The organism is Nocardia sp. NPDC127579 (assembly GCF_042672005.1).
Lineage (GTDB): Bacteria > Actinomycetota > Actinomycetes > Mycobacteriales > Mycobacteriaceae > Nocardia.
The window spans coordinates 572632-630302 of sequence record NZ_JBHXVZ010000002.1 but is presented as its reverse complement, the minus strand read 5'-3'; the positions used below and the strand labels follow the sequence as shown (position 1 = coordinate 630302).

The 57671-nt window shown below is 68.9% G+C and carries 53 protein-coding genes and 1 pseudogene (2 of these 54 only partly in view); 29 read left to right on the top strand and 25 right to left on the bottom strand.

Features of this window, described 5'->3' with window-relative positions; all coding sequences use genetic code 11:
• Positions 1 to 1857: the 5' portion of a UvrD-helicase domain-containing protein gene (locus ACFVMC_RS10440; protein WP_379208812.1), read on the bottom strand. 2382 nt of this gene lie to the left of the window's left edge; only the first 1857 of its 4239 coding nucleotides appear in the window; it begins with the start codon at positions 1855 to 1857; its stop codon lies beyond the left edge, outside the window.
• Entirely contained in the window at positions 1854 to 5726 is a 3873-nt protein-coding gene (locus tag ACFVMC_RS10435) for an ATP-dependent helicase (RefSeq protein ID WP_379208811.1), read from the bottom strand. The genes ACFVMC_RS10440 and ACFVMC_RS10435 overlap by 4 nt, the downstream gene beginning before the upstream one ends.
• A gap of 193 nt (positions 5727 to 5919) precedes the next feature.
• Here ACFVMC_RS10435 and ACFVMC_RS10430 point away from each other — a divergent pair, with 193 nt between their 5' ends.
• From ACFVMC_RS10430 to mtnC, 9 genes are all read left to right on the top strand, one after another.
• A complete protein-coding gene (locus ACFVMC_RS10430; protein ID WP_379208809.1) occupies positions 5920 to 6816 on the top strand; it encodes a TolB family protein in 897 nt (298 codons plus the stop codon).
• 45 nt (positions 6817 to 6861) lie between these two features.
• On the top strand, positions 6862 to 7638 hold the full coding sequence (locus ACFVMC_RS10425; RefSeq protein ID WP_379208807.1) for an alpha/beta fold hydrolase: 777 nt from the start codon (positions 6862 to 6864) through the stop codon (positions 7636 to 7638).
• Between the two features lie 2 nt (positions 7639 to 7640).
• Entirely contained in the window at positions 7641 to 7949 is a 309-nt protein-coding gene (locus ACFVMC_RS10420; protein WP_379208806.1) for an MGMT family protein, read from the top strand.
• A gap of 27 nt (positions 7950 to 7976) precedes the next feature.
• Positions 7977 to 8729, top strand: a complete 753-nt coding sequence (locus ACFVMC_RS10415; RefSeq protein ID WP_379208805.1) for a VOC family protein — start codon at positions 7977 to 7979, stop codon at positions 8727 to 8729.
• Between the two features lie 137 nt (positions 8730 to 8866).
• Positions 8867 to 10633 carry an NTP transferase domain-containing protein gene (locus ACFVMC_RS10410; protein WP_379208803.1) on the top strand — a complete coding sequence of 589 codons (1767 nt, stop codon included), beginning with the start codon at positions 8867 to 8869 and terminating at the stop codon, positions 10631 to 10633.
• A gap of 207 nt (positions 10634 to 10840) precedes the next feature.
• Positions 10841 to 11188, top strand: coding sequence for a DUF1330 domain-containing protein (locus tag ACFVMC_RS10405; protein WP_379208802.1), 348 nt, complete (start codon positions 10841 to 10843; stop codon positions 11186 to 11188).
• Between the two features lie 644 nt (positions 11189 to 11832).
• The gene (mtnA, locus tag ACFVMC_RS10400; RefSeq protein WP_379208800.1) at positions 11833 to 13581 is read left to right on the top strand and encodes an S-methyl-5-thioribose-1-phosphate isomerase; all 1749 of its coding nucleotides are present in this window, start codon (positions 11833 to 11835) and stop codon (positions 13579 to 13581) included.
• Between the two features lie 4 nt (positions 13582 to 13585).
• Positions 13586 to 14161, top strand: a complete 576-nt coding sequence (locus ACFVMC_RS10395) for an acireductone dioxygenase (RefSeq protein WP_379208798.1) — start codon at positions 13586 to 13588, stop codon at positions 14159 to 14161.
• Entirely contained in the window at positions 14158 to 14877 is a 720-nt protein-coding gene (gene mtnC, locus ACFVMC_RS10390; RefSeq protein WP_379208796.1) for an acireductone synthase, read from the top strand. Before ACFVMC_RS10395 ends, mtnC begins: the two co-directional genes overlap by 4 nt.
• Here the strand turns inward: mtnC and ACFVMC_RS10385 are convergent.
• Entirely contained in the window at positions 14874 to 15671 is a 798-nt protein-coding gene (locus tag ACFVMC_RS10385; RefSeq protein WP_379208794.1) for a helix-turn-helix transcriptional regulator, read from the bottom strand. The genes mtnC and ACFVMC_RS10385 overlap by 4 nt on opposite strands.
• A 496-nt stretch (positions 15672 to 16167) precedes the next feature.
• On the opposite strand from ACFVMC_RS10385, the gene ACFVMC_RS10380 reads away from it, so the two are divergent.
• Genes ACFVMC_RS10380 through narI form a run of 4 tightly spaced genes read left to right on the top strand, consistent with a single transcriptional unit; the run spans position 16168 to position 23076 of the window.
• Positions 16168 to 19893, top strand: a complete 3726-nt coding sequence (locus ACFVMC_RS10380; protein ID WP_379208792.1) for a nitrate reductase subunit alpha — start codon at positions 16168 to 16170, stop codon at positions 19891 to 19893.
• Between the two features lie 11 nt (positions 19894 to 19904).
• Positions 19905 to 21641 carry a nitrate reductase subunit beta gene (gene narH / locus ACFVMC_RS10375; protein WP_379209509.1) on the top strand — a complete coding sequence of 579 codons (1737 nt, stop codon included), beginning with the start codon at positions 19905 to 19907 and terminating at the stop codon, positions 21639 to 21641.
• A complete protein-coding gene (gene narJ / locus ACFVMC_RS10370; protein ID WP_379208790.1) occupies positions 21638 to 22318 on the top strand; it encodes a nitrate reductase molybdenum cofactor assembly chaperone in 681 nt (226 codons plus the stop codon). The genes narH and narJ overlap by 4 nt, the downstream gene beginning before the upstream one ends.
• Positions 22315 to 23076 carry a respiratory nitrate reductase subunit gamma gene (gene narI / locus ACFVMC_RS10365; protein WP_379208788.1) on the top strand — a complete coding sequence of 254 codons (762 nt, stop codon included), beginning with the start codon at positions 22315 to 22317 and terminating at the stop codon, positions 23074 to 23076. The genes narJ and narI overlap by 4 nt, the downstream gene beginning before the upstream one ends.
• A gap of 1 nt (position 23077) precedes the next feature.
• Here narI and ACFVMC_RS10360 read toward each other — a convergent pair whose 3' ends face one another.
• The 9 genes from ACFVMC_RS10360 to ACFVMC_RS10320 form a co-directional block, all read right to left on the bottom strand.
• Positions 23078 to 23488, bottom strand: a complete 411-nt coding sequence (locus ACFVMC_RS10360) for a PIN domain nuclease (RefSeq protein WP_379208787.1) — start codon at positions 23486 to 23488, stop codon at positions 23078 to 23080.
• The gene (locus ACFVMC_RS10355; protein WP_379208785.1) at positions 23485 to 23706 is read right to left on the bottom strand and encodes a type II toxin-antitoxin system VapB family antitoxin; all 222 of its coding nucleotides are present in this window, start codon (positions 23704 to 23706) and stop codon (positions 23485 to 23487) included. The genes ACFVMC_RS10360 and ACFVMC_RS10355 overlap by 4 nt, the downstream gene beginning before the upstream one ends.
• Before the next feature lie 89 nt (positions 23707 to 23795).
• Positions 23796 to 24134 carry a TfoX/Sxy family protein gene (locus ACFVMC_RS10350; RefSeq protein WP_379208783.1) on the bottom strand — a complete coding sequence of 113 codons (339 nt, stop codon included), beginning with the start codon at positions 24132 to 24134 and terminating at the stop codon, positions 23796 to 23798.
• A gap of 31 nt (positions 24135 to 24165) precedes the next feature.
• The gene (locus ACFVMC_RS10345; RefSeq protein ID WP_379208781.1) at positions 24166 to 25023 is read right to left on the bottom strand and encodes a sirohydrochlorin chelatase; all 858 of its coding nucleotides are present in this window, start codon (positions 25021 to 25023) and stop codon (positions 24166 to 24168) included.
• Positions 25020 to 26255, bottom strand: a complete 1236-nt coding sequence (locus tag ACFVMC_RS10340) for a uroporphyrinogen-III synthase (RefSeq protein WP_379208779.1) — start codon at positions 26253 to 26255, stop codon at positions 25020 to 25022. The genes ACFVMC_RS10345 and ACFVMC_RS10340 overlap by 4 nt, the downstream gene beginning before the upstream one ends.
• Entirely contained in the window at positions 26252 to 26635 is a 384-nt protein-coding gene (nirD, locus tag ACFVMC_RS10335) for a nitrite reductase small subunit NirD (RefSeq protein WP_379208777.1), read from the bottom strand. Before nirD ends, ACFVMC_RS10340 begins: the two co-directional genes overlap by 4 nt.
• Positions 26636 to 26699: 64 nt before the next feature.
• Positions 26700 to 29237, bottom strand: a complete 2538-nt coding sequence (gene nirB / locus ACFVMC_RS10330; RefSeq protein ID WP_379208776.1) for a nitrite reductase large subunit NirB — start codon at positions 29235 to 29237, stop codon at positions 26700 to 26702.
• Between the two features lie 28 nt (positions 29238 to 29265).
• On the bottom strand, positions 29266 to 30705 hold the full coding sequence (locus tag ACFVMC_RS10325) for a nitrate/nitrite transporter (protein WP_379208774.1): 1440 nt from the start codon (positions 30703 to 30705) through the stop codon (positions 29266 to 29268).
• A gap of 269 nt (positions 30706 to 30974) precedes the next feature.
• On the bottom strand, positions 30975 to 32225 hold the full coding sequence (locus ACFVMC_RS10320) for an MFS transporter (protein WP_379209507.1): 1251 nt from the start codon (positions 32223 to 32225) through the stop codon (positions 30975 to 30977).
• Positions 32226 to 32329: 104 nt separating this feature from the next.
• Between ACFVMC_RS10320 and ACFVMC_RS10315 the strand changes: the two genes are divergently transcribed.
• Together ACFVMC_RS10315 and ACFVMC_RS10310 are read left to right on the top strand one after the other, a co-directional pair.
• A complete protein-coding gene (locus ACFVMC_RS10315) occupies positions 32330 to 33001 on the top strand; it encodes a FadR/GntR family transcriptional regulator (RefSeq protein WP_379208772.1) in 672 nt (223 codons plus the stop codon).
• Between the two features lie 136 nt (positions 33002 to 33137).
• Positions 33138 to 34613, top strand: a complete 1476-nt coding sequence (locus tag ACFVMC_RS10310; protein WP_379208770.1) for an MFS transporter — start codon at positions 33138 to 33140, stop codon at positions 34611 to 34613.
• 66 nt (positions 34614 to 34679) lie between these two features.
• Here the strand turns inward: ACFVMC_RS10310 and ACFVMC_RS10305 are convergent, their stop codons facing one another.
• The 3 genes from ACFVMC_RS10305 to ACFVMC_RS10295 form a co-directional block, all read right to left on the bottom strand.
• Positions 34680 to 35531, bottom strand: coding sequence for a TIGR02569 family protein (locus ACFVMC_RS10305; RefSeq protein ID WP_379208768.1), 852 nt, complete (start codon positions 35529 to 35531; stop codon positions 34680 to 34682).
• Between the two features lie 54 nt (positions 35532 to 35585).
• Complete coding sequence (moeZ, locus tag ACFVMC_RS10300; RefSeq protein WP_379208767.1) at positions 35586 to 36779, bottom strand: adenylyltransferase/sulfurtransferase MoeZ; 1194 nt, start codon at positions 36777 to 36779, stop codon at positions 35586 to 35588.
• Between the two features lie 103 nt (positions 36780 to 36882).
• On the bottom strand, positions 36883 to 37932 hold the full coding sequence (locus tag ACFVMC_RS10295; protein WP_379208765.1) for a DUF3152 domain-containing protein: 1050 nt from the start codon (positions 37930 to 37932) through the stop codon (positions 36883 to 36885).
• Between the two features lie 209 nt (positions 37933 to 38141).
• Here ACFVMC_RS10295 and ACFVMC_RS10290 point away from each other — a divergent pair, with 209 nt between their 5' ends.
• Positions 38142 to 38831, top strand: a complete 690-nt coding sequence (locus ACFVMC_RS10290; protein WP_379208763.1) for a TetR/AcrR family transcriptional regulator — start codon at positions 38142 to 38144, stop codon at positions 38829 to 38831.
• 61 nt (positions 38832 to 38892) lie between these two features.
• Here ACFVMC_RS10290 and ACFVMC_RS10285 read toward each other — a convergent pair whose 3' ends face one another.
• Positions 38893 to 39120: a DUF3107 domain-containing protein gene (locus tag ACFVMC_RS10285; protein WP_379208761.1), complete on the bottom strand. Its 228-nt coding sequence runs from the start codon at positions 39118 to 39120 to the stop codon at positions 38893 to 38895.
• 111 nt (positions 39121 to 39231) lie between these two features.
• Entirely contained in the window at positions 39232 to 39774 is a 543-nt protein-coding gene (locus ACFVMC_RS10280; RefSeq protein ID WP_379208759.1) for a YceI family protein, read from the bottom strand.
• Positions 39775 to 39875: 101 nt separating this feature from the next.
• Between ACFVMC_RS10280 and ACFVMC_RS10275 the strand changes: the two genes are divergently transcribed.
• The 3 genes from ACFVMC_RS10275 (at position 39876) to ACFVMC_RS10265 (ending at position 42750) form a co-directional block, all read left to right on the top strand.
• The gene (locus ACFVMC_RS10275; protein ID WP_379208758.1) at positions 39876 to 40724 is read left to right on the top strand and encodes a helix-turn-helix transcriptional regulator; all 849 of its coding nucleotides are present in this window, start codon (positions 39876 to 39878) and stop codon (positions 40722 to 40724) included.
• 186 nt (positions 40725 to 40910) lie between these two features.
• Complete coding sequence (locus tag ACFVMC_RS10270; RefSeq protein ID WP_379208756.1) at positions 40911 to 42149, top strand: hypothetical protein; 1239 nt, start codon at positions 40911 to 40913, stop codon at positions 42147 to 42149.
• Positions 42142 to 42750: a class F sortase gene (locus tag ACFVMC_RS10265; RefSeq protein ID WP_379208754.1), complete on the top strand. Its 609-nt coding sequence runs from the start codon at positions 42142 to 42144 to the stop codon at positions 42748 to 42750. Before ACFVMC_RS10270 ends, ACFVMC_RS10265 begins: the two co-directional genes overlap by 8 nt.
• A 1-nt stretch (position 42751) precedes the next feature.
• On the opposite strand, the gene ACFVMC_RS10260 is transcribed toward ACFVMC_RS10265, so the two are convergent.
• Positions 42752 to 43492, bottom strand: coding sequence for a ferritin-like fold-containing protein (locus tag ACFVMC_RS10260; protein WP_379208752.1), 741 nt, complete (start codon positions 43490 to 43492; stop codon positions 42752 to 42754).
• 50 nt (positions 43493 to 43542) lie between these two features.
• Positions 43543 to 44595: an alpha/beta hydrolase gene (locus tag ACFVMC_RS10255; RefSeq protein WP_379208750.1), complete on the bottom strand. Its 1053-nt coding sequence runs from the start codon at positions 44593 to 44595 to the stop codon at positions 43543 to 43545.
• A gap of 398 nt (positions 44596 to 44993) precedes the next feature.
• Between ACFVMC_RS10255 and ACFVMC_RS10250 the strand changes: the two are divergent.
• The 5 genes and pseudogenes from ACFVMC_RS10250 to ACFVMC_RS10230 form a co-directional block, all read left to right on the top strand.
• Positions 44994 to 46490: pseudogene (locus tag ACFVMC_RS10250) on the top strand (DEAD/DEAH box helicase); the annotation flags it as partial.
• A gap of 978 nt (positions 46491 to 47468) precedes the next feature.
• Positions 47469 to 48689: a PQQ-binding-like beta-propeller repeat protein gene (locus ACFVMC_RS10245; protein ID WP_379208749.1), complete on the top strand. Its 1221-nt coding sequence runs from the start codon at positions 47469 to 47471 to the stop codon at positions 48687 to 48689.
• A gap of 573 nt (positions 48690 to 49262) precedes the next feature.
• On the top strand, positions 49263 to 49889 hold the full coding sequence (locus tag ACFVMC_RS10240) for an acid phosphatase (protein ID WP_379208748.1): 627 nt from the start codon (positions 49263 to 49265) through the stop codon (positions 49887 to 49889).
• Positions 49890 to 49929: 40 nt separating this feature from the next.
• Entirely contained in the window at positions 49930 to 50427 is a 498-nt protein-coding gene (locus ACFVMC_RS10235; RefSeq protein WP_379208746.1) for a GNAT family N-acetyltransferase, read from the top strand.
• Between the two features lie 14 nt (positions 50428 to 50441).
• Positions 50442 to 51173 carry an endonuclease V gene (locus tag ACFVMC_RS10230; RefSeq protein WP_379208745.1) on the top strand — a complete coding sequence of 244 codons (732 nt, stop codon included), beginning with the start codon at positions 50442 to 50444 and terminating at the stop codon, positions 51171 to 51173.
• A gap of 77 nt (positions 51174 to 51250) precedes the next feature.
• On the opposite strand, the gene ACFVMC_RS10225 is transcribed toward ACFVMC_RS10230, so the two are convergent.
• Entirely contained in the window at positions 51251 to 51691 is a 441-nt protein-coding gene (locus ACFVMC_RS10225) for a hypothetical protein (RefSeq protein WP_379208743.1), read from the bottom strand.
• Positions 51692 to 51764: 73 nt separating this feature from the next.
• Between ACFVMC_RS10225 and ACFVMC_RS10220 the strand changes: the two genes are divergently transcribed.
• Positions 51765 to 52709 (top strand): diacylglycerol/lipid kinase family protein, encoded by a 945-nt coding sequence (locus ACFVMC_RS10220; protein WP_379208741.1) that lies wholly within the window; start codon positions 51765 to 51767, stop codon positions 52707 to 52709.
• 252 nt (positions 52710 to 52961) lie between these two features.
• On the top strand, positions 52962 to 53216 hold the full coding sequence (locus ACFVMC_RS10215) for a WhiB family transcriptional regulator (RefSeq protein WP_011211115.1): 255 nt from the start codon (positions 52962 to 52964) through the stop codon (positions 53214 to 53216).
• A 108-nt stretch (positions 53217 to 53324) separates the two neighbouring features.
• Here ACFVMC_RS10215 and ACFVMC_RS10210 read toward each other — a convergent pair whose 3' ends face one another.
• Together ACFVMC_RS10210 and ACFVMC_RS10205 are read right to left on the bottom strand one after the other, a co-directional pair.
• Positions 53325 to 54839 (bottom strand): sensor histidine kinase, encoded by a 1515-nt coding sequence (locus ACFVMC_RS10210; RefSeq protein ID WP_379208740.1) that lies wholly within the window; start codon positions 54837 to 54839, stop codon positions 53325 to 53327.
• 18 nt (positions 54840 to 54857) lie between these two features.
• Positions 54858 to 55073, bottom strand: a complete 216-nt coding sequence (locus ACFVMC_RS10205; RefSeq protein WP_356975908.1) for a biotin/lipoyl-binding carrier protein — start codon at positions 55071 to 55073, stop codon at positions 54858 to 54860.
• Positions 55074 to 55162: 89 nt separating this feature from the next.
• Here ACFVMC_RS10205 and ACFVMC_RS10200 point away from each other — a divergent pair, with 89 nt between their 5' ends.
• Entirely contained in the window at positions 55163 to 55237 is a 75-nt protein-coding gene (locus ACFVMC_RS10200) for a 50S ribosomal protein bL37 (protein ID WP_110293457.1), read from the top strand.
• A gap of 76 nt (positions 55238 to 55313) precedes the next feature.
• On the opposite strand, the gene rsrA is transcribed toward ACFVMC_RS10200, so the two are convergent.
• Entirely contained in the window at positions 55314 to 55577 is a 264-nt protein-coding gene (gene rsrA / locus ACFVMC_RS10195; RefSeq protein WP_379209505.1) for a mycothiol system anti-sigma-R factor, read from the bottom strand.
• 8 nt (positions 55578 to 55585) lie between these two features.
• A complete protein-coding gene (locus ACFVMC_RS10190; RefSeq protein ID WP_379208738.1) occupies positions 55586 to 56209 on the bottom strand; it encodes a sigma-70 family RNA polymerase sigma factor in 624 nt (207 codons plus the stop codon).
• A 270-nt stretch (positions 56210 to 56479) separates the two neighbouring features.
• On the opposite strand from ACFVMC_RS10190, the gene ybaK reads away from it, so the two are divergent.
• Positions 56480 to 56974: a Cys-tRNA(Pro) deacylase gene (ybaK, locus tag ACFVMC_RS10185; RefSeq protein WP_379208736.1), complete on the top strand. Its 495-nt coding sequence runs from the start codon at positions 56480 to 56482 to the stop codon at positions 56972 to 56974.
• A gap of 103 nt (positions 56975 to 57077) precedes the next feature.
• The gene (locus ACFVMC_RS10180) at positions 57078 to 57356 is read left to right on the top strand and encodes a hypothetical protein (RefSeq protein ID WP_379208735.1); all 279 of its coding nucleotides are present in this window, start codon (positions 57078 to 57080) and stop codon (positions 57354 to 57356) included.
• A gap of 56 nt (positions 57357 to 57412) precedes the next feature.
• On the opposite strand, the gene ACFVMC_RS10175 is transcribed toward ACFVMC_RS10180, so the two are convergent.
• A protein-coding gene (locus ACFVMC_RS10175; RefSeq protein ID WP_379208734.1) for an SOS response-associated peptidase crosses the window boundary here: on the bottom strand, positions 57413 to 57671 show its 3' portion. The gene runs 503 nt beyond the window's last position; only the last 259 of its 762 coding nucleotides appear in the window; the start codon falls outside the window, past its right edge — the gene reads right to left on this strand; it ends in the stop codon at positions 57413 to 57415.

Below are 57671 nucleotides of genomic sequence, written 5' to 3'. Positions count from 1 at the left end.
CACGCCCACACCGATTGTGCGTTCCACATCGGCGACGAGCTCGGCCAGCGGCTGCCCGCTGCGCTCACGGAGTGCGGCGAGTTCCCGGCCGAGCGCTTCGATGCGCGTGAAACCGGACTCCGAATAGTCCTCCGCGTCACCGGGATCGGCGATCGCGTCGGCCAGGCCGGCCTGCTCGGCCGGTTCGGGAGCCACCTCGCGCAGCGCCGCGGCGAGCGTGGCGCTGTCGGTGATCTCGCCCGAATCGCCGCCGGAGAGCCGGCTGATCGACAGATCACGGGCGCGACGCGCTAGCGCCGCAATATCAGCGACGCCGATCCGCCAGCGGGCGCCGGTGAGAATACGCATGGCGGCGCTGCCCGCGGCCGGTTCGGCGATCAGGCGCAGGGTCGCGACGATATCGGCGACCTCCGGCGTGGCAAGTAGACCGCCGAGCCCGACGATCTCCACCGGAAGTCCCTGCGCGCGTAGAGCTTCCGCGAGCGGTGCGGCATCCGCGTTGCGCCGCACCAGCACCGCCGAGGTCGGCGGCGGCTCTTCCGTCGCGCGCCGCGCCGCCCATTCCGCCGCGATCCGCTCGGCCACCCACTGTCTTTCCACCGCAACGGTTTCGGTGAGCACCAGTTCGACGACGCCCTGCCCCACATCAGGTTTGGCCCGCAGTGCGTCCACCTGGACGCCCCCGTCGCGCCGCAGCGGCTCGGCGACCAGATTGGCCACCGCGAGCGCCTCGGGCGGATTCCGCCAACTGGTCAGCAACGGCAGTGTCGGCGCGGGAACAGCGGGCGCACTGGGAAAGTCGGTCGCGAACCTGGGCAGGTTGGCCGCCGACGCCCCCCGCCACCCGTAGATCGACTGCATCGGATCGCCGACTGCGGTCACCGCCAGCCGCGCCCCACCAGCCGAGGCCCCCCGGGTGGACGCCGCCGGCTCCAGCGGCGGGGTGGGGGTGCCGCCGAAAAGGGCGGCCAACAGGACGCGTTGGGCATGGCCGGTGTCCTGGTACTCGTCGAGGAGGACCAGGCGGAAGCGAGCGCGTTCGGCGGCGGCCACCTCGGCGTGTTCGGCGGCGAGGCGGGCGGCGAGGGACATCTGGGCACCGAAATCGAGGGCGCCGCGGCGGCGCAGGGCCTCGGCGAGCCGGTGCACCAGCGGGAGCAGGGCGACTCGTTCCTCCTGCACCGCGAGGATGCCGCGCAGGGTTTGACTGGGGCCGCCGCGCTGGCGTGGGCCTGCGGGCAGCGTGTAGACCAGTTTCTCCAGCTCGGTGTGCGCCTCGGCGAGTTGCTCGGCCTCCACCAGATGCTCCGCGAGCTGACCGGACAGCGCGAGCACCGCCTCGGTGACCGATACCGGGGTGCGTTCGGTGTCCAGATCGCCGTCCCAGCTGCGCACCACCTGATGGGCGAGCTGCCACAGCTGGGTTTGCGTCAGCAGTGTCGCCGATGGTTCTACCGGCAGCAGCAGACCGTGTTCGGTCAGCAGCCGTCCAGCGTACGAGTGGTAGGTGCTGATCTCCGGTTCGGCGCCCGCCAGCTGGGCCCGCAGCTCCCCGGACGAATCCAGCTCACGTAGCAGCGGCGCACCAGCCAACCGCGCCAACCGCGTGCGGATCCGAGAAGTCAACTGCTGCGCCGCTTTTCGCGTGAATGTCAGCCCGAGCACCTGATCCGGCAGCACCAGCCGATTGGCCACCATCCACACCACTCGCGCGGCCATCGTCTCGGTTTTGCCCGCGCCGGCCCCGGCCACCACCAGCGTCGGCCCGGCCGGCGCCGCGATCACCGCCGCCTGCTCGTCGGTCGGCGTCGGCAACCCCAACGCCTCGGCCAGCTGCTGCGGCGATATCCGGCTCATTCGTCGGTCACCTGACGCCCGGTGTCCTGGACGGGGCAGCTGCCGGCGACGGCGCAATGGCGGCAGCCGTCGTTGCGCATGGCCAGGTAGCTGGGGCCGCGGGTGGCGGAGGCGGCGTCGTGGATGGTGGTGCGCCACTTGTCGAGAGCTTCGGCATCGAGTGGGGGTTGCAGGCGCTGGGTGGCACCTTCCTTGGTGCTGGGTTTGGCGACGTAGACCAAGCGGGCGCCGCCGGGTTCGACGCTCGGCGGAGCCTCGTCCGGTCGCTGATCGCTCGGATGATCGGCCGCACCAGCCGGATTCGACGCGTCGACGTCGGCCGACCGCGTCGGCGTGCTGTCCTGGTTGGCCGGATCCGGCTCGGAGTCGAGGGCGCCCAGGGCGGCGGCGACCTGGTAGGTAGCCAATTGGGCGTGGTCGAGTGCGGCCTGCTTGGTGATCGGGGATTTGCCGGTCTTGACGTCGATGATGACGAAGCGGCCCTGGGCATCGCGTTCGAGACGGTCGACGCGCCCGCGGATGCGGACCGGACGCTCCTCGGCGGTGCGGGCAGGAAGTTCGCAGTCGACCGGGATTTCGACACCGGCCTGGGTGAGTTCGCCGCGAGTATTGCGCACCCAGGCCATGAAGGTCTCCAGCATCGCCGCGGTGCGGCGCAGTTCTTGCCGGGAATGCCAGCCGGTGCCGGGATCGATAGCGCGCCAAGCTTTGTCGAGCGCCGCGCGCACCTGGGCCTCGGGGACCCGGCCCGCGAGCGCCTGCACCAGCGTGTGCACCAGATTGCCGGTGACCGCATGCGGATTGTCGCCGTCGGTGCCGCCGTGGCGTTCCAGCGCCCAGCGCAGCGGGCAGGTGCGCAGTAGTTCCACCGTCGACGGCGACAGCGCGACCGCGCCGTCGTCATCGGCCCACAACGTGTCCTGTGAGCTGAGATCGCTTGTGCCATACCAGTCTTCGGGATGTGTGCCGGGCACGCCGGCCTGGGCGAGCCGGGCCAGCTGGTGCGCGGCACGACCTCGACGCTCGGGATCGGCGTCGGGATCGCAGACGACGCCACGCAATTCGGCCACCAGCGAGTGCATGACCAGGGCGCGGCCCGGGTCGGCGATCGGCAGGACACCGGGTTCGCTGTCGTCGTCGTGGCCGAGGAGTTCGGCCAGGAAGCGGGACGGCACGAGATCTCGTTCACCCGAGACGGATTCGACCGCGGTGACGAGCAGCGAGCGCCGGGCGCGACTGCACGCGACCAGCAGCAGACGGCGTTCCTCGGCGAGCAGGGGCGCGGCCCGGCTGACCTGTGCACCCAGGTCGATCCCGGCGGTGAGGTCGACGAGATCCTCGGTGTGCAGCAGGGTGCCGCGCGGGCGGGTATTCGGCCAGATGCCCTCCTGCACGGCCGCAACCGCGACGACCTCCCACTCCCGGCCGGCCGCCGCGTGCGCACTGAGCAGCGCGACGGCCTCGCCCGGCGCGGTCAGCGGCGTGGTGTCCTGCGGAATCTCCTGCTGCACAAGGTATTCGACGAAACCCCCAATACTCGCGCGCGGCAAGCGGTCGACATAGGCGGCGGCCGCCTCGAACAGGCCGACGGTCGCGTCCAGATCCCGGTCGGCCTGCATGCCGACCGGGCCGCCGCGCTCGGACTGCGCGACCCAGCGCCGTTCCAGCTGCGAGGCGCTCCACAGCGCCCACATGACCTCCTCCAGGCCCGCGCCGCCCGCCCGGGCCGTGCGCGCCTGGGCCAGGGCGTCGAGCACCCGCCGCAGGGGTCTGGCCTCGACATCGGTGAGCTTGTCCACGAGCGGGTGAGCGATCTCGCCGATCAGCAAGCCGCGCAGCACTTCCGCGGACGACAGGTCGACGAGTTCCACGATATCGCCGCGGTCCGCCGGGGTTTCGTCGGTGACTCGCTCCGGCTCGGCGGGCGCGACCTGCGGGCGAGGACGCCTGCTGTCGTCCGCGTGCTCCGCGACCTCCAGCCCCCAGTCCAGATCATCGCCGTACCAGTCGGATTCGCTGACCCACTGTTCCGGATCGTAGGAACCCAGATCCGGATCATCGGAATCCGCCGCCCGGAGCGAATCGGACTCACCGGGTTCCGGTGCGGTATCCGAATCGCCTCGGAGCGAATCGGATTCGGCGATCAGGTCGGCGGCTTCACCGGGCACGCCCGGCAACTCGGGCCCGGCCGCATCGTGCGCGTCGAGGTAATCCTCGGGCGGTGGGCCGATTTCATCGGAGGGCGGCTCGTCGTCACGGTCCGGGGACTCGGTTCCGGCGCGAGCGGGTTTACGCTGCGATTCCAGCACCCCGCGGCGCAGACCGCGGCGCAGCCGCCGCAGCGTGATCTGGTCGGCGCCGCCCAGCGGGCCGCCCAGCAGGTCCAGCGCGTCGTCTGCGGTGAACAGCTCCGCGGCGGCCCGGCGGGAACGTTCCGCGGCGAGCAGGGCACGCAGGGCCAGCAGCATCCAGGCCGCCCCGCGCCGGCGCGCCAGCGGCAGATCGAGTGCGGGCTGCTGCACCGGAACACCGGCGGCGAGCAGGGCGCGCCGCAGCGGGGCGAGCGACAGCGGCACCGAACGCACGATCACCGCCATCCGCGACCACGGGACCCCCTCGGTGAGGTGGGCCCGGCGCAAATGGTCGGCGATCAGCGCGGCTTCCTTGGCGGGGGTGGCCAGGACCCGCACTCGGACCGTAGCGGCGTCGGCGTCGGGCTCGTCGGCGCGTCCCGGCAGGGGGAAGCGGTGCGGCGCACCGCCAGGCAACTTGGCGGCGACCCGAGCGAGCGCGAGGTGCACCGACGTACCCGAACGCTGATTGCGCCGCAGCACGACCCGGCGTTCGTCCGGCACGTCCAGGTCGGTGACGAAGCGGGAGTCCGCGCCGCGGAAGGTGAAGATGGCCTGGTCCGGATCGCCCGCGACCACGGCGGTGTGCGCGGCCGCGCCGATCACACGAACCAGTAGCGCGGCCTGTGGGTCCAGGTGCTGTGCGTCGTCGACCAGTAGATATCTGATGCGGTTACGTTCGGCGGCGAGGAGATTCGAGTCGGCGGCGAACGCGTCCAGGGCCGCGCCGACGAGTTCGGCGGCATCCAGCGCGGGCGCGGTGGCCTCGGGCGCCTCGACACCGACCGACCAGCGCAGCAGCATCGCCTGCTCGTAGCGCACCGCGAACCGGCCCGCCGCGACCCATTCGGTTTTGCCGTGCTCCCGCCCGAGCTCGATCAGATCCTCAGGGCCTATGCCGCGTTCGGTAGCCCGCAGCATCAGACCCCGCAACTGCTCGGCGAATCCGCCGAGGCCGAGCGCCGGCTGTAACCGCTGCGGCCACAGCGCGTCGTTTCCGTCGGCGATGTCGGTCAGGTCGCCACGCAGCATCTCGCGCAGTACCGCATCCTGTTCGGCACCGGTCAGCAAACGCGGCGGCGGGTTGCCGTGTACCACCGCGTGCCGCCGCAGGACCGAGAACGCGTAGGAGTGCACGGTTCGTACCAGCGGCTCGCGGGTGGCACCGGGCACGCCGCCGTCGGCGCCGCCCGGCCCGGTCAACCGCGCGGTGATGGCGTCGCGCACGCTGCGTGCCGCGGTCTTGGAATGCGTCAGGAGCAGCACCGATTCCGGGTCGGCACCGGCCGCGATCCGCTCGGCGGCCAGGTCGATCAGCAGCGCGGTCTTGCCTGTGCCCGGGCCGCCGAGCAGCTGCCACGGCTGCCAGCCCGGCCGCGGCGCCACCGGCCCGGCGTGTGCTTCGAACAGCGGGCGCACCTCAGCGCCCCAGAGCCGCGCCCCGGGTGTCGCTGCGTTCCGGCGAACAAGTCGCACCGCGCTATCCGATCGCACCACGCGGGCTATTGCAACAGACACGACCGACACACCGAACCACCACTCCGGAAGGACGTAGTCGATATCACTGTCACCGAGCGTTCACTCGCTGGTTCCGCAGGGCCGCGGAATCGAGTTGGGATGCCGTCGAGGATATCGGTCGGCCGAGCCTTGGTTTTTCACAGCGGCCCTGTGGGACGGTGCCCGCCGGGCCGGGTGCCGATAGGTTGGGCGCATGGGAGAGAGACGAAGCCGGTTTCTGGGGGTCGCCGCCATTTCCGTTGTGCTGGCGGGGCTTATCGTGGGGTGTGGATCGGCGGAGGAAGCCTCGCCGGGGCCCGGGCCGACACCCGCATTGCAGCCCGTGCGGTCGGCGAAGATCGCGTTCGATGATTCCGAATCGGTCTTCGTCATGAATCCGGACGGTTCGGGAGTCACCAAGATCGCCCCGGGCACCGATCCGAGTTTCGCGCCCGACGGCACCACACTGGTGACCGGCGGCGGCTGGATTTCCACGGTGTCGGTGGACGGCAGCGGCCTGCGCAAACTCGCCGAGGGCGGATACACCCCGGTCTTCTCCCCCGATGGCACGCGGATCGTCTTCGTGCGCGGGGGCGATCTCTTCGTGATGAACGCCGACGGTGCCGACCTGCGTAAACTCGGTGATCTGCCCGCACCCACCGGGCCCAATCAGGATTCGTCCCGCAGTCCCGCGTACTCGCCGGACGGTTCGAAGATCGTGTTCTGCCGTGGCTCGGCGATCTGGGTGATGGGCGCCGACGGCGCCGACGCCCGGCCACTGCTCGCCGACAAACACTTCAACAGCGATCCGGTATTCAGCCCTGACGGTACGACGATCGTCTTCGCCAGCAATCGCGGCGGCAAGAACCGCTCCGAACTGTACGAGATCGACGCCGAGGGATCCGCGGTGCGGCCGCTGACCGACGACTGGACGGTGGGCCCGGCCTTTTCCCCGGACGGCGCCAAGATTCTCTACACCCTGGCGCGCAGCGCGCCGGACAGCGGTGCCGAGATCTGGGTCATGAACCGGGACGGCAGCCAGCCACGTCGGCTCACCGAACCGAGTCAGGTTGCGCAGCACCCCAGTTGGGGCGCCGACCCGAATTCCTGATCCCCGCAGCGTGCGGACCTGGGATCCAGCCGACAGAATAGGCGGGTGTCGAGATTGCATGTTCATCGGTTCGGACCCACCACGGGCCCCGTGGTCCTCGCGCTGCACGGGCTGACCGGGCACGGCCGGCGCTGGGCGCAACTCGCCGAGGAGTACCTCGGCGACGTCCGCGTGCTCGCGCCCGATCTGCGCGGGCACGGACGCTCGACCTCGGTGCCGCCGTGGGATTTCGAGACGGTCGTCGCCGACCTGGTCGAGCTGCTGGCGGCCGAGACCACCGCCCCGGTGCTGGTGGTCGGTCACTCGTTCGGCGGAGCGACCGGGCTGCATCTGGCCCGGCGCTACCCGGAGCTGGTCCGCGGGCTGGTGCTCCTCGATCCCGCGATCGCGATCGATCCCGACCTGCTGTTCGACATCGCGGAGCGCGGCATCACCCACCCCGACTACGCCGATGTCGAGGACGCCCGTCAGGACAAACTGGCCAGCGCCTGGTACGAGGTCGAATCCCGGCTACTGGAAGCCGAACTCACCGAACACCTGGTGCCGACCGCGACCGGCCGGGTCGGATGGCGCATGAGCCTGCCCGCGATCACGTCCTACTGGGGGCAGCTGGCGCGCGAGTATGTGCTGCCGCCCGCCGAGGTGCCGACCGTGCTGGTGCAGGCGATGAAAGTGCAGCCGCCGTTCGTGACACCCGCCTTCCGTGCCGCGCTCACCGCGCATCTCGGCCCACACCTGACGGTGCACGAGTTCGACTGCGATCACATGGTCCCGCAGGCACGCCCCGCCGAGACGGCGGCGCTCATCCGGGCGGCGTTGTAGCGATGCCCACCTCCGACGCGCAGATCGAATCGGTTCGCGCTCTGGTGGCGCGGATCCCGCCGGGCCGCGTCGCTACCTACGGCGATATCGCCGAGGCGGCCGGGCTGTCCACGCCACGTACCGTCGGCTGGATCATGCGGACCGATTCCGCCGACCTGCCCTGGCACCGGGTGCTCGGCGCGGGCGGTAAGCCCGCCGCACATCTCGCCCAGCGCCAGCTCCAGCGGCTCGCCGAGGAGGGCGTGCCGATCCGTGCGGGCCGAGTCGACTTGCGTGGCGCACGTTTCCGGTTTGCTGAACTTCCGGATTAGCCAAGCCGATCACGCTACCGTTATCGAATGTCCACTCGACTGGCGTGTGTCGTGTTCGAGGCAGACCGACCACGAGCGATCGCGGATTTCTGGGCCGAATTACTCGGCTGGGTGGTGACGCTGGACCGGTCCCACGAGGTGGATGTGGCGGCGCCCGACCCCGCAGGGCTGGACATCGCCCTGACCTTCCTACCGGCCACCCGCACCAAGCTCGGCAAGAACCGCATCCATCTCGATCTGGCCAGCCGATCAATGGATCATCAACGCGTACAGGTGGATCGGGCACTGTCCCTGGGCGCCCGCCGGATCGATATCGGCCAGGGCAGCGTGCCCTGGGTCGTTCTCGCCGATCCCGAAGGCAACGAGTTCTGCGTCCTCGAGCCCCGCGAACACTATGTCGACACCGGTGCGGTGGCCGCCATCGTGGTCGATACCCATGATCCCGCCCGGCAATCCGAGTTCTGGGCCACCGCCTCGGGCTGGCCGGTCGCTTACACCCGCCCCGAGGTGGCCGGGCTGCGCTCGGCCACCGGTCTGGGCTGCTGGCTCGAATTCGTACGCACACCGGATGAGAAGTCGGGCCGCAATCGACTACGGCTCGAGCTCGCCTGCCTGCCCACCGGCAATCCGGTCGACGATGTGCGCCGGCTACGCGCGGCCGGAGCGACCCCGTTGATCACGGCCGAACCGGAGTTCTCGACCGACGCCTTCACCCTCGCCGACCCCGAGACGAACGAATTCAGCATTCTGACAACCACTTCCGATTACACCCCGGTCTGACCGCACGCCACCGCCGACCTGTCGGTTCCTCGACGATGAGCTGTGGCGGCGTGCCGAGAGATGCCCGGCTGCGCGGGGCCGGGCGGCCGGACGAATTAGCATGTCGCCATGTTGTCTCCAGCCTCGATTCGCCTACCGTGACCGCCGCCGACGCGATTGTGCTCGCCGGTGGGCGGGCCAGCCGGATGGGCGGGGTCGACAAACCCGCGATCGTGATCGGCGGCCGCTCCATGCTGGACGCGGCGCTGACCGCGGTGGCCGGCTGCGCGCGCACCGTGGTGGTCGGGCCGCATCGTCCGGAATTGAGTCCGGCCATCACACAGGTGCGGGAGGTACCGCCGGGATCGGGCCCGGTCGCGGCGATCGACACCGGACTGCACGCGCTGCAGCCGGATCCCGCACCGCTGGTGGTGGTGCTGGCCGCGGACATGCCGTTCCTGACCGACGCCGCGATCGCGGAATTGCTCAGACAGGAGGCCGAGACCGGGGCGGACGCGGTATTCGCGGCGGACAGTTCGGGTCGCCCGCAGTATCTGATCGGGGTGTGGCGGCGCACCGCGCTGACCGCGGCGCTGGCCCGGCTGGATTCGCTGGTCAATCAGCCGATGAAAGCGCTGGTCCCCGATGAGACGGTGACCGTGCACCTGGCGGGGGTCGCGGACTGCGATACCGACGAGGAGGTGCGCCAGGCCCGCGCCGTGGCGCAGCGATCCCACCCGGGCTCGCAGACGCCGCCGATCCGGCCGCTGCCGCTGGAAGAGGCGCGCGGGGTGTTGCGCGGCAGGCTGGCCCGGCTCACCGCCTATCGGACCGAACTTCGAGCCGTGCGCGGGGCCGCGCTGGCGGCGCCCATTCTCGCGGCCGGGGCGCTGCCACGCTTCGATGTCTCCGCCATGGACGGTTACGCCGTCTGTGGCGACGGGCCGTGGCAGTTGCGCCGTGATGTCGGCTTCGCGGGCGGGCAGCGACCGGTCGGCCTGCTGCCCGGCGAGGCCGTGCGCATCGCCACCGGCGCGCATGTGCCGGACGGCACCACCGGCGTGCTGCGCGACGAATTCACCAGTGTGACAGCGGATAACGTACTGCACAGGCTGCCGGACAGCCCGCGGCGCGACGATATTCGGCGCAGCGGCGAGGACCGCCGCCCCGGCGATCTGATCGCCGCGGAGGCCACGCCGGTCACCGCAGGATTGGTCTCGGCGGCGGCGAGCGTAGAGGTCACCGAAGGGCTGGTGCGCGGGCCGGTGCGGGCGCGAATCGTGATGACCGGCGACGAGATTCGCAGCGAGGGCCCGCTACAGCTCGGTCAGACCCGCGACTCGATCGGACCGATTCTGCCGGATGTGCTGTCCTGGTACGGGATTCACGTTGTCGATCGCGTACACCTGCGGGACACACCGACCGGGTTCGACGATGTGCTCGCCGCCACCGGCGAATTCGATGTGCTGGTGATCGTCGGCGCGACCGGCGGCGGCGCCGCCGATCAGCTGCGCGGCGCGGTCGCCCGCGCCGCAGCCGAGATTCTGGTGCCGCGGCTGGAGCTGCGTCCGGGCGGCTCCACGCTGGTGGCCGAATTGCCGGATCACACCACGGTTCTCGGCCTGCCCGGCAATCCGTTTGCCGCCATCGCCACCCTGATGGCGCTGGCTCCGGCCCTCGTCGAAGGGCGCACCGGCGCCCATCCCGGACGCCCGTATCTCGGTCCGCTGCACAACGCGGCCTCGGTCGCGGGCCCGGTCCCCCGAGTACTGCCCGCGCGCCGCGCCCCGTTCGGCGGCTTCCTGGCCGAACCGCACCGCTCCACCGCGCATCTCGGCGGCCTCATCGACCGCGACGGCCTGGTCGTCGTCCCGGCCCACGCCACCGATGGCACTCCGGCCGAGTTCCTGCCGCTACACGGCTGATCCCCCGATATAACCCCTACCGACGGCACTCCGGCCGAGTTCGCGCCGCCACACAGCTCATCGCCCGACATAACCCCCACCGATGACACCCCGGCCGAGCTCCCGCCGCCACACAGCTCATCGGCCCGGCATTACCCGTGAGGTAATTGCCCGGCCTCCGAATGCGGACATACGGTCGTACAGGTACCGATTCGGAAGGAAGAGCCGATGCCCGCCTACGGTTTCGCGCACCTTCACACGCGTCGCCCGCACCCCGAGGTTCTGGAATACCTGGAACGCGTGCAGGACACCCTCGACCCGTTCCAGGGCCGCTTCCTGGTCCACGGCCCGCCGCTCGAGGTGCTCGAGGGCGAATGGCCGGGCAGCATGGTGCTCATCGAATTCCCCGACCTGGAGCAGGCCCGCGCCTGGTATCACTCCCCGGCCTATCAGGCGATCCTGCCACTGCGCGCCGACCATATCGACGGCAATCTGGTCCTCGTCGACGGCGTCGGCCCCGGCTACGACCCGCGCAAGCGCGCCGCCCAGCTCCGCGCCGAACTGCCCACGGTCTAGCCGAATGCCTTACCGCCGTACGAGTTCCGAGTCCAGCATCAGGACGACGTCGAGCCGGGCCCGGAAGGAAGGTGGCGAACAGCGAACTCACGGGCTGGGTTTCGACCGATTGCCCGGAGGATTTCGGCCTGCACGGTGACGTCCGAGGCCGTGGTGGGTTCGTCGGTGCGGAGTAGGTCCGGGTTGCCGGACGGGCTATGGCGACGACCAGCAGCACCCCCGGCCAGGCCCTGCCCCCTGCGCAGGGCCTGCCACGGCTGCCGGCCGGAATCACGCTCGGAGCCAGCCGCTTCCAGTGTCTGTGCCATGACGCGCCTCCGAGGCGAATTCGCCGATCCGTTGCCGCGTGCGCGACTTCGGTGACTAGCGAGATGGCGCTCCGTCCGGGATGAACCGGCCGGGTGCCGGCGGCGCGCACAGCACCGGGTCGTCGGTACCGATCAGGAGGAGCGGGCGAAACCCGGCGGAAGCCCTGTGTGCGGGCGGTATCTCCGTGCTCAGGTCGAGCCGCGGCCCGGGCGAGAAAGGCGAACGGATGCGATCGTCGCCCCGGTCCAGCAACAAGCGGAGTCGGATTCGATCGGGCAGGGCCGGTCGGATACCGTTTACCAGGCATTATGCGGGCTTTCGGATAGGGACGGCGATTGACGACTGACAGTTCACTGAGCTGGGACGACGGCGTACTGGTCACCATCGATCAGCGCGGTCTGCCGCACGAGGTGCGGGAACTGCGGCTCTCGACCGTCGATCAGGTCATCGATGCGATTCGCACACTGGCCATCCGCGGCGCCCCCGCGATCGGGATCGCGGGGGCGTTCGGCGTGGTCATCGCCACCGCCGCGCACACCGTCGACGGCGTGGTCGACGTGGCCGCCGTCGAAGCCGAGGCCGCGCGGATCGCCGAGGCTCGCCCGACCGCGGTGAACCTGGCCTGGGCCGTGCGCCGAGTGGTCCCGAAGATTCCGGGCGGCGCCGAGGCGGTGCTCGCCGAAACCCTGGACCTGCTGGCCGAGGACGGCCGGGTCAACCGGGCGGCCGCGACACATGCCGCCGACCTGATCCAGCGGCTACTGCCGGACCGCCCGTTGCGCCTGCTCACCCACTGCAATACCGGCCGCCTGGCGACCAGCGCATTCGGCACCGCGATCGGCGCGCTGCGCATACTGTACGAGCGCGGCGCGGTCGCGGACGTGCTGGTCGACGAGACCCGTCCGCTGCTCCAGGGCGCGCGCCTGACCACCTGGGAGCTGGCCGAAGCGGGCATTCCGCACCGCCTCACCATGGATTCCGCGGCGGCCTGGGCAATGGCCACCGGCCAGGTCGACTGCGTCGTGGTCGGCGCGGACCGGGTCACCGCCAATGGCGATGTGGCCAACAAGATCGGCACCTACGCGCTTGCCCTCGCCGCCGGCCACCATGGGATTCCGTTCGTCGTGGTCGCACCGGAGTCGACCCGGGATCTGGGCATGGCGACCGGCGCGGAGATCGTCGTGGAACAGCGGGCCGCCACCGAAGTCATCGAGTTCGGCGGTGTCGCAACGGCTCCCGCGGGCACCGAGGTCTTCAACCCCGCCTTCGACGTGACACCCGCAGAGTTGGTCACGGCCGTGGTCACCGAATCAGGGGTCGTCTACGAGAACGGCCGCCTTACCGTCCACCCGAGCGACAGCACCGAGGCCACCGACGTCGCCCGCCACCACGACCGCACGGTGGTGACCAACACCGGCACCCCTCAGGAGTCCGCCGCGAACGCGGCCGACGCGGGAGCGACCATCGCGGGTATCGCGCGCGACCTGTACCAGCGCGGCTGGATGCCGGGTACAGCAGGCAATATCTCGGTGCGGCAAGGTGATTCGGCCGTCGTGACCGGCAGCGGCTTGTCCAAGGGGGAACTCACCCCGGCGGACATGGTCACCGTAGCGATCTCCGACAACCAGCCCGCGCCGGGGCAGCCGCGGCATCCGTCGGCGGAGACCTCCATCCACACCGCTGTCTACCGCAGCACCGGTGCACAGGCCGTCGTGCATGTCCATTCCCCTTACGCGACAACCATTTCCACCCGATCCGGCGCTCGGGACACCCGAACCACCTTGCGTATCACCGACTTCGAGCTGATCAAGGGTTTGGGCCGCACCGACGCCATCGATATCCCGGTGTTCCCGAATTGGGCCGAGGTTCCCCGCATCGGCGCCGACATCGAACGCTTTCTCACCGAGAATCCGGACGCCCCACCGGTATTGGGCATCGCGGGCCACGGCATCACCGCGTGGGGGGACAATCTGTCCACGGCCCGCGATCGCGCCGAATGCCTGGAGGCGCTGTGCGAGCTGGTGGCCCGGACCGGCCGCCGGCACGCCTACGACCAGCCCTCCCCGCTCCCAGAGATTGGATAAGACAATGACTCTGCTCCAGATCATGGCCGCCACGGACGCCGCCGAGGTCACGGTACGCACCACCGACGACGCGGTGATCGCCGCCGAACTGGCCCAGCGCGGCATCACTTTCGAGCACTGGCCGACGCTGTCGAACGCGGCCGCCATCGCATCGGAGGATCTGCTGGCCGAGTACGCGGACCGCATCGCCACGCTCGATGCCGGTGGCCGCTACCGCCACATCGACGTCGCCCGGATCCACCCCGACGAGAGCAACCCGGAATGGCCCGCCCTCGCCGAGGCCGCGCGGGAGAAGTTCCTGGACGAGCACCGCCACGCCGAGGACGAGGTCCGCTTCTTCGCCGCCGGCCGCGGCTGCTTCTACCTGCACATCGGGGACGAGGTGCTGGCCACGGTGTGCGAGGCGGGCGATCTGGTATCGGTCCCCGCGGGCACGCTGCACTGGTTCGATATGGGCAGCCGCCCCGATTTCGTCGCCCTGCGCTTCTTCGAGGAGGAGGACGGCTGGATCGGCGATTTCACCGGCGACAAGATCAGCGCCGGATTCCCGACCCTCGACGAACTGCTGGCGGCTCGGTGAAATCTCGGGAACAGCAGGAGGCGCAGCCGACGGGGCGGGTCAGCACGGTCGTCGTCGATATCGAGGGCACCACCAGCCCGACGAGCTCGGTCCGGGAGGATCTCTACGGCTACACACGCGCCCGGCTGCCGCAGTGGCTGAGCGAAAACGCCGACGGCGCAGCGGCTTCCGTCCTCGCCGAGACGCGCGAGCTGGCCGATCGCCCCGAAGCGGATCCGGCCGCTGTTGCCGAGATCCTGCGCGGCTGGCTGGATTCGGATGTGAAGGCCGAACCCTTGAAGACCGCGCAGGGCGTCATCTGCGCGGAGGGTTTCCGGTCCGGCGCACTGCACGGGGAGTTCTTCCCCGATGTCGTTCCCGCATTGACCCGCTGGCACGACGCCGGACTGCGGCTGTATGTCTATTCGTCGGGTTCTGTTCGCAATCAACGGGATTGGTTCGAGTTCGCGCGGGGCGGATCGCTGAGCCCCCTGGTCTCCGGTTATTTCGATCTGTCCAGCGCGGGACCCAAGCGCGAGGCCACGTCCTACGACAAGATCTCCGGTGCGATCGGTGTCGCACCGGAGCGAATCCTGTTCCTGTCCGACCATCCGGACGAGCTCGACGCCGCCGTGGCGGCGGGCTGGTCGGCGGTCGGTGTGCACCGGGCGGGCGAGCCCAACCCGGCGCGGGCACCGCACCGCTGGGTCGAGACGTTCGCCGAGGTGCGGCCCTAGCCCACCGGGACGGGCTGGCGGATGCCGAGGAAGAACTGCATCCGCCCCGGATGATTGGTGGAGTCCACCCGGAACATCTGCACGGACAGGCTGTAGGACTCCCCGGTATTCGGGTCGCGCAGCCGCATGTCGGGGGTCTCGCGACCGTAGGCGGTGCCGCCCGTGGCCCACATGCTCCGGAACTCGGGGTAGCCGCCGAGCTCTTCCAGCAGCGTGCTGGACCAGGCGGTGTCGCCGGTCTGGCCGATCAGTCCGCGCAGCCAGTTGACGGTGTTGCCGGCCTCGCGCTCCCACTCGACCATCACCTGTTTGGACATCTCGTTGCCGAAGAACCAGCGCAGCACGTTCACGTCCTCGACCAGGCCGGGGAACATATCGGCGTAGACGTCGTTGCAGGACAGCACGTTCCAGCGGGTGTCGATATAGCCGGCCGCGTTGGGCCGGTGCACCAGCAGGCCGCGCCGCATATCGTCGTCGATCGATGAACGCAGCTGCTCGACACTGGGGAAGGCGTCCTCGACCAGTCCGGCCAGATCGTAGAGGTGCCTGCGCTCGACGGGGAGCAGTGGACGAATGCCGTCCAGGTAGCCGATCAGCGCGTCCACCACGGCCCGGGTGGGATGCTCGCGATCGCCGCCCTCGAGGTGGGTGATGTAACTGGCGCTGACCCCGGCGGCGAAGGCCAGTTTCTCCCGGGACATATGGCGTTCGTCCCGGAGTCTGCGGAGCAGGCCGCCGAAGCTCGGCGGCCGCAATAGGTGATCGTCGGCGATGTCGGTCGTTTTGCGTGGCACGGAACGGGCTCCTTCAGCTAGACGCGGCGACGGCTTTCTCGATACGACGGTTCCGGGTGCTCGGCCTGCATGAGTGCAGAATAATCTGCCCGACCCGAATATTCGGCAAACCTAGAGCTAATAGATAGAAGATCGATAAACTCGGCCTCCGAACCGGGTAATCATGACCCGGTCGGCACGCCGTCAGGGCGGCCGCGAAGGCCCGCGGGTTGTGTAAACAAATATTAAGCAGCCGAGAACCCCCGGTTTCCAAAGCTTCACCGCCAAGCCCCCGAAACATCTGCCGGACGCGATGTTTCACCCGGTCAACCCGCATATAGCCAGGTCGCACCGCGCCTCGGTGACCTACGTCGCAACCATGCAGTGACCGGTGTGTTGCGCCGTCCTCACAACGCACAGGCGGCCGTCGCGAGCTGTGAGAGAATCATTTGGCCGCGCGCCCAAGCCTCCTTACAGTCGGAGCCAACAGCCCGATTCACTCAGCCGAAGGGGCGTCGTGGTTAATTCTGCAAGCCTGCCATCCGCCGCATCTGGTGACGCGCTCCTCGCCCTGGGGAAGTACTTTCAGCGCGGCGAGATCTCCACCGACCAGCGCAGCCTGCACAAGGTCGGCGGTCGCGGCGCCGACGAGTTCTACCGGGACCGCTGGGCGCACGACAAGGTCGTGCGCTCGACCCACGGCGTGAACTGCACCGGGTCCTGCTCCTGGAAGATCTACGTCAAGGACGGCGTGATCACCTGGGAATCGCAGCAGACCGACTACCCCTCGGTCGGCGCGGACAAGCCCGAGTACGAACCGCGCGGCTGCCCACGCGGCGCGTCCTTCTCGTGGTACACGTATTCGCCCGCGCGCGTCCGCTACCCGTATGTGCGCGGCGTGCTGCTCGAGCTGTATCGCGCGGCCAAGGAGCGGCTCAAGGATCCGGTGCTGGCCTGGGAGTCCATCGTCGAGGACCCGGAGCAGGCCAAGCGCTACAAGGCCGCGCGCGGCAAGGGCGGCCTGGTCCGGGCCGAATGGTGGGAGGCCGCCGAGATCGCCGCGGCCGCGCACGTGCACACGATCAAGAAGTACGGGCCGGACCGGGTGGCGGGCTTCTCCCCCATTCCGGCGATGTCGATGGTCAGCCATGCCGTGGGCGCCCGGTTCATCTCGCTGCTCGGCGGCTCGATGCTGTCGTTCTACGACTGGTACGCCGACCTGCCGGTGGCCTCACCGCAGGTGTTCGGCGACCAGACCGACGTGCCGGAATCGGCGGACTGGTTCGACGCGGGCTACCTGATCATGTGGGGCTCCAACGTGCCGGTCACCCGGACGCCGGACGCGCACTACATGACCGAGGCGCGCTACCGCGGGCAGAAGGTCGTGGTGGTCTCCCCCGACTATGCCGACAACACCAAATTCGCCGACGAATGGGTGGCCGCGCGACCGGGTACCGACGCCGCGCTCGCCATGTCGATGGGCCACGTGATCCTGCGCGAGTTCTTCGTCGAGAACCAGACGCCCCGCTTCCTGGACTACATCAAGAAATACACCGACCTGCCCTACCTGGTCTGCCTGGACGACCCGCAGGGCTGGGACGGCTCGGGCGAATACCACCACGACGGCGCCCTGGCCGGAAAGTTCCTCACCGCGGCCGATCTCGGCGCCGCCGACGACACCGCCGCGCACAAGCCGGTGCTGCTCGACGCCGCCGGGCAGCCGGTGGTGCCCAACGGCTCGCTGGGACATCGCTTCACGCCCGAGGACGCGGGCAAATGGAACCTGGACCTGGAGGGCGTCGACCCGCTGCTGACCCTCTACGGCGCGGCCGACGCGGAACCTGTCGCGGTGCGCATGCCGCGCTTCGACACCGACACCGCCGGAGTGCTGCTGCGCGGCGTGCCCACCCGGCTGGTCGCCGGTCGCCGGGTGACCACGGTGTTCGACCTGCTGCTCGCGCAGTACGGCGTGGGGCGCGCGGGCCTGCCCGGCGACTGGGCGACCGGCTACGACGACGCCACCCAGCCCTACACCCCCGCCTGGCAGGAGACCATCACCGGCGTTCCGGCCCAGCAGGCGATCCGGGTCGCGCGCGAATTCGCCGACAACGCGGACCGTTCCGGCGGCCGCTCGATGATCCTCATGGGCGCGGGCACCAACCACTGGTTCCACTCCGACCAGATCTACCGCGCCTTCTTCACGCTCACCCTGCTGACCGGATGCCAGGGCGTCAACGGCGGCGGCTGGGCGCACTACGTCGGCCAGGAGAAGTGCCGACCCGTAACCGGTTGGTCCACACTGGCATTCGGCCTGGACTGGCAGCGTCCGCCGCGCCAGATGCAGGGCACCGTGTTCTGGTACCTGACCAACGACCAGTGGCGCTACGACCCGTTCACCTCCGAGTCCTTCGCCTCGCCGCTGGGCGCGGGCACCTTCGCCGGGCGCACCGCGGCCGACAATATCGCGCTGGCCAGCCGCCTCGGCTGGATGCCGAGCTACCCGACGTTCAACCGCAATCCGCTCGACCTCGTCGACGAGGCCGAGGCAGCGGGCACCTCGGCCGCCGATCATGTGGTCGCGGGCCTGAAATCCGAGGAATTGCGGTTCGCCTGCGAGGACCCCGACGCACCGGAGAACTTCCCGCGCGTGCTCACCGTCTGGCGGGCGAATCTGCTCGGGTCCTCCGGCAAGGGCAACGAGTACTTCCACAAGCACCTGCTGGGCGCGGATTCCAATGTGCAGACCACCGACGCGACCGGCGTGCGACCGCAGGAACTGGTCTGGCGCGACGAGGCACCGACCGGGAAGCTGGATCTGCTGCTGTCGCTGGACTTCCGGATGACGAGCACCACGCTGTTCTCCGATATCGTGCTGCCCGCCGCCACCTGGTACGAAAAGCACGACCTGTCCTCGACCGACATGCACCCGTTCGTGCACGCGTTCTCCCCGGCGATCTCGCCGCCGTGGGAGGCCAAGACCGACTTCGAGGCCTTCCACCGGATCGCGCGCGGCTTCTCCTGGATGGCCGAGAAGCACCTGGGCAAGCGCAAGGACATCGTCGCGGTGCCGTTGCAGCACGACTCCCCGGACGCGCTGGCCCAGGCCGGTGGCCGGGTGCTGGACTGGAAAGCCGGTGAGTGCGAGCCGATTCCGGGTAAGACCATGCCGAAACTGGTTGTGGTGGAACGGGATTACCCGAACATCGCCGAGAAGATGGCCGCGCTCGGTCCACTGGTGGAGACGCTCGGCGTCACCACCAAGGGCATCACCACCTACCCGGAGAAGGAAGTCGCCTACCTCGCCGGGGTGAACGGCACCGTGGTTTCCGGTGTGGCGCAGGGACGTCCGTCGCTGGCCAAGGACACCCACGCCGCCGAGACCATCCTGGCGCTGTCGGGCACCACCAACGGCCGTCTGGCCGTGGAGGGCTTCGAGGCACTGGAACGGCGCACCGGCACCGAACTCGCCGACCTGGCCGCCGAGCACGAGGGCAAGCAGATCACCTTCGCCGACACCCAGGCGCGGCCGGTGCCGGTGATCACCTCCCCGGAATGGTCCGGCAGCGAGACCGGCGGCCGCCGCTACTCGCCGTTCACCATCAATACCGAGCGGCTGAAGCCCTGGCACACGCTCACCGGTCGCCAGCACTTCTACCTCGACCACGACTGGATGATCGAACTCGGCGAGCAGCTGCCGATCTTCCGGCCGCCGCTGGATATGACCGCGCTGTTCAGTGAGCCGGGCGTCGGCGACGTCGGATCGAACGGGGTCACCGTGCGCTATCTGACCCCGCACTCGAAGTGGTCGATCCACTCCGCCTACCAGGACAACCTGCACATGCTCACACTCTCGCGGGGCGGACAGTCGATCTGGATGTCGGACCGGGACGCCGCGAAGATCGGTGTGTCCGACAACGATTGGATCGAGGCGATCAACCGCAACGGCATCGTGGTGGCGCGCGCCATCGTCTCGCACCGGATGCCCGAGGGCACGGTGTTCATGTATCACGCGCAGGACCGGGCGGTGGACGTGCCGCGCATCGAAGGCGCGGCGGACACCAAGGCGGGCAAGGGCAAACGCGGCGGCATCCACAATGCGCTGACCCGGATCATGATCAAGCCCTCGCATCTCATCGGCGGATACGCCCAGCAGTCCTTCGCCCTGAATTACCACGGCCCCACCGGAAATCAACGCGACGAGGTCACGACCATCCGGCGTCGCTCGCAGAACGTGGAGTACTAGCTATGCGCGTTATGGCTCAGATGGCCATGGTGATGAACCTGGACAAATGCATCGGCTGCCACACCTGCAGCGTCACCTGCAAGCAGGCCTGGACCAATCGCGGCGGCACCGAATACGTCTGGTTCAACAATGTGGAAACCCGCCCGGGACAAGGGTATCCACGTCAATACCAGGACCAGGAGAAGTGGAAGGGTGGCTGGACGCTCACCAAGCGCGGCAAGCTGACCCTGAAGTCGGGCTCGCGCATGAAGCGGCTGCTCAATATCTTCGCCAACCCCGATATGCCCACGGTCTCGGACTACTACGAACCGTGGAGCTACGACTACGACAACCTGCTGGCCAGCCCGCCGATCGACACCACACCGGTGGCCCGGCCGAAATCGCTGATCACCGGCGAGGACACGCAGGTCACCTGGGGCGCCAACTGGGACGACGACCTCGGCTCCGGCCCCGAGCAGGTCGGTAAGGACCCGCTGCTCGGACGCCTGTCGGACAAGGTGAAACTGGAGTTCGAAGAGACCTTCATGTTCTACCTGCCGCGAATCTGCGAGCATTGCCTCAATCCGTCTTGCGCGGCCTCGTGTCCCTCCGGCGCCATCTACAAGCGCGCCGAAGACGGCATCGTGCTGGTCGATCAGGACAAGTGCCGCGGCTGGCGGCAATGCGTCACCGGCTGCCCGTACAAGAAGATCTACTTCAACCACAAGACCGGCAAAGCCGAGAAGTGCACCTTCTGCTACCCGCGCGTGGAGGTCGGCATCCCGACCGTGTGCTCGGAGACCTGTGTGGGCCGGCTGCGCTACATCGGCGTCATGCTCTACGACGCGGACAGGGTGCAAGAGGCGGCCTCGGTCACCGACACCAAGGATCTGTACCCCTCCCAGCTCGGGGTCTTCCTGAACCCGCATGACCCGCGCGTCATCGCCGAGGCCGAACGCGCCGGGATCTCGCCGGAGTGGATCGAAGCCGCGCAGAACTCGCCGGTCTACAAGCTGATCGTGGACTACCAGATCGCGCTGCCGCTGCATCCGGAATACCGGACCATGCCCATGGTCTGGTATGTGCCGCCGCTGTCGCCCGTGGTGGACGTCCTCTCCGAGACCGGGCACGACGGCGAGGACGCGCGGAATCTGTTCGGCGCCATCGACGCGCTGCGAATTCCGGTGGAGTACCTGGCCGAACTGTTCACCGCCGGAGAGATCGGGCCGGTGCGGGCCGCGTTGCAGCGCCTGGCCGGGATGCGGTCGTTCATGCGATCGGTCAACCTCGGCGTCGAACCGGATCCCTCGATCGCGCCGAACGTGCGGCTCGAGCCGGAGGAGATCGAAGCCATGTACCGGCTGCTCGCCATCGCGAAATACGAAGACCGGTACGTGATTCCGACCGGAGCGGGGTCCGAGGCGCACCAGCTGGACGCGCTCGCGACCGGATGCAGCCTGGACAACGACGGCGGGCCCGGCATGACGGCGTTCGATCAGATGGTGGAGAAGTTCCATCTCACCGACACCAATGGCGCTGCGCCGGAAGAGAAGTCGAATCGGATCAATCTGTTGAACTGGGACGGCAAGTCGACCAGCGGGCTCCTGCCGGCGCAAGGGGGACGGCAGGAGCCGGGGTCGGCGAACGGGGCCAACGGCGCTACCGGCAACGGCAGCAACGGCGCTGCCGCGAACGGTTCGACGATCCCGGCAGGCAACGGCGCCGCGCCGGGATCGTCGTCCGTGTCCGCGCGGGGAGCCGCGCAATGAGTCTGCTGAAAGTGCGGCGGCGCCCCGAACCGGCCGTCCGGATGTCCGAGCACGAGCGCCGGCTGATCTGGCGGATGGCGGCGCTGCTGCTGGACTATCCGAACGAGTCGGCGCTCGCGCTGCTGGACCAGTTGTCCAGCGCCACAGCCGAATTGCCGGAGCAGGTGCGACCGCAGTTCACCGGACTGCTCGAGCATCTGCGCGCCACACCGCCGCTGGAACTGGCCGCTTCCTATGTCGAGACCTTCGATCTGCGCCGCCGCGCCAGCCTGCACCTGACCTTCTACGCCTACGGCGACACCCGCAAGCGCGGTATGGCGCTGCTGCGGTTCAAGCACGCCTACCGGCACGCGGGCGTCGAACTCGGCGATCACGAACTGCCCGACCACCTGCCGGTGCTGCTGGAATTCGCGGCCACGATCGATCCGATCGGCGGTGAACGCCTGCTCGGCGAACACGTTCCGGTCATCGAACTGCTGCGACTGTCCCTGTCCGACACCGGATCTCCGTACGCGGGCGTGCTGGGCGCGGTGGTGGCGACACTGCCGCCGCTGACCACCGCCGACCGCCGCAAGATCGCCGAACTCGCCGCGCAGGGTCCGCCGGAGGAGGAGGTGGGCCTCGAGCCCTTCGCCATGGACCCCGCCATGTTCGATTCCGCCGGAGGCCGTCGATGAACTATGTACCGCACCTGCCCACCGAACTGTGGCTGATCCTGCCCTACGTGGCGTTCACCTCGTTCGTGCTGGGACATGTCTGGCGCTACCGCAACGACCAATTCGGCTGGACCACAAGGTCTTCCCAGATCTACGAGAGCAGACTGCTACGGCTGGGCAGCCCGCTGTTCCACTTCGGCATGGTCGGAGTGTTCGGCGGCCACGTGCTCGGCGTGCTCATCCCGGAGTCCTGGACCACCGCGGTCGGGATCTCCGAACACACGTATCACATCATCGCCGTCGGCGCGGGATCGGTCGCGGGCCTGTCGGTGCTGGCCGGCGTCGGCATCCTGCTCTATCGGCGGTTCACGGTACCGGCGGTTCGCAAGGCGACCACCCGCAACGACAAGCTCATGTACGTCCTGCTGACCGCCGCGCTGGTCACCGGACTGCTCAACACCTGGGGCAGCAACCTGCTGTGGGGCACCTACAACTATCGCGAATCCGTATCCCCGTGGTTCCGTAGCCTTTTCACGCTCAACCCGCAGCCGGAACTGATGGTCGACACCCCGTGGACCTTCCAGTCGCACGGCCTGGTCGTACTGGTCCTGGTCGCCCTGTGGCCCTACACCCGCCTGGTCCACATGTTCAGCGCCCCCGTCGGCTACCTCACCCGCCCCTACATCGTCTACCGCGCCAAGGAATCCAACGCCGCCGACACCCGCCGCTACTCCCGCGCCTGGGACGCCCCAGTCACCCCGGAACGCTGGCGCTCCTGACCTAGCGAATGCGTTCGACAGGCTGGCCGGTCACCCGCGCGATCGTGTCGAAATCCCGGTCGGCGTGCAGCACGGTGAGTTTGTGATGTACGGCCGTCACGGAGACCAGCAGGTCGACCGGTCCGGCACTTTGGTGCCACCCCTGGTCGGCGAGCTGGTGCTGCAGGTCCGCGGTGTCATCCCACACCGATTCCCGCATGGCGAAGTACGGAAATATCTCCTGCAGTAGCGCATCGGCCTCGTAGTACGCGGGGCGGCCACCGACCGCGCGGAGATACTCCTGACGCACCGGCTCACAGATTCCGACCAGACCCGCGTCGAAGACCTGATTCCATTCTGGGCCGGTCTGATTCCGGAAGAACCGGACGAGTGCGCTGGTATCGGCAAGGAACAGCTCGCTGCGTTCGCTCATGCGGCGCCGCCGATTTGCCCCTCCTCGTCGCTGCCGGCTAGGTCGATCTCACCATCGGCGACCATTTCGCGCATCCGCTGGATCGCCGCGGCTCGGCGCCGCCGATCGGCCACCTCACGCAGGGCCGCGTTCACGGTGTCCTTCTTGGTGGTGGTACCGAGATGACGCGCGGCGAGAGCCAGCGCATCGTCGTCTACGTCGATGATCGTGCGGGTCATGGCCACCTCCGACAGTGATATCAAATCTAAGAAGATGATATCAAGCTGGTTTACCGGGACATGCGAGCCAGACGACGCCGTCGGGCTTGCTACCGCTTCTTCGGCGGCAGCGAACGGGCGTAGGCGACGCTGCGGGCGACCCAGTCCCGGAGGGACTGGTCGGTGGCGAGACCCTCGGGGCGGACGCGCAGCCAGCCGTGGGCCTCGCGGCCGGCCATGATCATGATCTCGACGTGGTCGGCTTCGAGGAGATCGTCCTCTTCGGCCGGGTCGACGCGGGCCAGGAGGCCGCCCTGGCCGCTGGCGGCGACGGCCATGTGGCCGTCGACCATGAAGCCGAGCCCGCCGAACATCTTCTTCTCGACCAGGTGCGGGCCGGGCTCGATGAGCTCGCGGATCCGCTCGGCCAACTCTTCGTCGTATGCCATGGACCCAGTGTGGACCCCGGCACCGACGAATTCAGGACGCCGCCCGGACCAGATTGCGGGCCGCCGCGCGGTAGCGATCGGCGATCAGCCGCACGACCGCCGGATGCACGCCGATCGGCTCGGCGACGCCGTCCGCGCCCGCATCGTGCAGGCGCTGCTGGAACAGGCCCTGCGCCAGCAGGTAGGAGGCGATGAAGACCCGCCGGGAGCCCGCGGCCCGCAGTTCGGCCACGACCTCGGGCACCCGCGGCGCACCGGTCGCCACATAGGCGATCCGGACCGGCACGTCCAACTGCTCGGTGAGCATCGCGGCGGCACGGCGCACATCGTGGCGCGCCCGGGCATCCGAGGAACCGGCGGCGGCGAAGACGACCGCGTCACCGCGCCGCCAGCCCGCCGCGCGCAGGCGCAGCGCCATGATCCGGGCCAGCGCGGGATCCGGGCCCATCGCGGGTGTGACCACCACCGCGGGATGCGCGCTCTCGGCGACCTCGCGCGGCACATCCTGATAAACGTGGAAGCCCGACGCCAAGAACGCCGGAACCACCACGGCCGGAACGGTTTCCGCCTCCGCAGCCAGACTGCGCAGCACTTCCGACGGCGACGGGCCGAGCACATCGACGAACGCGGTGCGGACGACAGGATGCTCCGGCTCGCGCACCACGGCGCGAGAGTCGCGAGCCGGAACACCTGTCGCAACACCCGCGCCATGCCCCGAAACCGTGGCGCCGAGCTCTTCGGAAAGGCCCCCGACGGACTCCAGGCACGCTGAACCCACTGCGGCAGAGCCTAATTCGGCCGCTACCGCCTCGGCGAGCGCGGCGATCATCTCGACGCCGCGCGCATTGCGAGTGCCATGCGCGACCAGCACCAGCGCCGGGGTGCTCACAGCGTCCCCGTCACCTGGGCGTACCGCGGGGCGCGCACCGGCGTGGTGATGCCGTGCGGCCGCGCCACCGGGACCGGACGCGCGGCGTCGTCGGCGCATTCGGCGGCATCCAGCGCCAGCCGGTAGCCCCGTTTCACCACGGTCTGAATGGCTTTGGGCGTACCGAGGCCGGCCCGCAGGCGCGCGATCGCGGTTTCCACGGCGTGCGTGTCGTCGCCGCCGCCGGGCAGCGCGGCCAGCAGATCCTCGCGGGACACCACCCGGCCGGGCTGACGGGCCAGCGACCGCATCAGCGCCATCGGCGCGGGCGCCAGCTGGCGCACCGTGCCGTCGACCACGACACACGCACCGCGCACACTGATCTGGTGCCCGGCGGCCTGAATCCGGTTGGCGCGCCTGGGCAGTTCCTCGGCGACATGTCGGGCCAGCGCACCCAGCCGGGCCCGGCCCGGCATCGAGGTCGGCACGCCGAGTTCCTCCAGCGGCGCCGCGGTGATCGGGCCCACGCAGGCCGGCAATACCCGGCCGCGCAGCGCGTGCAGCACGCCCTCCAGCAGCCCGGTTTCCTTGGCGCGCATCAACAGTGACGCCACAGCGGGCGCGCTGGTGAAGGTGACGCAGTCCAGATTGGCGGTGACGATCGCCTCGATCAACTGATCCATCGGCGTCTGATCCGCGGGCGGCGTCCACCGGTACACCGGCACCGGCACGACATCCGCACCGGCGCAGCGCAATACCTCGCAGAAGTCCGGAACCGGCTCCCACTCGGTGGTGGCGCCGTGCAATTGGACGGCGATCCGCACACCCTCCACGCCCTCGGCGAGCAGGTGATCGAGCACCTCGGCCGAGGACTCCGAGGCCGGAGACCACTCCTCGCGGAGTTCGGCGGCACGAATGGCGCCCTTGGCTTTCGGGCCGCGGGCCAGCATCCGGGTCGAGGCCAGGGTGGCGCGCAGGTCCTCGGCCAGACCCCAGCCCTCGGCGGCCTCCATCCAGCCGCGGAACCCGATGCCGGTGGTGGCGACGGTGATCTGCGGCGGCTGTTCGACCAGCTTGCGGGTGACCCGCTCCAGCTCGGTGTCGTCGGCCAGCGGAATGATCCGGATGGCCGGAGCCGACACGATGGTCGCGCCACGGCGGGTCAGCAGCGTGCCGAATTCCTCGGCGCGTCGGGCCGCGGTGATGCCGATGGTGAAACCGGCCAGGCAGGCACCCTGGTCGGCGGCCGTCATGGCGTTTCCGCCGGTTCGTTCGACACGGAGACGATGCCGTCTGCGACCCGCACCGCGAACACCGGCAGCGCGGCCGTCTCGTCATCCAGGCAGCGGCCGTCCAGCAGCGAGAACGCCTGCTTGAGCAGCGGCGAGGCCACGACGGGAACCCCGCCGCGATCGCCGACGAGCCCGCGCGACATCACCGCGGCCCGCCCGAACGGGTCGATATTGCCGACGGCGTACAGGGTTCCGTCGGTATGCAGGAACAGTGCGGCCTGGCGGCCGCCCTTCAGCAACACCGCAACGCCGCGGCCTGGGATCAGGTAGTCGAGCCGGCAGGCCTGCGTGAATCCGGTGCTGGTCGCGGTGGCAATGCCGGGGGTATCGATCACGGTCATCGGTGTCATCCTCCAAACGCCTTACCTATTGGTACCGGCGTCCTGTTTCTATGCGGTTAAGCGGTCATTTCCCGGGCGTAGCAGCGGGGAATTGCGGTGTGCCCAACAACACAGGGACCTTCCGCTCGCCGCTGTCGTCGAAGGAAATCGTCGGATCCGCTTCCGCGGGGGCATTGACGAAGGACACGAAGCGCGACAGCTTCTGCTCGTCGTCGAGCACGGCGGCCCACTCGTCGCGATAACCGTCCACGTGCTTGGCCATGGCCGCTTCCAGATCCGCGGCGATGCCGAGACTGTCCTCGCAGATGACCTGCTTGAGGTAGTCCAGGCCGCCCTCCAGCGCCTCCTGCCACGGGGCGGTGCGCTGCAAACGGTCGGCGGTGCGGATGTAGAACATCAGGTAGCGGTCGATGTACTTGATCAGCGTCTCGTCGTCGAGTTCACCAGCCAGCAGCACCGCGTGCTTGGGCGTCAGGCCGCCGTTGCCGCCGACATACAGGTTCCAGCCGTTCTCGGTCGCGATCACGCCGACGTCCTTGCCGCGCGCCTCGGCGCACTCGCGGGCGCAGCCCGAGACCGCCAGCTTCAGCTTGTGCGGGGAACGCAAACCGCGGTAACGCTTTTCCAGCAGCACGGCCATGCCGACCGAGTCCTGCTGCCCGTAGCGGCACCAGGTGGAGCCCACGCAGGACTTCACCGTGCGCAGCGACTTACCGTACGCGTGACCGGACTCCATACCGGCGTCGACCAGTCGCTTCCAGATCAGCGGCAGCTGCTCCACCCGCGCGCCGAACAGGTCGATGCGCTGGCCACCGGTCACCTTGACGTAGAGACCGAACTCCTTGGCCACCTCACCGATGGTGATCAGCTGCTCGGCGGTGACCTCGCCGCCGGGCATCCGCGGCACCACCGAGTAGGTGCCGTTCTTCTGCAGGTTGGCCAGGAAGTGATCGTTGGTGTCCTGCAGCGCCGCCTGCTCGCCGTCGAGAATGTGATCGCTGGAGGTGGACGCCAGGATCGAGGCGACGGTCGGCTTGCAGATATCGCAGCCGGACCCGGCGCCGTGCTTGGCGATCAGCTCGGAGAAGGTACGGATACCGGTGGACTGCACGACGTGGAACAGCTCGGCCCGCGACTGTGTGAAGTGCTCGCACAGCGACTTCGACACCGCAACACCGGACTGCTCCAGCAGCTTCTTGAGCATGGGAACGCAACCGCCGCAAGAGGTTCCGGCATTGGTGCAGCTCTTGATGGCGGGCACGTCGCACGCACCCTCGGCGATAGCGCCGCAGATCGAGCCCTTGGACACGTTGTTGCAGGAGCAGATCTGAGCCTCGTCCGGCAGCGCGTCCGCCCCGAGCTCCGCACCGGCCGGGGAGATCAGCGAGGCCGGATCGGCGGGCAGCGGCGAACCGACCAGCGGACGCAGCGCCGCGTAGGCCGACGCGTCACCGACCAGGATGCCGCCGAGCAGCGTCTGCGCGTCATCGGAGACCACGAGCTTGGCGTAGGTGCCCTTGGCCGCATCGTGCAGCACCACCGACAGCGCGCCTTCGGTGGCGCCGAAGGCGTCACCGAAGCTGGCCACGTCCACGCCGAGCAGCTTCAGCTTGGTCGACAGGTCCGCGCCCGGGAACTCACCCGCACCGCCGAGCAGCCGGTCGGCCACGATCTCGGCGGTGGTGTAGCCCGGAGCGACCAGGCCGTAGCAGACACCCTCGATCGCGGCGACCTCGCCGACGGCATAGATGTTCGGATCCGAGGTCTGCAAACCGAGGTCGGTGATCACACCGCCGCGCGGCCCGACCTCCAGTCCGGCATCACGGGCGATCTGATCGCGCGGGCGGATACCGGCGGCGAAGACCACCACCGCCGCGCGCACCGCGGTCTCATCGGAGAGCGTGACCTCGAGCCGCTCGGCCGGCGGGGCGTCGTCGAGCACGGCGATCGCCGAGGTGCCGACGCCGGTGTGCACGTGCAGCCCCAGGTCGGTGACCAGCTTCTCCAGGATCGCGCCGCCGCCCTCGTCGACCTGCACCGGCATCAGCCGGGGCGCGAACTCCACCACGTGCGGGGTCATGCCGAGCAGCCGCAGCGCGTTGGCCGCCTCCAGACCGAGCAGACCGCCACCCACCACGATGCCGACCGCGCCGGGTCCGGCCGCCTCGGCGGCGGCGCGGATGCCGTCCAGGTCCTCCAGGGTGCGGTAGACGTAGCAGCCCTCGGAGTCGTGGCCGGGCACCGGCGGCACGAACGCGTAGGAACCGGTCGCCAGCACCAGGGCGTCGTAGCCGATCACCTCACCGGCGGAGGTGGTCACCTTGCGGGCGGCGCGGTCGACGGTATCGGCCCGCACGCCGAGGCGCAGGTCGACCAGCTGGTCGCCGTCGTAGGTATTGCCCGCCAGCGCAAGCTCTTTCGGGTCCCAGGCGCCGACGTAGGACGACAGTCCGACGCGGTCGTAGGCGGGCAGCGGCTCTTCGCTGAGCACGATGACCTGCCACTGTCCGGCATCGTCGCGCGAGCGCAGTGCTTCGACGAAGCGGTGCCCGACCATGCCATGGCCGACGACCACCGCGGTCTTGCGGATTGCGTTGTTCATGAGGTGTCCTCTCTGGACGGGTCGGGGCTCAGGCGCGGGCCGACGAGCTGGCGTTGGTGGTTTCGGCTTCGAGGACCAGGGCCTCGGCCTCGGCGACGATGTCGGGGTCGGTGGCGGAGGGGCGGCGCAGGAAGACCAGCCACACCACCGCGGCGCAGGCCACGTAGAAGGCCAGGAACACCCAGAACGCGGTGGTCGCGGAGTTCGTCGCGGCGTAGGAGGAGCGCAACGCCAGGTTGATGCCCACGCCGCCGAGCGCGCCGATGGCGCCGACGAATCCGATCAGCGCGCCGGAGCAGTTCTGCGACCAGGCGGCCCGGGCGGACTCGGACAGGTCCAGACCGCGGGACTTGGCGTCGAACACCGACGGGATGATCTTGGTGACCGCTCCGTTGCCGAAGCCCGAGAGCACGAACAGCAGGATGAAGCCGATGACCAGGGTGATCATCGCGCCGCCGGAGGGAACACCGCCATTGCGATCACCGAGCGTGCTCGCGGCGACCACCAGCACCGTGGCGGCCATCATCGCGCCGAAGACATACAGCGTGACCTTGGAGCCGCCGATCCGGTCGGCCCACTTGCCGCCGTAGGGCCGGGCCAGCGAGCCGAGCAGCGGGCCGAGGAACGCGATCTGCGCGGCGTGCAGCGCGGCCTGCGCGGCGGTGTCGCCACCGGCCTTGAAGCTGAGTTGCAGCACCTGTCCGAAGGCGAAGCTGTAACCGATGAACGAGCCGAACGTGCCGATGTAGAGGAAGGCGATAGCCCAGGACTGCGGCACTTTCAGCGCCGAGACCATGTAGGACAGGTCGGCCTTCTGATTGGTCAGGTTGTCCATGAACAGCGCCGCGCCCAGACCGGCCACCGCGACCGCGACCAGATAGATCGCGCAGATCAGCGAGGCGTAGCCGTTGCCGAGCGTCGCGATGACCAGCAGGCCGATCAGCTGGATGACGGGCACGCCGATATTGCCGCCGCCCGCGTTCAGGCCCAGCGCCCAGCCCTTGAGCCGCTGCGGGTAGAAGGCGTTGATGTTGGTCATCGAGGAGGCGAAGTTGCCGCCGCCGAAACCGGCGAAGGCCGCCACGATCAGGAAGGTCGTGTACGAGGTGCCGGGCTGATTGACGAAATACAGCGTGAGCAGCGTCGGAATGAGCAGCAGCAGCGCCGAGAAGACGGTCCAGTTGCGCCCGCCGAACTTGGCGGTCGCGACGGTGTAGGGGATGCGCAGGACCGCGCCGGTCAGCGTGGGCACGGCCATCAGGAAGAACTTCCCGGCGGCGTCGATGCCGTACTTGTCGGTGGGCATGAACAGCACCATCACCGACCAGATGGACCACACGGAGAACCCGACATGCTCGGCCACGACGGACCAGATCAGGTTGCGCTTGGCGATGTCCTTACCACCTGCTTCCCAGGCGGCGACATCCTCCGCATCCCAGTGCTCGATGTTGTGATTGCGTGTCAACATGATCAACGAGGGCCCTCCGCGGTGTCTTCCAAAGAAGTCGGTTAGGCCCAACGGTAGGAAAAAGGTATTGCCGGAATGTCGCCCCGAATTGCCGTCAAATCAACGGTTCCTCACGAATCTCCGGTCAGGAGGGTGAGTTTCTCCGAAATGTTTCGGGCATGTGACACAAGGGTTTCCGTGAGTGAAGAACACCCGAAATCGACGCGGAAACACCGTGAGGTGTGACGCGCACCATCATGCGGTCACACCTCACGATGCGCAACTCGAAATCAGTTCCAGGTGTCCTCGAGCATTTGCGGCTTGCACGCCTGCCAGGCGCCGGCCAGCAGCACCAGCACCGCGACGGTCAGCAGCGCGAACGGAATCGCCCAGCCGCCGGTGGCCGTGTGCAGCAGACCGAACAGCAGCGGACCCGAGCAGGCCACCGCGTATCCGACGCCCTGGGTGAAGCCCGACAGCACGGCCGAGCCGCGCTGGGTGCGGGTGCGCATATTGATCAGCGTGAGCGCCATCGGGAAGGTGCTCGGGCCCAGACCCAGCAGCACCACCCACAGCAGCGGCACGCTCATCGGCGCCAGCAGCAGGCCCGCGAAGGAGACGAAGAAGCACGCGGCGAAGGCGAGCACGAACGGGAACGGATTGCGCACCCGGGCCACCAGCGTCGGCGCGGTCAGGGCTGCGGTCAGGCCGACCAGCGCGAACAGCCCGACCATGGTGCCGCCGAAGGCGTCGCTGGCGCCCGCGTCCTCCAGGATGCGCGGCAGCCAGGCGAACATGGCGTAGGTGATCAGCGAGGTCATGCCGAACATGGCGGACATGCCCCAGGCCAGCGGCGAGCGCCAGGCCCGGCCGGAGTCCGCGGCCTCGGCGGGCAGCGCGGTGGTGTCGGCCAGGTCGTGGCCGCGGCGCGCGCGCAGCACCCAGATCCAGGGCAGGGCGGCGGCGAATCCGAGAGCGGCCCACAGGCCGATCGACACTCGCCAGCCATGCCCGTCGGCAACAGGCACCGCGATCATCGCCGGGATCACCGTGCCCAGCTGCACCATGGTGATGTAGAGCGAGCTGATCACCGCGAGCCGATCCGAGAAATACCGCTTGACCAGCGGCGGGATCACGACATTGCCGATGCCCATGCCGGCCAGGGCCAGCGCGGAGAACACCAGCAGTTCACCGGTGTTCGGGACGACCGCGCGGATCAGCATGCCCCCGCCGGCCAGCAGCATGGCCGTCATGGCGGTCCGCTCCAGCCCCATCCGGCGCACCATGATCGGGGTGAGCACGCCCGACAGCGCGAACATGGCCGCCGGGATCATGCCGAAGACGCCGATGACGGTGGCCGAGAAGCCGATCTCGCCGCCGATCCGCTCGGCCAGTGGACTGAACGCGGTGACGGCGACGCGCAGCGTGAGCGCCGACATGATGATCGCCACCAGGACCAGTAGCCGCCCCTCTACCAGCCCGCGTCGTCGCGTAACGGCACTCGCCTCGACCGGGATCGGGTCGGGGCGAGTGGTGGCGATTTCGGCGCGGGTGGCGGTTTTCGAGAGGGTTGCTGTCACCCGGAAATCATAGGATGACCCCATGATGGGAGGCAACAATTTGTGATGGGCGGTACTCTGTTTCGGTGCAACCAGTCCGGCGCACCAGCCTCATCGCCCAGGTAACCGAGCAGCTGCGTGCCGAAATCCGTTCGGGGCGTTGGCCAATCGGCTCTCGAATCCCCACCGAACCGGAGCTCACCGAGCTGACCGGTACCGGCCGCAATACCGTGCGCGAAGCCGTCCAGGCGCTCGTGCACGCAGGCATGCTCGAAAGGCGCCAGGGCTCTGGCACCTACGTCATCGCCGCCTCCGAGGTCGGCGGCACACTCGGCAAATACTTCGCCGACGCGGAAGAACGCGACGTACTCGAGCTTCGATTGGCGCTGGACACCACCGCGGCCGCGCTGGCCGCGCGGCGCCGCGACGACGCCGATATCGCGACCCTGCGCCGGTTGCTCGCCGAACGCAGCGAGAACAAGTGGGACGAGGACAACCACGCGGCCATCAACGCCGATGTGGAACTGCACCGCGCCATCGTGGTCGCCAGCCACAACGCGGTGTACCTCGAGTTCTACGATTCGCTGCTGCCGACCATCGAGCAGGTCATCCGGTCGCGCACCTCACGCGCCGACGACTCCTACGACGCCGAACACAACGAACTCGTGCAGGCGATCGTGGACGGCGACCCGGACGCCGCCGCACAGGCCGCGCGCTGCTTCCTCGCCTCGCTGATCGCCGAATATCCCGACCGTTAGTAACCAACCGGTCACCGAGGGCAACTCCCCTTTGTGAGTCCGAATTGCCGGGAACGTCACCGACGGCCACGACGACGCAACAACCGGCTTCTACCTTTTGACTCGACCCACCAGCGAGGCAATCGAGAGGAAGCCGATGACTGCCACAGTTGCTGCCACCGGCCAGCAGTCCGAATTCGACCATCAGCGCCGCGGGCGCTGGCTCGACCACTGGGAACCCGATAATCCGAAATTCTGGGCATCCGGCGGCAACCGGACCGCCCGAAAGAACCTGATCCTCTCGGTATTCGCCGAGAACCTGGGCTTCTCGGTCTGGGTCATCTGGGGCACCGTGGTGACCAGCATGGGCCTGGCCGGCTTCGACTTCCTGGCCGGCCTGGGCAAAGGCAACCCGGTCGCGGTGAGCAACGCGCTGCTGCTGACCTCGACCCCGACCCTGGTCGGCGCGGCCCTGCGCATTCCCTACACCTTCGCCATCCCGAAATTCGGCGGCCGGGCATTCACCGCGTTCAGCGCGGCGATGCTGCTGATTCCGACCCTCGGGCTGGCCTATTTCGTCAATCAGCCACAGACCCCGATGTGGGTGTTCCTGGTGCTCGCGGCGCTGGCCGGATTCGGTGGCGGTAATTTCTCGTCGTCGATGGCCAATATCTCGTTCTTCTTCCCGGAAGGGAAAAAGGGCGCGGCCCTGGGCATCAATGCCGCGGGCGGCAATCTCGGTGTGGCGCAGACCCAATTGGCGCTGCCACTGCTCATCACCCTCGGCACGCATCTGATGGCGAAGGACCCGGCCGGCTATCGCTTCGGCATCACGCTGTCGGTGCTGGTCTGGGTGCCGTTCATTCTGATCGCCACCGTCGGCGCGCTGCGCTACATGGATTCGATCAGCACCGCCAAATCCGATGGCAAGTCCTACCGGCTGGCGCTGACGAATCGGCACACCTGGGTGATGTCGTTCCTGTACATCGGCACCTTCGGATCGTTCATCGGATTCTCCTTCGCCTTCCCGACCCTGATCAAGGCCAACTTCCCGCACCTGGCCGGCATCGGCTGGATCACCACGCTCGGTAACCTCGCCTTCCTCGGCGCGCTGGTCGGCTCGTTCAGCCGCCCGTTCGGCGGCTGGGTATCCGACAAGGTCGGCGGCGCGAAGATCACCGTGTACGTCTTCGCCGGCATGTCCGGGGCCGTCGCCCTGATCGTGGCCGCGCTCGAATTGAAGAGCTTCCCGCTGTATCTGGCCGCGTTCCTGACCCTGTTCGTGCTCACCGGCATCGGCAACGGCTCCACCTACCGCATGATCCCGTCCATCTTCTCCGCGGTCGCCAAGAAGCACGCCTCCGAACACGGCCTGGAACTGACCGAGGCCCTGGCCTCGGCCAAACGCCAGGCGGGCGCGGCCATCGGTGTCATCGGCGCGATCGGCGCCTCCGGCGGCTACGTCCTGCAGCAGGCACTTCGCCTGTCCAACACCAACTTCGGCAGCATGACCCCGGCCTTCTGGTCCTATGCCGCCGCGTTCCTGGTCATGGCGGCCACCACCTGGTTCTTCTACCTGCGCACCAGTTTCGCCACCACCCGGGTCCCCTCCCTGGCCTACGCGAACGTCTGACCCCGCAAGACTCGAATGCCGCGCCGAGACCCGTTGTCTCGGCGCGGCATTCGGCTCTCGCGGGACCTACACCATGAGGCGCACCATATCGGCGGTGCGGGCCAGGCCGGGAAACGCTTCGGGTGTCGAGCGCGGGTGTAGCGCGTGCACCGCGAGTCTGAACATCACCGCGCGCAACAGCATCTGCGGCCACTCGGGCAGTTCCCGCCAACGCTCCAGCAGACCGTCGTCGGCGCCGCCCCACGCGAGCGCGTCGACCACGATGACACCCGCCGCCCACGCGGGCGGTCGCCAATACGGGGTGATATCGGACAGGCCGGGGGTGAACACACCCGCGAACAGCACGGTGCCGAACAGATCACCGTGCACCAGCTGCGACTGCGCCTGCACCGGCTTGCGCAAAGTGGCCAGCTGACCGATCAATTCGATGCTGCGCTGACCGTCGGGTGAGGTGGTGGGCAGGGTGCCGCCCGCGCGCAGGCTGCGCAGCGGCACCGGCTCCCAAGCCGCGCGATCGGCGGCCACGAACACATCCACGTCCACCCACGGCGCTACCGGCGGCTGCACCAGGAACCGCGGACGATCCAGTTTCGCGGTGGCCTGGTGCAGCCGCAGCGACAGCGAGACGACCTCGTCGTGCCGCGGCTCCGGCGTGCCCTCCAGATAGGTGTCGGCCCGCCAGCCGGACACCACATAGCGGCCGTCGGTGGCGCGCACCGGGCGAGCCACCCGCAGCCCGTCCACCTTCAGCGTCTCGCGTATCTTGGCCGACCATGCCGCGCGGGCGTGATCGGCCACCGGACTCAGCACGACATCACCGCAGCGCCAGCCGCCGTCCCAGTCCCCCAGCGCGACCGGTGTCACTTCGCGCAGACCGAACGTGGCACGTACGTGCTCGGGAGGTTCCACAGCAGTCACGGCCGTACGGTACCGCCGAGTCCGGTTCGACGCGCCGGTGGCGCGCCCAAAGGGCTAGTAAACCGGCAGGGAAGGATCGACCTGGTTGGCCCACGCCACGATTCCGCCCTGCACGTGGGTCGCGTCGGCGAAACCCGCCTGCTTCAACGCGGCCAGCGCCTCCGCCGAGCGGATACCGGTCTTGCAGTGCAATACGATCGGCCGGTTCTGCGGCAGATCCGAGAGCGCCTCACCGGAGAGGATGCGGTCCTTCGGAATCAACTTCGCGCCCTCGATGTGCACGATGTCCCACTCCACCGGCTCGCGCACATCGATCAGCTCGATCTCCTTGCCTGCGTCGATCAACTCCTTGAGCTCACGCGCGGTGATGGTGGAACCCGCGGCCGCGGCCTGCCCCTCCTCGGAGACCACACCGCAGAACGCGTCGTAGTCGATGAGTTCGGTGATCGGCTGACGCTCGGGATCGCGGCGCAGCTTGATGGTGCGGTAGCTCATGTCCAGTGCGTCGTAGACCATCAGCCGGCCGAGCAGCGGGTCACCCATGCCGGTCAGCAGCTTGATCGCCTCGGTCACCATGATCGACCCGATGGACGCGCACAGCACACCGAGCACGCCGCCCTCGGCGCACGAGGGAACCATGCCCGGCGGCGGGGCCTCGGGGTAGAGGTCGCGGTAGTTCAGGCCGCGGCCGTCGGGGGCGTCCTCCCAGAAGACCGACACCTGGCCCTCGAAGCGGTAGATCGAACCCCACACGTAGGGCTTGTGCGCCAGCACCGCGGCATCGTTGACCAGGTAGCGGGTGGCGAAGTTGTCGGTGCCGTCGACGATCAGGTCGTACTGCTCGAACAGCTGCACCGCGTTGTCGGGTTCGAGCCGGATCTTGTGCAGGTTCACGGTGATTCCGGAGTTGATCTCCAGAATCGAGTCACGCGCGCTGTCGGCCTTGGAGCGGCCGATATCGGATTCGCCGTGGATGACCTGGCGTTGCAGATTGGAGGCGTCGACCTCGTCGAACTCGACGATGCCGAGCGTGCCCACGCCGGCCGCGGCCAGGTACAGCAGCGCGGGCGAACCGAGGCCGCCGGCACCGATGACCAGGACCTTGGCGTTCTTCAGGCGCTTCTGCCCGTCCATCCCGAGATCCGGGATGATCAGGTGACGGCTGTAGCGGGCTACCTCGTCCCGGGTCAGCTCCGCGGCGGGTTCGACCAGCGGCGGGAGGGACTTTGCTGTGCTTCCCAAAGACATGGGTCCGGACACTCCTCGAATCAGTGGGCCTGCGGGCTCAGCGTGTGCAACGCCGGGAGCCGGGCCGTTCTTCCCACTCCATCGTCGCCTACGGCCGCGAACCTCAGCCGCGCGGGTAGGGCCAGGGATTGAACCGGCAGCGCTTGCCGTCCATCGGCACCACACCGAACGGATCGAGCGCCGCGATGTCGTTGTTCTTGGTGCCGAAGGTCTGCTGCATCATGATCGGCGCCAGCCCGCCGTCGGTCTCGCACGGCTGATGCTCGTGATAGCCGATGGCGTGGCCGACCTCGTGGTTGATCTGGTACTGCCGGTAGGAGCCGATATCGCCTTCGTAGGCGAGCGCGCCGCGCACCCAGCGCACCTCCGAGAGCAGCACCCGGCCCGCGTCGGCGTTGTAGCAGGAGGAGTCGATCGGAATATCGAAACCGCAGGATTTGCGGGTGGTCTGGCGCGAGGTGAGCGAGATCCGGAAATCGGGTTTGCCCTGATCTATCCGGCGGAAGCCGAACTTCTTGTCGTGCGCCCAGCTCTTGGGATTGGCCAGGGTGGAGTCGACCATGGTCGCGACCGCCACGTCACCGCCGATGCCGGAGGTGTCGATACCGTCCTCGATTTCCACGGTATAGGTGAAGACGGTGGCGGCGTCGGCACCGACCTCGGCCTGGCCCGGGATCACCCGCCAGGTGCCCGCGCCCGCGTCGGTGAAGGCGCCGCCCTGCGGTAGCGCGCCGGTGGGCAGGTCGGTGGGAAACTGGCCGTCGCCGGGCGGTGCGCCGATGATGCCCGCGGTGGCGGCGCGTGGGCTGAGCGCGCCGAAGCCCGGATTGGCGCCGCTGACCGGCTCGCTGCCGCCGCGCACCGCGTCGACCACGACCAGCACGGTGACCACGGCCAGCACCGGTAGCGCGTAGGCGCGCCAGCCGTAGGTGGAGACGAAGCGGCCCAGTCGGCTCTGCTTCTTCACCACCCGGCCCGGACGGTGGGCGCGGTTCTTGCCGTCGGCGGGCGCGGTCGGATCCCAGCGCGCGCGTAGTGGCTGGTGGGAGCGATCGGTCTGGTCTTCTTCCCCAGACGTCTTCAGGCCGAGGGGGTCGTAGATCTCTACACCGTCACGCCCGCCTCCGGACGGAGTTTCCGTTCGGTCGGTCACGGCTAACAGACTCTCACAGTGGACAAGTGCCCCTTCTCGCGAGTACGAAAGACTCGCTACGAGATGCGGCAGGCGTTCGCTGTGCGATATCTCATGCGCGGGCCCCGAGTTGCGGAACCCGCCGCCAAGTGTGACCTACGACCGGGTATCGTTGCTGGGATACCCGGTGTACTTCCCCTTCAGCCGGGGCTTCAACTGGGAGAGCCGAAATGACCGACCTCGTGGACCGGATGCCGTCCCGTAGATCATCGTCCGAGGCCATGGCACCTGCGAAACGCGGTACCAGGCTGCCCCGGGATGAGCGGCGACAGCAGCTACTCCACGCGGCGAGTGAGGTTTTCGTGCTGCGCGGCTACCACGCGGCGGGTATGGACGAGATCTCCCAGTGCGCCGGTGTGAGCAAACCCGTGCTGTACCAGCACTTCACGAGCAAACTCGAGCTGTACCTGGCGGTACTGCAGAACTACGTCGACATGCTGGTGTCGAGCGTGCGCCAGGCGCTGCGGTCGACCACCGACAACAAGCAGCGCGTGCGCGCCGCCGTCGCGGCCTACTTCGATTTCGTCGACAACGAGATGCAGGGCTTCCGACTGGTTTTCGAGTCCGACCTGACCTCGGAGCCGCAGGTGCAGCGCCGGGTCGAGCAGGCCACCGAAGCCTGTGTGGACGCGGTCTTCGATCTGGTCGCGCACGACTCCGGCCTGGACCCCTACCGGGCCCGGATTCTCGCGGTCGGCCTGGTCGGCGCCAGCCAGACCACCGCCCGCTACTGGCTGGAAGCGGATCGCCCGATCCCCAAGGACGACGCTATCGACACCACGGTCACGCTCGCGTGGGGTGGTCTGTCGCATGTGCCGCTGCATCCGATGGACGGTGTGCCGCGCAGCCTCGGCTCCTGATCCCGGACAAACGACGAGCCCCCCGCCGCACAGCGGCAGGGGGCTCGTCGTTGTTTCGAGGTCAGACCGCGGCGAAGCCGACGCGACCGCTGGCCGGGGTGCCGATCTCCACGTAGGAGACCTTCGCGGCCTGGATCAGGAACTTGCGGCCCTTGTCGTCGGTCAGCGACACGATGCCGCCGTCGCCGGTCAGCGCACCGGACACCAGCGCCTCCACCTCTTCGGGAGTCTGCGAGCTGTTGATGATGAGCTCACGCGGGCTATCCGAGATACCGATCTTGACCTCCACGGCCAACCTCCGAACGTAGTGTCCTGTGCTGTCGAAACCAGGCTAGTCCAGGGCGGGTGGGCCGGGGCAGCAGCCTGTCTGCGCTGACAGCGAACACCCCGGCGGGCGCGGCTACTTGGGCTCGATCAGCTCGATGTCGAGTTCGATCTGCACCTTGTCGCTGAGCATGCCCGGCATCGGGCCGCCGACGCCGAAGTCGGTGCGCTTGATGGCGCCGGTGGCCGAGAATCCGGCGTGCCGTTCGCCCGCGCCGGGGAACTCCTGCACACCGCCCCACTCGACCTCGAGCGTGACCGGCTGGGTGATCTGGCCCAGGGTGGCCTCGCCCTCGACGGTGAAGGTCTCGCCGATGGTGACCGGGGTGCGGCCGCGGAAGGTCAGGGTCGGCCGGTTGGCCACATCCAGGAAGTCGGCATTGCGCACGTGGGCGTCGCGGTCGACGTTGCCGGTGTCGAAGGAATCCAGGTAGATGGTGGCGCCCAGGGTGGCGGCGCCGGACTCGTCGACGACGAACTCGGTCTCGAACTTGGTGAAGCCGCCGCGCACCTTGGAGATGCCGAGGTGACGCACGGTGAAGGAGACGGTGGAGTGCGCGGTGTCCAGCGCCCAGACGCCGGGCTTCAGGGTCGCGGTGGTGGTTTCCGAAGTTGTCATGGCAACCACGATCACGGCTGCGACCGGCGCTAACCAGACCGCCGTTATCCGGGCTCTGGCAGGTCCAGGATAAAAATCAGCGGGCAGGGCACCATGGAGTCGTGGCAGAGGACAACCTTTTCGCGGCATTCCTGACCGCCCGGCGCAAAGAATTGCGCCCGGCCGATGTCGGGATGCCCACCGGTGGTCGCCGGCGCACTCCGGGACTGCGGCGCGAGGAGGTCGCCGTGCGCGCCGGTGTCAGCGTCGACTATCTGGCCCGGCTGGAGCAGGGCCGCGACCGGAATCCGTCGGCCGCGGTGATCGGCGCGCTCGCCGATGCACTGTTGCTCGATGAGACCGACCGACGCCACTTCACCATGCTCGCCCTGGCCGCCGACGCCGCCTCCAAATGCAGCGACGACGCCGGCCTGTGCCCGGGCGCGAACTCGCCGCAGGAGCAATTGCCGCCGAGCATCGAGACGATTCTGCGTGCCCTGAACCCGACGCCCGCCTTCGTGGTCGGCCGTCGGCTGAATGTGCTCGGCTGGAATTCGGCGTGGGCCGATTTCGCGGCGCCGCTGGGTTTGCTGGACGGCCAGCACGAGCCGAATCTGGCGTGGTTCACGTTCAAGAATTCGAAGGCGCGGACGGTGATCCACGATTGGTCCGCCGCGGCCGATCATTTCGTGGCCGCGCTCTACAGCGCGAAATCCCGCTGGCCCGCCGACGACAATCTGCGCGCCACGATCGACGCGCTGCGTCGCGAACCGGAGTTCGCGCGGCGCTGGCAGGCCCAGCCATTCGGCGAAGATGCTTCCGGCACTTTGTATTTCGATCATCCCGAATACGGATCGGTGGCCGTGCCGTTCGAAATGCTGTCCGCGGACCGAGATCAGAGCGTGGTCGTCTGGCTGACCGACAAGGTCGAGACCGCCGCGCGCGGACTGCGTCTGGTCTCCGGCGACTGATCGACATCGGCCCGTAACGCTGGTTCGCCACGCGACGACATGGGGTGCAGGCGCTGCACAAGTCGCCTGCACGGCGCACTTGCGAACCGGTTGCCCGACGTTGTCGGGGCATGGGTGACCCCGCTTCCCGGCGCCGGAAGCAACGTAATGAGAGGGTCATTCCTGATGTCGGAGCGTTCTACAGTCATGCCCGGAGCACGGCGGTTGGCGACCATGGGCACCGTGCTGGCGCTGGCCACCGCGGTGGCCGGTCCGATCGCCGCGGCCGAGCCGGCCACGAGCTCACCGGAGCCGACGCCGAGCACCACCGCGCCGACCTCGAGCGCACCCGCGCCGGGCCTGGGACTGGAGCTGGAACTGACCGCGCCGGATCTGCCGGCGCCCACCGTGACGCTGCCGGTTCCGGCGGTACAGGTACCGACCATTTCCCCGGCGGTGCCGCCGGTCCCGACCGCGCAACTGCCGGCGGTCCAATTGCCGTCCGCGCCCGCGGTTCCCACCGTGGCGCTGCCCAGCGCTTCGGCGCCGCCGGGCCCGGCACCCGCCGCGCAGGTCGACGTGGCGGTCGGCGCGCAGGTCGACGCAGCCGTCGGCGCGGAGGCGAGCGCGTCGGTCGGCGCGGCGGCCCAGGCCAAGCTGGAGGCGAGCGCGGCGGCCGAAGCAGCGGCCGCGGCGCAGGCGGCGGCCGAAGCCGCCGGTACCGCACAGGCTTCGGCCGAGGCCGTGCTCGAGGCCCGCAAGAACGCCGCCCGCGCGGCCGCCGCGGCCTCGCTCGCGCTGTCGCACCAGCTCGGCGCCGATGTCATCGCCGCACGCGCGGTGCTGGCCGGGACCACGACCGAACTCGCCGAACTCCGGCTCGCCGCCAAGGCCGCCCTGGACGCCGCGGCTGCGGCGCGGGCCGGCGCCGACACGGAATTGGCGCTGCGGCTACAGCTCGACTCGGACGCGGCGGCCGCGCTGGTCACCGACTGGCAGCTGAAGCTGGAGAGCGCGAATGTCGCGCTCTCCGCGGCACTTCAGGCCCAGGCCGATCTGAACGCCCAGCTGGCCGCGGCCCTCGCCGCGGGCGTCGCGCTCATCGCGACACTGAATCTGGGTGGTCAGCTGTTCACCGGCATCGAGCTCACCAAGCTCACCGAGACCCTCGTGGTCGTGGGCGGGTCGGGCATGAAACTCGTCGGAGTGTTCACCGACACCGGGGAATTCACGGTCGTGGACTACGTCCGGACCGAGGCGAACGGCGAGGAAACCCTCGCCGGTGGCCTGCCGCCGGTGGATCTCGCACTCGGTGACACCGCGGCGGACGGTTCGTCGCTGCCGATACTGGCCATCGGCGCCGGTGTCCTGGTCGCGGCCGGAGCGGGCGCGAGCGCACTGATCATGGTGCGCCGCAAGCGGGTTCGCGGGTCCGCGGATGCGTGATGCGCGCTACTGGCTGATGAGCGCGGCCGTGGTAGGCGCGGTCGCGGGCTGTGGCGGCGACGAGGTGTCGCTGCCACAGCCGCAACGCACGCCGGTCCCCGCGCAGATCGGCGCGGCCGGTCCGGGTGCGGTGATCGCACCGGCCGAGCCGACGCACCTCGAACTGCGGTCCGCGACGGGCGTGACCTACCTCAGCAGTCCGCTGCATCCGGAGAAGCTCATGCGCGGCGGGCCGAGCGGCCAGCAGCTGAATCCGGTCGACGAGTTGCCGGTGTGGTGGGGCGAAAGTGGGCTGCCCGGAACCGAAACCGCGCAGACGGTGCTGGTCGCGGGCCACAACTACAGCAAACGCGCGGCACCGTTTCGGGCGCTGCGGGTGGTGCGGCCCGGTGACGTGGTCGCGCTGCGAACCCCGAACGGCGTGCTGGAGTACGAGGTGCAGCGCGCCGAGCCGCTACCGAAAGGGTCGCTGCTCGGCGCGCACGAGCTTAGGCAGGCGGTGCCGGGGCGGCTGATCCTGGCCAACTGCGATGTGGTCGGCGGCGAACCCACTGCCGACAACTACCTGGTGATCGCCCAATTGGCGCGGCCACCGGCCTGATTCAGAGGCCCAGTACGGCCATGCGCTTGGCGTGGCTGTCCTGCATGCGCTCGAACAGGGTGGCGATGCCGTTGAGGTCACCGGCGGAGCCGAGCACCAGATCGGTGAGCTCGTCCCGCTGGGCCATCACGTACTGGGCCTGGGTGATCGCCTCGCCGAGCAACCGACGGCCCCACAGGGTGAGCCGGTCGCGTTCGGCGCGGCTGGTCTCGACGGCGCGCCGGACCTCCTCCACGACGAACTCGGAGTGGCTGGTCTCGGCGAGCACGTCGCGGACGACGGCGGCCACCTCGGGGGTGAGCGCCCCGGCGATCTCGGTGTAGAAGTCGGCGGCGATGCCGTCACCGACGTAGAACTTCACCATCGACTCCAGCCAGGTGGAGGGGTCGGTGGAGTCATGGTAGGCGTCCAGGGCGCGGACGAACGGCGCCATCGCGTCGAACACGTCGGCGCCGCGGTCGGCCAGGGCCGCCTCCAGGGTCTGGAAATGGCGCATCTCCGAAGCGGCCATCTTCGCAACCGCGACGCGGCCGCGCAGTGTCGGCGACAGCTTGGCCTCCTCGGCCAGCCGGTAGAACGCGGAGATCTCGCCGTAGGCAAGCACGGCGAAGAGATCGGTGACCCCCGGGTGGTCGGCGGCGATCGGGCCGCCCGTCGACTCGGTCGACAAACCCGGCGTTCCCGAACCGAGCCCACCCACCCCGTCGGCTCCGCCGACTACCGTCCCCGAATGCTCTCCCATAGTCGCCCAGCGTAGCCGCGTCCGGGGAAACGCGTGGCTCGCGCTCCCCCTCAGAGTTCGGACAGGAACTTGTCCAGATACGTCCAGGTGGTGTCGCGCGCGGTCTCGCCGGTCAGGATCCCCAGGTGGCTGCCCGGGGCGGTCTCGTAGCGCAGCGAGGCGGCGCCGGTCAGCGTGCGGGTACCCGCCTCGACGGCCGCGGCGGGGGTGATGACGTCGCTGGGTCCGCCGACCAGCAGGACGTGCGCGGTGACATCGGCCAGTGCGATGGCCCGCTCCCCCAGATGCACGACACCCTTGCCGATGTCGTTGGCCAGGATCAGCCGTCCCCACAGCTGTCCGTAGAAGCGGCCGGGGTAGCCCGGCATCTCGGCCATGAAGCGGTCGATGGATTCCATCTTGGCCAGCGTCTCGGTGCGGGCCAGGTTGCTCGCCACGAACCAGGGCCGGGTGAGTTCGCGATCCCAGGCCGTGACCCGATAGGCGACGCGGGTGAGCCGGGCCGGGATGCCGCCGGCGGCGCGCACCGCGGCGGAGGTGGCGATGCCGCCGGTCAGTTTGGCGACCGCGCGTACCTGCGGGATGCCGGTCATCCGGTCGTAGTCCAGGGGCGCGCCGACGGCGGTGACCGAGCGGATCGGCAACTCCGGGTGCGCGGCGGCGGTGAGCAGCGCGAGGGTGCCGCCGATCGACCAGCCGATCAGGTCGACGGGCGCGCCGCCGCGATCGGCCGAGGTGCGCAGGATGGCCTCGGGCAGGATGTCGTCGATCCAGTCCTCGAAGCCCATGCGGCGATCGGCGAAGGTGATCTCGCCGTAGTCGACGAGGTAGGGCGCGCGTCCGGTGTCGAGCAGGAAGCGAGCCAGGCTCTGGTCCGGGCGCAGATCGAAACAGGTGGCGGGCGCGGCCAGCGGCGGCACCAGCAGGACCGCGGAATCGGTTGCGGCGCGGGCGGATTCGGGTCGCTCGAAGCGACGCAGCAGGCGGTGCGGCGCGTCGCCGAGCACGGTCGAGGGTGCGGGATTCGGCGGTTCGAGCCCCGGGCCGAAGGTCAGTGCCCAGGCATTGCGCGCGGCGATCGATACGGTGTCAGCGAAACTCACCAGAAGAATGTCTCACATGCCGGTACCGGCGGTAACGCTCAAGCCCGGTTTGTCGCGAATTTCGAAATACGGAGCCGGGCAATTCGGGACGCGCACCATATCACGCTACAATCACCGTGGACAACGAAAATTTCGCGCTCGAAGCGACGAATCCGATGTCCGAGAAAATGTGCGCGCACCAGATCCGCATCACCCTTGCGCCGCGCCGATGTCCCAGGTAGCTGCCGTGACCACGGCACCCGGAGCGACCATCGCGCCAGCGGCCCGGACGGTGAACATCACAGGCGGATACGTGGTCATCGCGGGCCGACCGGCCCGCCCCACGTCTCGTGCGCGCGTGACGCGATACGAGGAAGGCACGAACCCTGAGCAAGATCACTGTCGAACAAGAACCCGGCGTGGCCGACACGCTGCTGACCGCCGAACTGGACGACTCGCATACCGCACCGACATTCGCCGAATTAGGGGTCCGCCCGGAAATCGTCCGCGCGCTCGGCGAGATCGGCATCGAACGCACCTTCGCGATTCAAGAACTGACCCTGCCGCTGGCCCTGGCCGGCGAGGACCTGATCGGTCAGGCCCGCACCGGCATGGGCAAGACCTTCGGCTTCGGCGTGCCGCTGCTGCACCGCGTCGCCACCGCGGACTCGGGCACCACGCCGCTGGACGGCACGCCCCGCGCGCTCGTCATCGTGCCGACCCGCGAGCTCTGCATCCAGGTCACCGCGGACCTCGAGAACGCCGGCAAATACCTGACCAACCACAAGGGCTCGCTGAAGGTCGCCTCGATCTACGGTGGCCGCCCCTACGACACCCAGATCGCGGCCCTGCGCGACGGCGTCGACGTGGTCGTCGGCACCCCCGGGCGCCTGCTGGATCTGGCCAACCAGAACCACCTCATCCTCGGCAAGATCGGCGTGCTGGTCCTGGACGAGGCCGACGAGATGCTCGATCTGGGCTTCCTGCCCGATATCGAACGCATCCTCGGCATGGTCCCCGACAAACGCCAGACCATGCTGTTCTCGGCCACCATGCCCGGCCCGATCATCACCCTGGCCCGCACCTTCCTCACCCGCCCGACCCACATCCGGGCCGAGGAGCCGCACGATTCCGCGGTGCACGATCGCACCACCCAGTTCATCTACCGCGCGCACGCGCTGGACAAGAGCGAGCTGGTGGCCAAGGTGCTCCAGGCCGAGGGCCGCGGCGCCACCATGATCTTCACCCGCACCAAGCGCACCGCCCAGAAGGTGGCCGACGAGCTGGCCGAGCGCGGTTTCGCGGTCGGCGCCGTACACGGCGACCTCGGGCAGATCGCGCGCGAGAAGGCGCTGACCAAGTTCCGCAACGGCAAGATCGACGTGCTGGTCGCGACCGATGTCGCCGCGCGCGGCATCGATATCGACGATGTCACCCACGTCATCAACTACCAGTGCCCCGAGGACGAGAAGACCTACGTGCACCGTATCGGCCGCACCGGCCGTGCCGGGCGCACCGGCGTCGCGGTCACGCTGATCGACTGGGACGAGTTGAATCGCTGGGCGGGTATCGACAAGGCGCTCGGCCTCGGCATCCCCGAGCCGGTCGAGACCTATTCGCGATCCCCACACCTGTTCACCGATCTCGGCATTCCCACCGACGCCACGGGCCAGGTCCGCAAGCCGCGCCCGGTCCGCGACGAGGACGACGTGGTCGAGGCCCGCGAGCCGCGCACCCCGCGTAAGCGCAACCGCAGGCGCACCCTGCGCGGTCAGCCGGTGGACGCCGAGACCAGCACGGAATCGACTGCGGCCGAAGCGGTTTCGGACGATTCCGAGGCTCCCGCCCGCCGTCGCCGCCGCCGCCGCGGCTCCAGCGCGGACGCCACGGCGACCGCCGAAACCACCGAGGCGAGCACGGACTCCGACGACCCGGCCGCCGACGATGCGGACAAGCCTGCCCGTCGCCGCCGCCGTCGCCGCAAGCCCGCGGGCACGGTGACCGAGAACGCGAATGCCGAACCCGCGACCGCGAACGGCACCGCGCCTGCCGGTTCCACGGCGACAGGCACCGCGCCCTCGGCAAACGGCACGACGGCCACGATCATCGAGGCGGGCGCGAGCCGCAGCGCGGCGACCGAAGGCGCTTCCGCGGAAGCGGGCACGGCCGTCCCGCAAGCAGCCGAGGCCGGCGAAAGCAAAACGGCAGACAAGCCCAAGCGCGGGCGTACCCGCAAGACCGCGAGCGACAGCACGGCCGAGGCGGGCGACGCCACCAACACGAGCACGGCCGATGCGCACGCTGCCGAGGCAGCCGACGGCAACGCGGCCACTGCTGACGTCGACGCGGCGACCGAGAAGCCCAAGCGGCGACGTACCCGCAAGGTGACCGCCGACAGTATCGAGGCCGGAACTGGCGCCGACTCAGCGAGCAACGGCAGCACGCCTGCCGCTGAGGGGTCCGCGCCTGCGGGCCGGAACGCCCAGGCGACCGCGCTCGAGGACGCACCGAGCACCGCGGTAACCGGTACGGCCGGTGCGGCCGTGGACAGTGCCGACGCGGCGGAGTCGAAGCCTGTTCGTCGGCGCAGCCGCAAGGCCGCCGGTGACGGGGCTGTCGACAGCGCCGGTTCCGCCGGGACCGACACCGCAGCGGCGAGCACAGACGACGCCGAGGCGCCGGTCAAGCGGCGTCGCACCCGCAAAACCGCCCCGGCTACCGGAAACGGTAGCGGCGAGGCGGAAAACGGTGTGGTGGAAGCGGATTCGGAGGCCAAGCCGGCACGTAGCCGACAGCGGCGCAAACCGGCGGCGGACACCGCCGACGGTGCCGCGGCCGAGGCGCCGGCGGTCACCGCTTCGGCATAATTCGGCGGATCCGCTAGTCTCGCAATCGTGCTCGCACCCGAGCGGCGAACGCGCGCCGACATCATCTCCGCAGTCGCGATCGCCACGCTAGTGGTGGTCGCGGCGCTGGTGGTGTGGGCTCGTGGCGATGCCACGGGAACCGAATCGGTGACTGCGGCGACCCCGGCGTCGGCGCCACCGACCGCGGACAAGCTGCCTACCAGCCTGCGTGAACTCTGGCATGCACCCGACAGTGCCGCCCATCGAGCCATGACCGCCGCGGGCGCGGTGATCACCGGCGAGGGCGGCACTGTCACCGGGCGCGACGCCCGCACCGGGACCGAGCTGTGGCGGTATCGCCGAGACATGCCGCTGTGCGGGCTGGAATCCCAGTTCGGCACGGTGGTGGCGGTCTACAAGGATCAGCGCGGCTGCTCGCAGGCCACCATGCTGGCCGGTGAGAGCGGTGATCGGCGAACCGCGCGCAGCAGCTACATGGATCCGGCGGTCCAGCTCTCGGTGGATGGCACCTATCTGCTGGCTCAGGGCGAGAACCGTCTGGAAATGTGGCGCTCGGACCTGGTCCGCACGCTCGAATACGGGTATGTGGACGCGCCGGTGAACGCGAAGACACAGCCCCGCAAGGACTGCACCCTGCTGTCGGCGGGTTCGAGTCCGTCGCGGCTGGCGGTGCTGGAGAAGTGCCCCGAGGACACCACCAACCGGTTGAGTGTGCTCAATCCGGCGCCGAAGGAGAACACGGTGCCCGAGGAGTACGGCTCCCGGGTGCTCAACGGCGTGGGCGCGGATTCCCCGCTGGCCCGGGTGATCGCGGTGTCCGAGAGCCGCGTCGCGGTCTATCTGCCCGGCGCCGACACCACCGCGCCGCGCCTGGCCGTCTACGACTCGACCGGCAATCCCGTTGTGGAGCACCAGCTTTCGGCACCGCTCGCCGAGAACACCGACACCGTTCGGATCGGCGGCGCCTACCTGGTTTTCACCGGCAACAGCCTGATCGCCCTGCACGCCACCACCTTCGACCCGGTCTGGACAGCCGCGGGCGCCCTCGGCACCCCCGCACTGATGGCAGGCAAGCTGCTGCTGCCGGTCGCGGACGGCCTGGTGGCCCTGGACCCGGCCAATGGCGCCGAGGTACAGCGGATTCCGATGCAGCGCACCGGATTCGACGGCTCGGCCATCTCCCTGGCCGTAGCCGGCTCGATCGTCCTGGAACACCGCGGCCGCGAACTGTACGCACTCGGCAGCTGACCCGCCACTGCGCCTACGCGTATCCGCCGGAGTCGAATCGGGGCCTGTCGAGATCGAATAGCGCCAATTCGACTCCCGACCGAACATGAGCGCAGGGCGCCCATGAGGGCACCGGCGGCCGATTCGGGGAGCGCGGCCCGGCGCCTGGAACGCGCGGCCCACACCGAGCTCGCCGCGCGCCCTCGGCAAGAACCCCGTTGCTCGCCGACCGACCGAGCGCCCACCGCCGCTCGCGAGTAGGCACATCGGGCGAGCGAGCAGGCAACCGAGCGAGCAGTCAGCCGGGCGAGCAGGCAGGCGCGGTCGGTGAACAGGCAGGCGCACAGCCGGGGCGAGCAGCGCAGACGCAGGTCAGTGAACAGACAAGCGCGCAGCCGGGCGAGGATGCGAGCAGCCGGGCGAGCGGACAGGAGGGCACCCGAGTGCGCGGGCAGGCAGGCGCACAGCCGGGGCGAGCAGCGCAGGCGCAGGTCAGTGAACAGGCAAGCGCGCAGCTGGCGTGGGTGAGCCAGGCGCGCAGCTGGCGTGGGCGAGCAGGCGAGCAGACGCGCAGGCATCGAGCATGATGGACGCATGTCGATCGAATCGAGTACCACGGACCGCGGTGATGCCCGCCTGGTCGTACTACGGCACGGCGAAACCGCGTGGTCCAGGGACCGCAAGCACACCGGACGCACCGACCTGCCGCTGACCGAACTCGGCGAACAGCAGGCCAGGGCCGCGGGGCCGCTGATCGCCGAGCTGAAACTGCGGGATCCGCTGGTGCTGGTCAGCCCGCGGCAGCGAGCGGTGCGCACCGCGGAGCTGGCGGGCCTCACCGATTACGCGATCGACGACGATCTGGTCGAATGGGATTACGGCGACTACGAGGGCCGCACCACGCCGGAGATCCGGGTGAATGCCCCGGGCTGGACCATCTGGACCGGCGCCGTGCCTGGCGGCGAACCGGCCGCCGAGGTCCAGGCGCGCGCGGATCGGGTGCTCGACTCGGCGCTGCCGGTGCTGGCGGAACGGGACGTGGTGCTGGTCGGTCACGGCCACTTCTCCCGCGCGCTGATCGCCCGCTGGGCGGAGCTGGCACTGGTCGAGGGCCGCCGATTCGCCATGTCGACAGCAGCGCTCAGCGTGCTCGGCTACGACCACGACGCCCGGACCATCCACGCGCACAACCTCCTACCGCAGAACGGCGTCGCCCGATGACCCCCTCCCACAGCCTGCCTCCACAGAACGGAGTGACCCGATGACTCACCCCGGCCACGGTGTGATCCGCCGCGCCACCCCCGCCGACGTGCCCGCCATGGTCGAGCTCGTCTACGACCTCGCCGAGTACGAGCGCGCACGCGAGGAGTGCACGCTCACCGTCGAGCAGCTGCATGACTCGCTGTTCGGTTCGGCCCCAGCGCTTTTCGCGCACGTGGTGGAGGACGAGACCGGCGTGGTGGGCATCGCGATCTGGTTCCTGAACTTCTCCACTTGGAAGGGCACGCACGGCATCTACCTGGAGGACCTGTTCGTGAAGCCGGGAACCCGCGGCAAGGGTTACGGCAAGGCGCTGCTCGCCGCGCTGGCCCAGGAAGCCGTCGACAAGGGATACAGCCGGGTCGACTGGGCGGTGCTCACCTGGAACACGCCGTCGATCGAGTTCTACCGTTCGCTCGGCGCGGTCGAACAGGACGACTGGGTCGGCTACCGCCTGTCCGGCGAGGAGCTGGGCCGACTCGCCCGCACAGCGCGCTGAGTCGACGAATTATCATGGTCGCCAATGATTTCCGCGACCAGAACGGGATGACAATGCGGGTGCACAGGCCGGAGAGCTGGCCCGCCACGGCCGAGGCGGCCATGGCGCTACAGGACGAGCTGCGCCCGCTGGTCGACCGAACCAACCCGCGCGCACCGGAATTCCGCACCGTCGCCGGGCTCGACTCGGCCTACGACGAGTCCGGCGTGGTCGCCGCTGCGGCGGTCGTCCTGGACGCCGCCACGCTGCGCCCGCTGGAAACCGCTGTCGCACACGGCACCACGGATTTCCCGTACGTGCCGGGCCTGCTCGCCTTCCGCGAGCTGCCCACCTCGCTGACCGTGCTCGAAAAGCTCCGCACCACACCGGATCTGATCGTCTGCGACAGCCAGGGCCTGGCGCATCCGCGCCGCTTCGGTTTCGCCTGCCACCTCGGAATCCTCACCGGCATACCGACTCTCGGCGTCGCGAAGTCGGCATGGGGCGACTACACCGAACCCGCTCCCGAACGCGGCGCGAGCACCGACCTGCTGATCGACGGCGAGGTCGTCGGCCGCGCTCTGCGCACCCGAACCGGCGTGAAACCGGTCTTCGTCTCGATCGGCCACCGCATCGACCTGGACACCGCATGCGCACAGGTGCTCGCACTCACCCCCGCCTACCGCCAGCCGGAGACCACCCGCCGAGCCGATCGCCTCTGCCGCCAGGCCCTGCTCGACCTGCCTGACCCACATCGGCCTGTATAGCGGGCTCCGGCCACCGAACCCGTCGGATGGGGCTCGATGCGCGACGCACCACGCCCGACCCGGTCACGCCGAGCCCGTCAGGATTTGGTCTCGGCGCTCGGATCGACGCCGTACCCCTCGGTCATCCACCGGGTGGACGCCGGTGCGAACAGCAGCCCGAGCGAGGCGACGGCGACGATGCCGAGTAGCGCCCCGTACACCGGCTGATGCGAATCGGTGAGCAGCGACCACGCCACCGGCAGCATCAGGATCTGCGCGATCACGGCGATGGCGCGGCCCCAGCGGTGCCCGGTCAGCAGCCCGAGCCCGGCGGCCAGGACCGCGCCGCCCAGGATGCCGAACCACGCGGCCGTGCCGTAGCCGCTGGTCGCGGATTGGTCGTGCCCGAGCAGCCCGCGCACCACCAGGACGACCGCCACGGTCACCGCGACAGCCCCCTCGAGTGCCACCAGCCCGCCCGCGCCGCGCACTGTCGCGGGGACGCCCGCGCTTCCCGCATTCCTGTCGCTGTCAACCACGGGCCAAGCCTACGAGCCACAGCCCGGGGACGGCATGTCGGATCGCGCGCCGTCGCCAACTAGGCTTCCGACCGTGCGGACCCTGCTGATCGTGAATCCGAATGCCACTTCCACCACACCGGAGACCAGGGATCTGCTGGCACACGCGCTGGAGAGCCGCACGCAGCTGACCGTTGCGCACACCCAGCACCGCGGTCACGCGGCCGAGCTGGCGCAGTGGGCCTCCACCAACGAGATGGACCTGATCGTCGTGCACGGCGGCGATGGGACGGTGAACGAGACGATCAACGGGTTCCTCCCGCTGCCGCAGGTCGACGACGGTCAGGTGTGGCGGCCGCGCCTGGGTGTGATCCCGGGCGGTTCGGCGAATGTGTTCGCCCGAGCGCTCGGCATCTCGCCGGATCCGGTGACCGCGACCAATCAGCTGATCGACCTGCTCACCCTCAGCAAGGACCGCACGATCGGCCTGGGCCTGGCCGATGACCGCTGGTTCACCTTCAGCGCCGGTGTCGGCCTGGACGCCGACGTGTGCGAGGCGATCGACGCCAGCCGTGCGAACGGCCACGCGGCCACTCCGGCCCGCTACCTCCGCACAACAGTTCGACAGTTCTTCCGGGCCAAGCGCAGGGAGCCCGGTGTCCGGGTCCAGGTGCCGGGCCGACCGGCGGTGGACGCCGTGCATTACGCCTTCGTAACGAACACCAGTCCGTGGACGTATCTGAACGCGACCCCGGTGCACACCAACCCGGGCACCACCTTCGAGGCGGGTCTCGGCGTGTTTGCCGTGCGGTCGATGGATGTGGTCCCGACCCTGCTGCTGGCCCGGCAGCTGCTGGCCGCCGATGGAAATCCCAAGTCGCGCAATTTGTTTCGCGAGGATGACGTGCCGTCGGTGCGCATCGAGTCGGCGGTGCCGATCGGCCTGCAAATCGATGGCGACTTTATCGGAAAACGCAACGTGGTGGATTTCACCTCGGTGCCGGGGGTACTCGAAGTGGTGGCCCCACAGCCTCGTTGACGACGAAACGCGATCTGAAACATTCGGTTGCGCTGCGAAAACCGGGGAGAGCGAGTACAAAGGAGCCCGCAGGTTCCCACGTTGGGGACTTTGAGAGCGTGAGCTTCCCCACGGTGCACCGGATACCTATTGACATCTACGGTGTTCGTGAAAGCATTCACAAGCAACCGTGCGGAAACTTTCCAGTCGCACAAGTGAACGATCCACAAACCAGACGGCGCCTTTTGTGGCGCCCAGCAAAGGAGCAGAGGAATGGACTGGCGCCACAAGGCCATCTGTCGTGACGAGGACCCTGAGCTGTTCTTCCCGGTGGGTAACAGTGGTCCTGCGCTCGCGCAGATTGCCGATGCCAAGCTGGTCTGCGCTCGCTGCCCCGTCACTGCCGATTGCCTGTCCTGGGCCCTGAAGTCCGGTCAGGATGCCGGAGTGTGGGGTGGTATGAGTGAAGACGAGCGCCGGGCGCTCAAGCGTCGTAACGCGCGCACCCGGACCCGCACCGTCGTCTAGCGACGACCCCGGCGTTACCGGGCCACAGCCCCCGGCCCGGCAACGCGATTCGGCCCGGCACCACCCACACAGGTGCCGGGCTTATTTGCGCCACAAGGGATCTCGGGCTCAGCGCCCGGAACGCCGCCCCAGCGGAACCCGCAGCACCGCGTCGGTGCCGACATCCGCGCCGGGGTGCAGGCCGATCGAACCGCCCAGCTCCGCGGTGACCAGCGTGCGCACGATCTGCAGGCCCAGCCGGTCGGAGGATTCCAGACTGAATCCGGCGGGCAGCCCGCGGCCGTCATCGCTGATGATCACGTCCAGCCAGCGCGCCGATCGCTCGGAACGAATTGTCACCGTGCCGTTTTCACCCGAATCGAATGCGTGCTCGATCGCATTTTGCACCAATTCGGTCAATACCATCACCAACGGTGTCGCGCGTTCGGCCGAGAAAACCCCCAGCGAACCCGCCCGGCGCACCTTGATCCGAGTTGTATGCACGGTCGCCACATCGGCCATGATCGGCAGCAGCCGATCCACCACCTCGTCGAGATCGACCTCTTCGTCCACCGACATGGACAGCATTTCGTGCACCGACGCGATCGACGTCACGCGGCGCACCGATTCGGTCAGCGCGACCTGCGCCTCCTCGTTCTCGGTACGGCGCGCCTGTAGTCGCAGCAGCGCGGCCACGGTCTGCAGATTGTTCTTCACCCGATGGTGGATCTCGCGAATGGTCGCGTCCTTGGACAGCAGCGCGCGGTCGCGCCGCTTCACCTCGGTGACATCGCGGACAAGGACTGCGGCGCCGGCCAATTCACCGTGTGGGCGCAGCACCAGGGTGCGCAGCAGCACGGTGGCCCCGCGCGCCTCGACCTCCATCCGGCGGCCGGTGCGCCCGGCCAGCGCCGCCTGGATATCGCCGACCACCTCCTGGGCGTCGAACGGGTCGGTGATCAGCGAGCGGGTGGTGACCGCGAGATCCTGACCGGCCAGATCGCTCTGCAACCCCATCCGGTGATAGGCCGAGAGCGCGTTCGGACTGGCGTAGACCACACTGCCCTCGGTGTCGAGGCGGATGAACCCGTCACCGGCACGCGGGCTGGAATGAGTGGCGGCGCGGTCCTCGGTGGTCGGGAAGGTGCCGTCGGAGATCATCTGGCACAGGTCGTCGGCGCAGGCCACATACGCGATCTCCAGGGTGCTGCGCACCTTGGACCGCTGGGTGTCGGTATCGCGCGACAGCACGGCGATCACGTCCTCGCCGCAGCGCACCGGGATCGCCTCGCGAATGGCATGCACCGGATGCGGGTGGTAGACACCGGCCGCTTCCGCGTCACTGTCCGCGCGCACGATCTTGCCGCTGAGCAGCGCGTCGAATACCTGCGGATGATCGTCCTGGGTGGCGGTGGTACCGACCTTGTCCTCGAGGTGCACGGTCGCGGCGGTGGTCGGACGGCACTGCGCGACGCAGACCACGTCGGCGCCGTCGGCGACCGGCCCGGCGCCGACCCACAGCAGCAGATCGGCGAAGGACAGATCAGCGAGCAACTGCCAGTCACCCACCACACGTTGCAGATGGTCTACGGCGATGCCAGGTAGGTCGGTGTGTTCGGCAAGAAGCTCACTGAGAGTCGCCACGTCGGTTCTACGTCTCGATCAGGAGATCACGGCGATCAGATCGCCCGCCTGCAGCACCTGGCCCGGCCGGACCGCGATCTCGGTGACCTCCCCCTCGACCTCGGTCAGCACCGGGATCTCCATCTTCATGGACTCGAGCAGGATCAGTGCCTGATCCACGTGCACCTTGTCGCCGACCTCGACGTCGACGGTCAAGACGGTCGACACCATCTCAGCGCGCACTTCCTCGGCCATGGACACCTCTTCTTCGGTTCGGTCTATCCGCTGAAGGTACAGCCAACCACACGTGAAAGAATGACCTTCGATCAGAAGGGAGCCTACTCATGGGTAAGCGTGGACGTAAGAAGCGCAGCCGCAAGGGGAACGCAGCCAACCACGGCAAGCGTCCCAACAGCTGAGGCGTAGCGAACGTGTGAAACACCGAGCGGCCCGCACTTCCATCGGAAGCGCGGGCCGCTCAATGCTTATCGGCCCTCAGGCCTCTTCGGTTCGGATCTCGGTGATCGTGACCGATTGCCGGATCTCCAGCGTCAGCCGATCGCGCAGCGAATCGGGCGCCCGGTCGCCACCGCATTTGCGGCTGAGCAGACCCTTGATCTTCTCCTCGATGCCGTAGGCCTCGATGCAGGGCGAGCAGTGATCCATGTGGTGTTGCAGCCGGGCACGAGTGGCCTCGTCGCATTCACCATCGAGCATCAGCCAGACATCGGCGAGTACCGCCCGGCAGTCGAGCTCCATGTCGTCGCTCACTGCTTGACCTCCTGCCGTTCACCGCGGTTGAACCCGCGCTCGCGCGCCACATCGGCGAGCAAACCCTTCAGTTGCTTACGGCCGCGGTGCAGCCGGGACATCACAGTACCGATGGGGGTACCCATGATGTCGGCGATCTCCTTGTAAGGGAAGCCCTCGACATCGGCGTAGTAGACCGCCATCCGGAACTCCTCCGGGAGTTCCTGCAGCGCGGCCTTGATGTCGTCGTCGGGTAGCGCGTCCAGCGCCTCCACCTCGGCCGAGCGCAGACCCGTCGAAGTGTGCTCGGCGGTCGCAGCGAGCTGCCAGTCGGTGATCTCGTCGGTCGGGTACTGCGCGGGCTGGCGCTGCTTCTTGCGGTAGGAGTTGATGTAGGTGTTGGTCAGGATCCGATAGAGCCAGGCCCGCAGATTGGTGCCCTCGCGGAAGCTCTTGAATCCCTGGAACGCCTTGACGTAGGTCTCCTGCACCAGGTCCTCGGCGTCGGCGGGGTTCCTGGTCATGCGCAGCGCGGCGCCGTAGAGCTGGTCCAGCATCGGGAGCGCGTCGCGCTCGAACCGCTGTGCCAGTTCCGCTTCGTCGACAGCGGCGGCCGGTCCGTCCACATCGTCGCTCGTCACACCTGTCCCTTCGATTTTCGTGGGCGTTCCCCCCACACCCCCCGGGGCTTCGGGGCTTCGCCCCTCGGACCTCCGGTCGGGCGGGTTACTTGCCAAATCTACCGGCAACTGCACCACGATCGGGAACTGCGGGTCGGCGGGCCCGGTCAGGACGGGACGTTCGTCGAGTACTACGGGCACCGATCTTCTCCTCACACATCCGGCAACTGACTGCTATGGCGTGCAACAGGCGCGGGCGGCCCCGTGTTCCCGGCGAATTACAGTCGCAGCATGGCTGGAGCCTCGACACCGGCGATCCGCACCCTGACCCAGGCCCGGGTGGCGCATCGCGTACACGCCTACACGCACGATCCGCGCTCGGATTCCTATGGCACCGAGGCGGTCGACGCGCTCGGCGCCGAACTCGGGGTGCGGCCGGAGCAGATCTTCAAGACGCTGGTGCTCGAACTGTCCACCGGCACGCTGGCGGTGGCGGTGCTGCCGGTGCCGAACACCTTGTCGCTCAAGGCCGCTGCCGCCGCCCTCGGCGCGCCGAAGGCCGTCATGGCGGACAAGTCGAAGGCGGAGAAGACCACCGGTTACGTGCTGGGCGGCATTTCGCCGCTGGGCCAGCGCAAGCGCCTGCCGACCGTGGTGGACACCTCGGCGCTGACCTGGGACCGGATGCTGTGCAGCGCCGGGCGGCGCGGGCTGGAGATCGAACTGGCCCCGCCCGAGCTGGTCCGGCTGACCGGCGCGGTCACCGCGCCGATTACCGCAGGTTAGAAACAAACCGTGTGGCATCCAACCGGCGGCCGTCGATCTGTGCGGTAATGAAGCCGGCTCCTGCAAGGTCCGATTCGTCCGACCCGAGGATGTGATGCTCCCCATGAAGTCTCAGCACCGCTTGGTCACCCGCTGCCTGGTCGCGGCGCTCGGCGCGACCGCACTGACCCTCGGCCCGCTGGCCGCCCCCGCACTCGCGGACCCGGTGGTCATCCAGGTGGAGGTCCCCGGCCAGCAGGCCGAGAGCAAGCCCGAAGCCCGCAAGCCCGAGAAGGCCGAGAAGATGGGCGGCGGACTGGTCAACAAGATGATCGATCTGGGCGCGGGCGTCATCAAATGCGGGTTCAGCCTCGCCACCGAAACGGTGCCCTGCAAGCTCTGAGCACCGCGTTCCCGGCCGAGCCGATCAGCCCGGGCTGATCCGCTCGGCCGCGCCTGTCAGTTGGTCACGGCGTCGAGCAGTTCCGGACCGTTGTTGCGCACGCTGTTGACCAGCTGGGAGACCGGCCGCGCCACGATCGCGGAGACGACATCGGGGGTGGGCGTTTCCAGCAGTTCCGCGGGGGCCGGATGATCCGGATCGAGCCAAGCGTCCCAGTGCGCGCGCGGCATCACCAGCGGCATCCGGTCGTGAATGCGGGTCAGATCGCCGACCGCGTCGGTGGTGAGAATCGTGCAGGACAGCAGCGGATCGGCG

Bases quoted from the DNA above. Each gene is read 5' to 3' on its own strand.
- ACFVMC_RS10360 (WP_379208787.1), bottom strand. From the start codon at position 23,488: ATGAGCGAACGCAGCGAGCTGTTCCTTGCCGATACCAGCGCACTCGTC.
- rsrA (WP_379209505.1), bottom strand. From the start codon at position 55,577: ATGGAGCTCGACTGCCGGGCGGTACTCGCCGATGTCTGGCTGATGCTC.
- ACFVMC_RS10415 (WP_379208805.1), top strand. From the start codon at position 7,977: ATGTCCACTCGACTGGCGTGTGTCGTGTTCGAGGCAGACCGACCACGA.
- ACFVMC_RS10205 (WP_356975908.1), bottom strand. From the start codon at position 55,073: ATGGCCGAGGAAGTGCGCGCTGAGATGGTGTCGACCGTCTTGACCGTC.
- ACFVMC_RS10230 (WP_379208745.1), top strand. From the start codon at position 50,442: ATGGTCGCCAATGATTTCCGCGACCAGAACGGGATGACAATGCGGGTG.
- ACFVMC_RS10430 (WP_379208809.1), top strand. From the start codon at position 5,920: ATGGGAGAGAGACGAAGCCGGTTTCTGGGGGTCGCCGCCATTTCCGTT.
- ACFVMC_RS10310 (WP_379208770.1), top strand. From the start codon at position 33,138: ATGACTGCCACAGTTGCTGCCACCGGCCAGCAGTCCGAATTCGACCAT.
- ACFVMC_RS10420 (WP_379208806.1), top strand. From the start codon at position 7,641: ATGCCCACCTCCGACGCGCAGATCGAATCGGTTCGCGCTCTGGTGGCG.
- ACFVMC_RS10355 (WP_379208785.1), bottom strand. From the start codon at position 23,706: ATGACCCGCACGATCATCGACGTAGACGACGATGCGCTGGCTCTCGCC.
- ACFVMC_RS10325 (WP_379208774.1), bottom strand. From the start codon at position 30,705: ATGTTGACACGCAATCACAACATCGAGCACTGGGATGCGGAGGATGTC.
- ACFVMC_RS10265 (WP_379208754.1), top strand. From the start codon at position 42,142: ATGCGTGATGCGCGCTACTGGCTGATGAGCGCGGCCGTGGTAGGCGCG.
- ACFVMC_RS10270 (WP_379208756.1), top strand. From the start codon at position 40,911: ATGCCCGGAGCACGGCGGTTGGCGACCATGGGCACCGTGCTGGCGCTG.
- ACFVMC_RS10235 (WP_379208746.1), top strand. From the start codon at position 49,930: ATGACTCACCCCGGCCACGGTGTGATCCGCCGCGCCACCCCCGCCGAC.
- ACFVMC_RS10395 (WP_379208798.1), top strand. From the start codon at position 13,586: ATGACTCTGCTCCAGATCATGGCCGCCACGGACGCCGCCGAGGTCACG.
- ACFVMC_RS10215 (WP_011211115.1), top strand. From the start codon at position 52,962: ATGGACTGGCGCCACAAGGCCATCTGTCGTGACGAGGACCCTGAGCTG.
- narI (WP_379208788.1), top strand. From the start codon at position 22,315: ATGAACTATGTACCGCACCTGCCCACCGAACTGTGGCTGATCCTGCCC.
- ACFVMC_RS10260 (WP_379208752.1), bottom strand. From the start codon at position 43,492: ATGGGAGAGCATTCGGGGACGGTAGTCGGCGGAGCCGACGGGGTGGGT.
- ACFVMC_RS10340 (WP_379208779.1), bottom strand. From the start codon at position 26,255: ATGACGGCCGCCGACCAGGGTGCCTGCCTGGCCGGTTTCACCATCGGC.
- moeZ (WP_379208767.1), bottom strand. From the start codon at position 36,779: ATGTCTTTGGGAAGCACAGCAAAGTCCCTCCCGCCGCTGGTCGAACCC.
- ACFVMC_RS10240 (WP_379208748.1), top strand. From the start codon at position 49,263: ATGTCGATCGAATCGAGTACCACGGACCGCGGTGATGCCCGCCTGGTC.
- ACFVMC_RS10280 (WP_379208759.1), bottom strand. From the start codon at position 39,774: ATGACAACTTCGGAAACCACCACCGCGACCCTGAAGCCCGGCGTCTGG.
- narH (WP_379209509.1), top strand. From the start codon at position 19,905: ATGGCTCAGATGGCCATGGTGATGAACCTGGACAAATGCATCGGCTGC.
- nirD (WP_379208777.1), bottom strand. From the start codon at position 26,635: ATGACCGTGATCGATACCCCCGGCATTGCCACCGCGACCAGCACCGGA.
- ACFVMC_RS10290 (WP_379208763.1), top strand. From the start codon at position 38,142: ATGACCGACCTCGTGGACCGGATGCCGTCCCGTAGATCATCGTCCGAG.
- ybaK (WP_379208736.1), top strand. From the start codon at position 56,480: ATGGCTGGAGCCTCGACACCGGCGATCCGCACCCTGACCCAGGCCCGG.
- ACFVMC_RS10180 (WP_379208735.1), top strand. From the start codon at position 57,078: ATGAAGTCTCAGCACCGCTTGGTCACCCGCTGCCTGGTCGCGGCGCTC.
- nirB (WP_379208776.1), bottom strand. From the start codon at position 29,237: ATGAACAACGCAATCCGCAAGACCGCGGTGGTCGTCGGCCATGGCATG.
- ACFVMC_RS10405 (WP_379208802.1), top strand. From the start codon at position 10,841: ATGCCCGCCTACGGTTTCGCGCACCTTCACACGCGTCGCCCGCACCCC.
- ACFVMC_RS10350 (WP_379208783.1), bottom strand. From the start codon at position 24,134: ATGGCATACGACGAAGAGTTGGCCGAGCGGATCCGCGAGCTCATCGAG.
- narJ (WP_379208790.1), top strand. From the start codon at position 21,638: ATGAGTCTGCTGAAAGTGCGGCGGCGCCCCGAACCGGCCGTCCGGATG.